The following is a 54190-nucleotide window of genomic DNA, read 5'->3' as shown; positions in this document are numbered from 1 at the left end:
TGGGGAAGAAGCCGCAGGTCGCGCCGTATTCGGGGGCCATGTTGCCGATGGTGGCGCGGTCGGCCACCGTCATGTCGGTGAGGCCGGGGCCGAAGAATTCCACGAACTTGCCGACCACGCCCTTCTTGCGCAGCATCTGCGTGACGGTGAGCACGAGGTCGGTGGCGGTGACGCCCTCACGGAGCTTGCCGGTGAGCTTGAAGCCGATCACTTCGGGAATCAGCATCGAGACCGGCTGGCCGAGCATGGCGGCCTCCGCCTCGATGCCGCCGACGCCCCAGCCGAGAACGGCGAGGCCGTTCACCATCGTGGTGTGCGAATCGGTGCCGACGAGGGTGTCCGGATAGGCGATATCCGCGCCGCCGGCCACGTCCTTGCGGGTCCAGACCGTCTGGGACAGGAATTCGAGGTTCACCTGGTGGCAGATGCCGGTGCCGGGGGGCACCACGGAAAAGTTCTCGAAGGCCGACTGGCCCCACTTGAGGAAGCGGTAGCGCTCGCCGTTGCGCTGGTATTCCAGCTCCACGTTGCGGTCGAAGGCCTTGGGCGTGCCGAACTCGTCGACGATCACCGAATGGTCGATGACGAGATCGACCGGAACCAGCGGGTTGATCTTGCGCGGGTCGCCGTTGAGGTTCTTCATGGCGTCGCGCATGGCGGCGAGGTCCACCACGGCAGGCACGCCGGTGAAGTCCTGCATCAGGACGCGGGCGGGGCGATAGGCGATTTCAACCTCGGCCTTGCCCTTGTTGACGAGCCATTCGGAAACGGCCTCGATATCCGCCTTCTTGACGGTGCGGCCATCCTCGTAGCGGAGCAGGTTCTCGAGCAGAACCTTCATCGAAAAGGGCAGCTGCGAGATGCCCTTGAGGCCGTTCTTCTCGGCCTCGGCGAGGGAGTAATAGGTATAATTCTTGTCGCCCACCTTGAGGGTCTGGCGAGCGTTAAAGCTGTTTGAGAGCGTCACGGCGAATCCTCGCGTGCATTTGGGTTACGAACGGTTTGTTCGGCCGAAAGCGCGATAAGCGCGCGCCGCTCCGGGGGTGCCCGGACAGGGGAGAAGCGCGCGAAGCGGATTGGACGCCTTGGCGCGCGGCGCAGCCGAGGGTGGTATAGATCATTTCGAACGACCCCGCTACACAGTTTAGAACCATTCTGGGGTGGATTCAGGGCAAGGACGGGCCGCTTGAGACTGATTGTTGAAAACCTCGCCTGCGTCAGGGGTGAGCGAACTTTGTTTCACGACCTGTCGTTTACCTTGGAACGGGGTAGCGGCCTCATTCTCACGGGGCGCAACGGCGTCGGTAAAACGAGTCTTCTGCGAATCCTGGCAGGCCTTCTCCAGCCGGCGGCTGGTCGCATCGTCCAGGAGGGGGGCGATCCCGAAAGAGACCGAGCCGAGCAGGTGCATTTCGTGGGGATCAAGGACGCGCTCAAGCCGAGCATGACCGTGCTCGAGCATGTACGACATTGGTATCAGCTGTTCCAGAGTCCGTGGTTTTTGGATGTGGACCGCGACGGTCCACTGGGTCGGAACTATCGGGAACGCATCCTGCTTTTGGAAATGGGCCTCGAGGAGCAAGCCCATCTGCCCGTCGCGTATCTCTCCGCAGGCCAGCGCCGGAGGCTGGCTCTGACGCGGCTCTACACCTCCCATCGAAAAATCTGGCTTTTGGACGAACCCTTGAACGCGCTGGACGCCATCTCGCGCGAGAATATCCGGGGGCGCCTGACGCATTTCATGGCTCAGGGCGGAATCCTCGTTTTGGCGACCCATGAGCCCATCAAGCTCAGTCACACCCGAATCCTGGAGCTTCGGCGGGACATGACCGACGTCGAGCCTCAAAGCGGGTTCATGCAATGATTCGGACCGCTTGGGCGCTTCTTTCGCGCGATCTTAAGCTTGCCGCGCGGATCGGCGGCTCGGGAATGATGGGGCTCATCTTTTTTTTGGCGATCGTGACGCTGATCCCTTTCGCTTTGGGCCCGGATCTCAACCTGCTCTCGCGGATCGGCCCGGCCATTCTTTGGATTGCCGCGGTGCTCTCCACGCTTATAGGTCTCGACCGGCTCTTTCAGGCAGACGAAGAGGATGGGTCGCTCGATGTCCTGCGCTCCGCTCCGGCACCCCTCGAAGTGGTGGTGATCGCCAAGGTTCTGGCCCATTGGCTCACCACGGGCCTGCCGCTCGCGCTCGCCGCGCCTTTCTTCGGGCTGCTTGTGGCCCTGTCGCCGGACGCCATGCTTGCAATGATCGTGACGCTTCTGGTCGGAACGCCCGCGCTGACCTTCATCGGGGCCATCGGGGCTGCGCTCACCGCGAGTTTGCGGCGAGGCGGGCTGATCCTGGCGATTCTCGTTCTGCCCTTCATGATCCCGACCCTGATCTTCGGCGTGTCGGCGGCCAATGCGGCGGTTGGAGGAACGGTGCCTTTCGCGACCCCGTTCCTGATCCTCGTCGCCCTGTCGCTCATCGCCGCCGTGGTCGGCACGGTGGGCGCGGCGGCGGCCCTGCGGTCGGGGGAGTGAACGCCGCCCCGGAATGACGGTGCTATGGCCGCAAGCTGATCCCAAAAGCCTGCTCGATGGCCGGCTTGCCGTCGCGCATCACCCGGTAGACGGCCCGGTAGAGGCCGGGGCGGAAGCCACCCTCGGGGCGCTTGATGCCGGCGAAGGCCATCCATTGCGCCTTGGCCCTGTCGAGGGGCGGAGCCTTGTTCTGGGCGATCGGCTTGCCGTCCGGATCGAACAGGGTCAGCACCTGCTCGTCGCCTCCCTTCAGGCCGATGGCGCGGACATAGGCGACGAGAGCGGGCGACATGGTGACCGGCGGATCCTTTTCAGCCGCGCCCGATTCGATGGCTTCCATGGTCACGGGGCCGGGGGCGAAGCCCTTGTTGAGAACGCTGCCGGCCGCATAGGCGAGGACCCGGCGCAGGGATTCGTCCCACAGCGACGTGCCGCCGCCGCAGGATTTCTCCGTGGCACCGTAGGCAAAGGGATCGACGACCTTGCCATCCTTGCGAACAGTGAAATGCAGATGCGGGAACTCGGTCATGCCGGAGAGGCCGACCCGCCCGATCCTGTCGCCCGCCTTCACGTTGTCGCCGGGGCGGACCGCAAGGCTGCCCTTGGCCATATGGCAATATTGCGTTTGCCAGCCATCGCCGTGGTCGATGAGGGCGCCGTTGCCGCATTCGGCGTTCTCGACGCTCTCGCGGCCGCGCCCGGCGACGGAAACATCCTCGATCCCGTCGCGGACGCGCAAAACCTTGCCGTCGGCGGCGGCGAGCACGGCTACGCCTGCCTTCTGTGAGGCCATGCTCGGCAGGCGGATATCGGTGCCGCTATGGGCGTCGTAGGTGAGCGTGCCGCATCGATAATCCTGCGCCTCCGGCGAGGGGTCCCGGTCCACATAATGCTGGATGAAGCAGGTGCGGCCGATCTCGCAGGCGACCGGCAGACGAAGGGAAGGGGTCTGCGCCGTGGCTGCGGGAGAAGCCAGGACGGCAAGCGCGAAAAGGCTTGAGGACAAGAGGCGCATGAGCTCTCCGCAACAAAGGTGCAAATCTTATAGAGCACTTTGCATGGCCGATTAAAGGCAGCGTCGGCATGGATGTCATCCCGGACGCCGAAGGCGAGCCGGGATCGCGTGCAGGATGGAGTACTGGAATACCCCCTCTGAGGGAGAGGTGAAGCGGTACCCCTGAACGGCTATGAAGCTTATGTGATCGACTTGCGGCAATCCTCTCGTTGCAGGCGCTGCCTGAGCCCGTTACATCGAAAACCATGATCCGCGATCTCGCCAACCCGACCCGTTTCATGAACTTCAGCGGTCGCCTTCTGCCCTGGCTGGCAGGGGCGGCGGCGCTGCTGTTAGGCGTGGGCCTCTACATGACCTGGTTCACGGCGCCCGCCGATTACCAGCAGGGCGAGACGGTGCGGATCATGTATATCCATGTCCCGGCCGCCTGGCTGTCCCTGTTCTTCTACATGACCATGGCCGCCTCGGCGCTGGGCACCCTGGTCTGGCGCCATCCCCTGGCGGATGTCTCGCAGAAGGCGGCGGCTCCCATCGGGGCCGCCTTCACCTTCATCTGTCTCGTCACCGGCTCGCTCTGGGGCAAGCCCATGTGGGGTACCTACTGGCAATGGGATGCGCGGCTCACCTCCATGCTGGTGATGCTGCTCATCTATCTCGGCATCCTGGCCCTGTGGCGCGCCATCGAGGAGCCGAACCGCGCCGCGCGGGCGGTGTCGATCCTCACCCTCGTGGGCGCGGTCAACGTGCCGATCGTGAAGTTCTCCGTCGATTGGTGGAACACCCTGCATCAGCCGGCTTCCGTGTTCCGCCTCGGCGGGCCGACGATCCATTCCTCCATGCTCGTTCCGCTGCTCGTGATGGCCGTGGGCTTCACCTTGCTCGGGGTGAGCCTGCATCTTGCCGGCATGCGCACCGAAATCCTGCGCCGCCGGGTTCGCACCCTCACCATTCTCGAGGCCGAGCGCCTCGATGCGCAGGCCGCATGAACATGAATTCGCACGCTCTCTTCATCATTGGTGCCTATGCCGTCACGGCCCTGGTCGTGGCAGGGCTGATCCTGCGCGCGGTCGTCGATCATCGCATCCAGCTCCGCGCGCTCGCCGATCTCGAGGCGCGCGGCGTCGGCCGGAGATCACGCCGTGGCTGAGGCGGCGGCTGCACGGCCGCGCCGCCGTCTGATCTTCCTCCTGCCCGTGCTCGTCTTCATCGGGCTCGCGACGATCTTTCTTTTCCGCCTCGGCGGCGGCGATCCTTCGCAAATTCCCTCGGCTCTCATCGGAAGGCCGGTTCCCGCTTTCAAGCTCGAACCTCTTGAGGGGCTTCTGGCGAATGGAAAGCCCGTGCCGGGCTTCTCGAACGAGGATCTGAAGGGCGGGGTCACGGTGGTGAATGTGTGGGCGTCCTGGTGCGCCCCCTGCCGCCAGGAGCACCCGCTCCTCGTGGAACTCGCCAAGGATCCGTCGATCCGGGTGGTGGGCATCAACCAGAAGGACAACCCGGACAATGCCCGCCGCTTCCTCGGCTCGCTGGGCAATCCGTTTTCCGCAGTCGGCACCGATCCGAACGGGCGCGTCTCCATAGACTGGGGCGTCTACGGCGTGCCGGAAACCTTCATCGTCGGCCCGGACGGCACGATCCGCCACAAGCATATCGGGCCCCTGACGCCGGAGAATTTCGAAGGGTTCAGGGAGAAGTTGCGAGTCGTCTCGGAGAGGTAATATTATTTCCGAAATAATATTGCCGAGAGCGACGGCCCTTGTCCGATCACACAGATGACTCTACCGCCAATAGATGGACGACGAGCGAAGTCTATTATCTCTGCCGCTGGCGTACACCGGCTCTGTTTTTGCTGACTGTTGTAGTTCTTGCTGGCCCGATCCTAGTCTTCGCCTGGTATCTCTCCCTCTATCCGGATTGGATGCCCCAGACGCCCGATTTCACAAGAGGAAGGCGCGGATGGGTCGCCGCTCTCTTCGTGTGGATATTCTTCGTTTTATTCATGAAGCTGCCGATCTGGATCAGGCTCTCGTTCCTACTTGGAGCAGGACTCCAAATTATCAGATTGGCGGTTCGGCGCGTCCTTCATGCTTTCGATCAAAAGCCCGACCTCTCAATTGGTCCTGAAGGCATTGGAGGTTTGGACAATTCAGGCTTTCACGTCATTCCCTGGGGCAAGATCGATAGCCTAGTAGCCTATGGTCCCTATATTGTGATTGTCGGTCAAGAATGGGGGGGGGCGGCGTTTTTTTGGCATACTACCTCCACGTCGAAGGCAGATTCTCTTTAGCGAATTCGTGTTCAAAATATCCGAAGCAGAAGTTATGCAAGCCATTCGCTTCTACCGACCGGATATTTCGGTTCAAATAATCACCGTGAATTATCGGTGGTTCTAACCGCCAAACCCCGCCCGCTTGAGCCGCACGACCGCGAGATCAAGCGCGGAGAGAAAGGCTGAACGATCTTTCTGCGAAAACGGTTTCGGCCCGCCGCTCACCTCGCCCATGGCGCGCAGGTCCTCCATCAGGTTGCGGGTGGCGAGCGCCATGCCGATGGAGGCTTCCGTGAAAGGCCTGCCCGTCGGGCCGATCACATCCGCGCCCGCCGTCACGCAGCGATGGGCCAGCGGAATGTCGGCGGTGATCACGACGGCGCCGCGCCGTGCCCGCTCGGCGATCCAGTCATCCGCCGCGTCGAAGCCGTCGCTCACCACGACCCGCTCGATGAGCGGGCTTTGCGGGATCATCATAAAACTGTTCGCTACCACGAAGGCCCTGATCCGATGGCGCTCGGCGACCTTGTAGATCTCGGCTTTGACGGGACAGGCATCGGCATCCACATAGATTTCGATGGCGTGAGGCGTCGCGGTCATGGATCATCGTATCCGTTCATCAATCGGGAGGCCGGCATTGTTCTGCCAGAATCGGGTGACAGGGCCTGCCGCATCGGGCGGTGCCGCCGCGCGATGCGAAAAAGCCTGCTCCACTTTCCATAAGCTCCTGCTCTAACGCGAACAGACGCCCGTGCCCCTCCGCCCCTCTCTCTTGTCTGCCTGGACCTCGCTTAGCAAGCTGCGGACGCGGCATATGCTGAGCGATACCACCGAGCGCCTCATCCGCGAAGCGGACAATGCCGCCCTGCGCCGGGCGGGGCTTGCGCGCATCGTGGTCTCCGCTCTCCTGCTCTTCGCCGTGGTCGCGGCGACATCCAGCGTCACGATCACGAGCCGGGGCGCGCTCCATCAGATCTGGGCGGCGGAGATCACCCTCGCCCTGTTCGGGTTCATGGGGTGGGGAAGCATATGGCTGGCCTCGCGGCGCATCGTCGTCGCCAGACTGCCCGCGCTGACGGCAAGCCTGGATGCGATGCTGATCCTGGGGAACCTGGCCTATAGCCATTGGGGTCTCGGGGTTCCGGGCGGATTCTTTGCGGTCTTCCCCGTCGTCTGGGTGGTGCCGATCACCATGGCGGCGACCGCAATTCATTACAATCCGCGCCTTCAGGCCTATGTGGCGGCGCTCTATGTGGGGGGCCTTTCGCTTCTCGCCTTCGGTGGCGCCCTCCTGAGCCCGGACGAGCGCCGCCAGGACCTGGCGGAGCTGTCCGGCCTGTTCTCCGCGCAGGCCAATCTGGTCCGCATCGTCATGGTGTTCTCGACCGCCCTGATCCTGATTCTCGTCGCGCGCCAGGGGCGCCTGATGCTGGAGCGGGCGGTGCGCGAGACCACCTTGCGGCTCAACCTCACCCGCTATCTCCCGCGCGAGCTTGCGCCCATTCTCTCCGAGCGGGCTTTCGCTTCCCTGCGCGCCGGGCGCCGCATCCCGGTGACCCTGCTTTTCGTGGACATGCGCGATTCCTCGAGTTTCGGGGAAACCATGGATCCGGCGCGGCTCGCCATCTTCATCTCCGCCTTCCGCCGCCGCGTGATGCGGGCCGCCGCGAAGCATGGCGGCGTCATCGACAAGTTCACCGGCGACGGGGCGCTGATCCTGTTCGGCGTGCCGACGGAGGGCACGTCCGACGCCGCCCGGGCACTTGCCTGCGGCAGGACCCTGTTCGAACTCATCGACCGCTGGAATGCCAAGCGCGGCTTCGACCCGCCGGTGCGCATCGGCATCGGCATCCATACGGGCGAGGTGTTCTGCGGCGTGGTGGGCGACGAGGAAAGGCTCGAATTCACCGTGCTCGGCGAGACGGTCAACACAGCCGCCCGCATCGAGCAGGCGACGAAAACCGTCGATTGCCCGTTCCTCGTCTCGACCCAGGTCGTCGAGGCCGCCGGCGAGGCCAGCGGCTGGATCCCCATCGAACATCCGCCCCTGCCGGGCGTGACACGGTCGATCCAGCTGATGAAGCCGGGAGCCTAGAGCATTTTCCGCAAAAGTGGATTCCGGTTTTGCGGAAAATGCGGCGATGGAAAGCTCTAAGCCTCTTCCGTCTTCTTGCTGGCGTCGTAGCGCAGCAGAAGCGGCGTCTGGGCGAGCGCGAAGGCGATGGTCAGCGGCATGATGCCGAGCACCTTGAAGCTGACCCAGAAATCCGTGGTCTGCGTGCGCCAGACGATCTCGTTCAGGGCCGCGAGCGCGAAGAAGAACAGCGCCCAGCGAAGGGTCAGCTTGCGCCAGCCTTCCTCAGTCAGCTCGAACATGCTGTCGAGGACGATTTCGAGCAGCGGCTTGCGGAAATAGAGGCCGCCCAAAAGCACGAGCCCGAACATCGTGTTGACGATGGTGGGCTTGAGCTTGATGAACATGTCGTTCTGCAGGAACAGCGTCAGCCCGCCGAAAACCACCACCACGATGCCTGAGACCAGCGGCATGATCGGCAGCTTGCGGATGAGCGCGTAGCTGATGCTCAGCGCGACGATGGTCGCGGCGATGAACAGGGCGGTCGCCACATAGATCCGCTGGCCTTCCGCATAGCCGAACCGGTCGGCATAGGCATTGGCGAAGAAGAACAGGGCCAGCGGCCCCATTTCGAGGGTTAGCTTGAGAAGCGGGGGAAGACGCTTTGGTTCTGTCATCTCGGGTTCCGTCATGCCGCCTCTTCTAGCCCGGCAATGGCGCGAGCGAAATCCCGGGCGGCAAATGGCTCCAGATCCTCCACCTTCTCGCCGACTCCGATGAAATGGACGGGCAGGCCGAATTTCGCGGCAAGCGCCACGAGAATGCCGCCCCGCGCGGTGCCGTCGAGCTTGGTCATCACGAGGCCGGTCACGCCTGCGGCCTTTCTAAACAGCTCGACTTGGCTCATGGCGTTCTGGCCCACCGTGGCATCGAGCACGAGAAGCGTCGCGTGCGGCGCGCTCTCGTCGAATTTCTTCGTCACGCGCACGATCTTTTCGAGCTCGGCCATGAGTCCGGCCTTGTTCTGAAGCCGGCCGGCGGTATCGATGAGAAGCACGTCCGTGCCGTTGGCCTTGGCTTCCTGCAGGGCGTCAAAGGCGAGGCCCGCCGCATCGGAGCCCTGCGCGCGGGCGATCACCGGCGCGCCGACGCGCTCGCCCCACACTTTCAGCTGCTCGATGGCGGCGGCGCGGAAGGTGTCGCCCGCGGCGAGCATGACTTTCAGGCCCTGCTCGCGGAATTTCTGCGACAGCTTGCCGATGGTGGTGGTCTTGCCCGCCCCGTTCACGCCGACCATGAGGATGACGAAGGGCTTTTGGGCCCGGTCGATCGTCAGGGGCAGCGCGACGGGAAGCAGGGTCTTTTCCACCTCGCTCGCGAGAATGGCCTTCACCTCCTGAGGCGAAATCTCCTTGTTGTAGCGTCCCGCCGAGATCGCCTCGGTGATGCGAAGCGCCGTCTCGACCCCGAGATCGGCCTGGACCAGCGCATCCTCCAGTTCCTCCAGGGTCGCCGCGTCGAGCTTGCGCTTGGTGAACAGGCCCGTGACGCTCTCCGACAAGGAGGAGGAGGTGCGGCGCATGCCTTCCGTCAGGCGCTGCCACCAGTTCCCGGCGGGGGCGGCAACAGGCTCAGGAGCGGGAGGCTCAGGGGGCGGCTCCGGCGCGGACTCGGGCGTAAGCTCCTTCAGGTCCTCTTTCGGCTCAACGCCTTCCACGGGCTGCAGGTCGGCCCCGGCCAGTTCCGGCGGAAGCTTGTCCTCATCCGCCGTGTCGGGGGATGCGCTCGTGACGGTCGGGAGGGCGGTGGCCAAATCATCGGCCCCGGTCGCGGGCGGGGCGGGCATCGCCTCAGGCTGGCCTTTCGCCTCACCCGGCGCGGCTTCAGGCCTGCGCTCTGGCTGACGCCCGAAGAGGCGGGACAGGAATCCGGGCTTGTCGGGCTTTGTTTCCGCCATGGGTCTCGTCTTGCCTCTTGCTTTGCTGGTGCTGCCTCGATAGCCGAGGCATCATGAATGCGGAAGAGATAGTGTCGAAGATCCTCTATCGCGATGCCCTGATGCTCGTGATCGACAAACCTGCCGGCTTGCCCGTGCATCCGGGCCCCAAGGGTGGCGAGACCCTGTTTCACCATCTCGACGCCCTCCGCTTCGGTTTGCCGCGCCGCCCGGAGACCGTCCACCGCCTCGACAAGGATACGTCGGGTTGTCTGGTGCTGGGCCGCCATGCCAAGGCCCTGGCGCGGCTCAACGAGCTGTTCAAAAAGAACGAGATCGACAAGGTCTATTGGGCCGTGGTCGAGGGCGGACCCGAAGGCGAGGAGGGCGAGATCGACCTTCCGCTCGCCCCTAAATCGCCGGATCGCGGCTGGTGGATGAAAGTCGACGCAAAAGGCCAGCCGTCGCTGACGAAGTGGCGGGTGTTGGGGCGCGCACCTTCTCCAGAGGAGGGTGGACAGCGCTTTACGCTCCTCGAACTGCGCCCGATCACCGGCCGCACCCATCAGTTGCGCGTCCATTGCGCCGCTTCCGGCTTCCCGATCCTCGGCGATCCGATTTACGGCACAGCCCCCCGCTTCGGCGGTCCCGGCCTGCACCTGCACGCCCGCAGCATCACGGTGCCGCTTTATCCGAAGAAGGCGCCGATCACGGTGGAAGCGCCAGTGCCGGCGCATATGCAAGAGGAAGTTAACCTTCTCATGAAACGATAGATTATTCGTCGGATTGTTCGAACAAAAATGCCCCTCAAATATCCCGTGGTTCCAGGGGTGATCCTTCTCTGTGACTATTCGACCGGATTTCAGCCGCCCGAAATGGTGAAGCGCAGGCCCGCTGTGGTGGTCTCTCCTCGCCTTCCTCAACGCGAGCAATTGTGTACCGTCGTTCCGTTGAGCGGGACACCACCTCGGCGCGACGTCAATTATCAGCGTCGGATCGAACTGCCGCAGGCTTTGCCGGAGCCGTTCTCTCAAACGGTCTGGTGGGCCAAGGCCGATATGCTCGCGACAGTCAGTTTCGACCGTCTGGATCTTTTCAGGACGGAGCGCGACCAGACGGGAAGGCGCAAGTATCTTCAGCCGAAAGTTTCGGCGGCAAACCTGGAGGAGATTCGTGAGGCGATCCTCTTCAGCCTCGGGCTCGGGCACTTGAAAAAGTCCACCTCTTGATTCATATGTGAATTGATTGCTCGCGGCCTTGTGTCGTTGAGCCTCAAGACCGGTAGCGATATCGGCGGACCCCGCGATGGCGATAACAAGCCGCGCGGGGTCGTTTTTATGCCGCCAGCAATTCCTTGCCGTCATGTCCCGCGATGGTGACGGGCACGATCTCGCCCGGCGTCACGGGCGATGAAAACCGCACGAGCGTAAAACCTTCCGTCCGGCCGAGCTGGCCTGCCTCGATCAGCACGTTGCGCTTCGCACCGACCTCTTCTCCCAAATGCTTCAAGAGCGCCGCCTCGCCCTTTGCGCGCAGGCGTTTCGCGCGCTCCTTCACCGCATCTCGCGCGACCTGCGGCATGCGCGCGGCGGGGGTACCGGGGCGGGGGGAGAAGGGGAAGACGTGGAGATGGGTGAGGCCGCATTCCTCGACGATGTCGAGGGAGCGCGAAAACATCTCCTCGGTCTCGGTCGGAAAGCCCGCGATGATGTCGGCGCCGAACACCATGTCGGGACGAAGCCTGCGCACCGCGTCGCAGAAGGCGATCGCGTCCGCGCGCAGATGCCGCCGCTTCATGCGCTTCAGCACCATGTCGTCGCCCGCCTGCAGCGACAGATGCAGGTGCGGCATGAGCCTGCTCTCATTCGCGATGGCATCGAAGAGATCCTCGTCCGCCTCGACGGAATCGATGGAGGAGATGCGCAGCCGCTCCAGTTCCGGGATGTGCCGCAAAAGGTTTTTGACCAGCGCCCCGAGCTTCGGTTCGCCCGGCAGGTCCTTGCCGTAGCTGGTGATGTCGACGCCGGTCAGCACCACCTCGCGGGAGCCATGTTCCACCAGGGTGCGCACCTGCTCCACCACCGCGCCCATGGGCACGGAGCGGGAATTGCCGCGGCCGTAGGGGATGATGCAGAAGGTGCAGCGGTGGTCGCAGCCGTTCTGCACCTGCACGAAGGCGCGGGTGCGCCCGCGCATGCCGTCGATCAGGTGCACGGCGGTTTCCTTCACCGCCATGATGTCGTTGACGAGAACCTTCTCGCTCGCACCGATGCCGAAATCGCGCAGTCCCGTCCAGGTCTCGGCCTTCATCTTCTCGTGGTTGCCGACGACTTGGCTAACCTCCGGCATGGCGGCGAAGGTTTCCGGTTCTACTTGCGCGGCGCAGCCGGTGACGATGATGCGCGCATCGGGCTTTTCCCGCGCGATCCTGCGGATCGACTGGCGCGCCTGGCGCGTCGCTTCCGACGTCACGGCGCAGGTATTGACGATCACGACCTCGCCCAGGCCCGCATCCGCCGCGTGGCGCTGCATCGCTTCCGACTCGTAGGTGTTGAGCCGGCAGCCGAAGGTGACGACCTCGACGCTCATGATATGTCCTCATGTTGAGGCCGCGTCTCGAAGCGCGAAAAGAGGGCGGGCGAAAACACGCCTTCGTGTTCGATCTCGGTCGGTCCCGTCATGAGCACATGGTCGTCGCTCCCGCGCCACGCGATCAGGAGATCGCCGCCGGGAAGCGAGACCGTCGCCTTGCGGCCCGTCAGCCCTTTCCGCGCCGCCGCGACGAGGGTCGCGCAGGCAGCCGACCCGCAGGCGCGGGTGAGACCGGCGCCGCGTTCCCAGACGCGCAGGCGGATATGTTCGGGACCCAGGAGTTGAGCGAGCGAGATGTTCGCGCGTTCGGGAAAGACCGGGTCGTGCTCGAGTATCGGCCCGATCGCCGGCAGGTCGTAGGCCTGTACGTCCTCGACCCAGAAGATCGCATGCGGGTTGCCCATGCTGACGGCGGAGGGATTGGTGAGTTCCGGCGCGTCCAGAAGACGCGTCTCGACCGCGATGGCGCGGGTGTCCTCGAAGGCGGTGCTCAAGGGAATCTCGTTCCAGGCGAAGCGGGGAGGGCCCATATCGACGGTGAACACCGTCTCGGAGACGCGCTCCACCGGCAGAAGCCCGGCCTTGGTCTCCAGAACGAGCCCGCCGCCCGTGGGGCCGCGCATGACGGGATCTGCCGTCATCGCCCAGGCGACGCAGCGGGTGCCGTTGCCGCAGGCGCCGGATTCTGACCCGTCCGTGTTGTAGATGCGCAGATAGGCATCCGTACCGGGCGTTAAGGGATCGTGCAGCACCATGAGCTGGTCGAAGCGCGAGCGCGGATCGCCCGCGATGGCGCGCGCTTCCGCGGCGCTCACGCGCAGGGGCGTGCCGCGCAGATCGAGCACGGTAATCTCGTTGCCGAGACCGTTCATTTTGAGAAAGCGGTGGTTCGCAAGGGCGCTCATGGGCCGCTTTATGGCCTAAAAATCGCGAAATCGCGAGAGGGAACGACGCAGCCTGCGGCAATGGCGGCCGTCCCTCCGGGCAATCGTCGCCGACCCTCGTTGCCGATGGTGCCTGACCTAGAGCATCGGACCCAAAAGTGGAATTCCACTTTTGGGATCAATCCAATGCTCCTTGTCTCAAGCGGCGCATCGTTGTGAGCGAACCGAAGGTCCGCGTCAGCGAAAAACCGGGGCCATCTTTCCGCACGATGCGCTAGCGGCATGGCCTCGCGGCCTCACAGAAAGGCCTCTATGGTGCTCTAGAGATCCCTTGTGATTCGATGGGTGAGACCCTTGATGCGGCTTCGTTTTTCCGTCCTTTGCCTCGTTGTTGCCACCCTGAGCGCGGGATCGGCCCTCGCGCAGACGCCGCCAGCCGTGGGCGCCGCATCGCCAGCTGCCGCCGAAGCCGCCATGCCGCCTCCGCCCGCACCGGCGCCGGTCACGCTACCCCCGCCGGACAAGGCCGCCCCGGCCGCCTCGGCGCAGGCCGAGCCTGCCCCGGCGCCCGCCCAGCCCGCAACTCCGGCACCGGCCCAGCCCCCCGCGACGGCCCAGCCTGCTCCCGTTCCCGCCCCTGCGAGCCCGGCGCCTCCCGCCGCAGCCGAGGCGCGGCCGGCCCTCATCCCGACCCCCGGCGACCCGACGGGCGTGGAAGAGGTGGTCCTGCCCGCGAAGCCTGCGGCGATCCTGTCCGGCACGAGCAACTGGGAGGATGCATTCGCCAATCTCAAGGGCGTCTTCCGAAAGATCGAGGACGAGCTCAAGCGCGCCGGAATCGCGCCTGCCGGCAAGCCGCTGACGGTCTTCGTCCATACGGACGACAAGGGTTTCCGCTACGATGCGATGATCCCGATCGCGCAAATTCCGGAAGGGCGCACCGAACTCACTTCCGAGATCAAGTTCGGCAAGACCCCGGAGGGCAAGGCCCTGCGCTTCGTGCACAAGGATGCCTATGACGAGATCGACGGCACCTACGAAACCATCACCGCCTATCTCGACGCCAAGGACATCGTGGCGAAGGATGCCTTCATCGAGGAATACGTGTCCGAGATGACCGATCCCACGGATACCAATCTCGAGATCAACATCTACGTTCAGCCGAAGGAATGATCGCTCTCTTCGACCTTGATGGGACCCTGACCGACCCGAAAACAGGGATCACCCGCTCCGTTCAATATGCCCTTGAGAGGCTGGGCCGCCCCATTCCAGACACGGATGCGCTGACCTGGATGATTGGCCCGCCGCTGATCGCGGGGTTCACGAAGCTCCTCGGGAACGCTGCGGAAGCTCCCGAGGCCGTGCGTCTGTATCGCGAGCGCTTCAGCGACGTCGGCCTTTTCGAGAACGAGGTCTATGCAGGCATTCCAGCCTTGCTCGAAGGCCTTCAGGAGCGGGGCATCCATCTCTTTGTCGCGACATCGAAGCCCCATCTCTATGCGCGGCGGATTCTCGACCATTTCGGCCTGTCGCGCTTCTTCCGCGAGATCTACGGCTCCGAACTCGATAACCGCAACACCGACAAGGGCGATCTGATCCGCCATATCCTGGCCCTTGAACGTTTTGATCCGACAGCGGCCGTCATGATCGGCGACCGGGAACACGATGCCATCGGCGCCCGGACCAATGGCATCGCGGCGATCGGCATTACCTGGGGCTATGGTTCCCGGCAGGAGCTTCTGGATGCGGGCGTCGCCTGTCTGGTGGATGACCCGGCCGGATTGGAGGAGCCGATCTTCACGCTGACGGCGTCCAAGTTTCTCCGGGCCGTAGCGCCCTGAACCGCTCCGCCGGAAAACCGGCCTTCTCCAAGGCCGCCGCCAGTGCCTGGGGCGGTTCCTCGATGCCCTCGTCGGTGAGCCGGAACGTGCCCCAATGGTGGCCGAGCGCCTGTCCGGCTTCCAGAGCCCGGAAAGCGCGCACCGCCTCCTCGGGGTTCATGTGCTGCGGCTGCATGAACCAGCGCGGTTCATAGGCGCCGATGGGCAGATGCGCCAGGCGGGGAGGGCCGAAGCGCTCGCGCACGTCCTGGAAGATCCTGCCGTCGCCATAGCCCGTATCGCCCACATGGTAGATCGTGCCTGAGGGCGTGGTGAGCACATAGGCGCACCAGAGCGCCATGCGCCGGTCGCGCAAGCCGCGCGCCGACCAGTGACAGGCGGGGGTGAGATGGGCCGTGATCCCATGGCCCAGATCGAGGGATTGGCCCCAATCCCGCGCTTCGACGGGAATCTCGGGATGCTCGGCGCGGATGATCGCATCGTTGCCGAGCGGCGCGATGAAGCGCGGACGGTGGCGCTGCCAGAGCCGACCCAGGGTTTCGAGATCGAGATGGTCGTAATGGTTGTGGGTGATCAGCACCGCATGGACGGGCGGCAGATCCTCAAACGCGATGCCGGGCGGGTTCACCCGCTTCGGGCCGGAAAACGACACCGGGCTCGCCCGCTCCGAGAAGACCGGATCGGTCAGGATATTGAGCCCCGCCGCCTGGATCAGGAAGGAGGCGTGCCCGATCAGAACGCTGCGCAGGCCCGGGACGGAGGCGGGCGGCTTGTCCACGAATGGGCTCGGATGGCTTTGCGGCCAAGCCTTGCGGTCCCGCTGCATCTGCCATCGCAGAAGGTCCTTCAGGCTCTTGTCCGGCGGCTGGTTGGGCGAGAAGAACCGCACCCCGTCGAAATGGTCCGACACGGGTCCCTGGTAATAAGGATTGCGCGGGCGTGGAGCAGGGCGGCTGAAAGTCTTGAAGAGCTTGCGGTTCATGAAAAGCAATTGTTCCAGGCGAGGCTTTAAGCGTGGGGTGCGGGACTTCTTTCGGCAAGGGCCGTTGAACTCTCCTTGTCATTCCCGGCCGGAGTGCAGCGGAGGAAGGGAATCTAACAGCGCCACGCTGGAAGCTGGATCCCCTTCCCTCGCTTCGCTCAGCCTGCGGATGACAAGGAGGGCGCATTCGGGCACTCCGTTTTCTGCATTTTCTTGACTCTGACGCCTTTTCCCCTTACGTCCTGCCCTCAAATCTGTAGAGCGAGCCCTATGAGCCGCCGCCCAGCCCGAGAGGCTGGAGGTCAACGCCCGACAGCGCGATGCGCCCTCGGGCGCGTTCTCATTTGGGCTTTCTCTCGCCCGTCATGACCGGGCTTGTCCCGGTCATCCACGCCTTTGCCTTTGTGCTTGAAAGACGTGGGTGGCCGCATCAAGTGCGGCCATGACGAAGAAGGGATGAAGGCGATGTCGGACGACACCTTGCGCGTCGAGGACGCGGTCAACGAGACCTGCCCGTGGTCGGGGAAGCCGATCGCGGCAGATTCGCTCGCCCTTTATCGGGGCGCGGTCGTCGGCTTCTGCAATCCCGGCTGCCGCGACAAGTTCGAGACCGCCATCAGACATTTCGATGAGGCACTTAGCCTTCGCGACGTGCCGCTTCTCGCGAAAGGAATTGAATAGACATGTTCGAGGGCCTTTCCGAAAAACTTTCCCACATCCTCGACAGCCTCACCCGCCGCGGCGCGCTGACGGAGGATGACGTCAACGCCGCGCTTCGCGAGGTGCGCCGTGCCCTGCTCGAGGCCGACGTGGCGCTCGAGGTCGTGCGCTCCTTCACCGACAAGGTCCGCGCCCGCGCGGTCGGCGCGGAGGTCGTCAAGTCGGTCTCGCCCGGCCAGCAGGTGGTCAAGATCGTCCATGACCAGCTCGTGGAGATGCTGGGCGCTGATGCGGAGGTCATCGATCTCAATGCCGCTCCCCCGGTCGCCATCCTCATGGTCGGCCTGCAGGGCTCGGGCAAGACGACCACCACCGCCAAGATCGCCAAGCGCCTGACGGATCGCGACAGGCGCCGCGTGCTGCTCGCCTCCCTCGATACCCGCCGCCCGGCGGCCATGGAGCAGCTTGCGGTTCTGGGCAAGCAGGTCGGAGTCGATACGCTTCCCATCGTCGCCGGCCAGTCGGCGGTGCAGATCGCCCGCCGCGCCATGGAGGCCGCGCGCCTCGGCGGCTACGACGCGGTGATGCTCGACACGGCGGGCCGCGTCACGGTGGACGAGGGCCTGATGATGGAGGCCGCCGAAGTGAAGGCGGCCACCAACCCGCACGAGGTGCTTCTCGTCGCGGATGCGCTCACCGGCCAGGACGCGGTCAACACCGCCCGCGCCTTCGACCAGCGCCTCGGCGTGACCGGCATCGTTTTAACCCGCATGGACGGCGATGCCCGCGGCGGTGCCGCCCTGTCGATGCGCGCCGTCACCGGCAAGCCGATCAAGCTCGTCGGCACGGGCGAAAAGGTCGATGCGCTGGAGGAATTCCATCCTTCCCGCGTCGCCAACCGCATCCTCGGCATGGGCGACATCGTCTCCCTCGTGGAGAAAGCGGCGGAGAATATCGACCAGGAAAAGGCGATGGCGCTCGCGCAGAAGATGCGCAAGGGCAAGTTCGACCTGGAAGACCTGCGCGATCAGCTGGCGCAGATGGAAAAGATCGGCGGCATCGGCGGCATGCTCGGCATGCTGCCCGGCATCGCCAAGATGAAGTCGCAGCTCGAGAACGCCAATCTCGACGACAAGGTCATCAAGCGCCAGCGCGCCGTCATCGATTCCATGACCCCGGCCGAGCGCCGCAACCCGGATATCCTCAAGGCCTCGCGCAAGAAACGCATCGCGGCCGGTTCGGGCATGAAGGTCGAGGACATCAACAAGCTCTTGAAGATGCACCGCCAGATGGCCGACGTCATGAAGATGATGGGCGGCGGCAAGGGTAAGGGCATGGCCGGCGCGCTCGGCAAGATGTTCGGCATGGGCGGCGGAATGGGCGGCATGCCCCAGCCGACGCCGGAGCAGTTGGAGGCTCTGCAGAAGCAGATGGGCGGCGCCGGCGGCGGACTTCCCGCAATGCCGCCGGGCCTCGGCGGCGGCAAAGGTTTGCCGGGTCTTCCCGGTCTCGGCGGGCCGAAGATTCCCGGATTACCGGGGCTTGGAGGCTTCCCGTTCGGAGGCAAGAAGAAGTGAGCGCATTGGCGGCGCTTGAACCTCCCGTGAGGCTGTCACGGCGCAGCGAGGCTTTTCTGGCCTCGCTCGTTGGACGTTTCGTGCGCTTCAATGTCCCAGAGGGGCGGGTTTTCCTGAATTCACTCTTCGATGCTCATGGCGTCATCCTCGAGCACCATGCCGAGCGGAAGCGCCCATGGCGGCAGCAGTTCCTCTATCTTTGCGGTGTCGTTGACCGCGAAAAGCATCGCCGCTCCTGGGCCATTCGGGAGTTCAGGATTCTCTCTCGGCTCCCCATTGGGCTGTTTGCGAACTGCTATGAATGGAGGCCGAAACTACAAGGCTATGCCCGTAAGGGCGGCACTGAGATCTTAGCATCCTCTGGCGGCCTCCATAGGCTCGCCAGAATCGAGATTTTCTCCGAACTTGTCTCATTCGACGACGGAGAGGAGGAAGTCGAACGCGCTGTCTTTGCGGAAGCGGATCGACGGATCTGCTTCACTTATGACAATGGCGAAAGCATTGCGTTCGAAACTGACGACAGCGGCAACCAGCCTCTGCTCATCACAGATGGCGAGAGTCGTCCATTGGACCGCTCGCTCAACACTTTGAAGTCTCGCCTCGTTCTGACAGACACAAACGCGGCACATGAGGCTTCAACTGGACACTAAAGGAGAAACCAATGTCCCTCAAGATCCGTCTGACCCGTGGTGGCGCGAAGAAGCGTCCCTATTACCGTATCGTCGTTGCCGATTCGCGCTCCCCGCGTGATGGCCGCTTCATCGAGAAGGTCGGCACCTACGACCCGATGAAGCCGAAGGACGATGCCGGTCGCGTCGTTCTCGACACCGAGAAGGTCCAGGCCTGGCTCGCCAAGGGCGCCCAGCCGACCGACCGCGTCCTGCGCTTCCTCGATGCCGCCGGCCTCCTGAAGCGTTCGCCGCGAAACAACCCGCAGAAGGCTGTCCCGGGCAAGAAGGCCCAGGAGCGCGCCGACGCGAAGGCTGCTGCCGCTGCCGCCCCGGCCGAAGGCGAGGCTGCGTAAGCGTCATGAAGAAGGAGCGCTCCCATCAGCGCTCCGCCTCTTCCCTCCCCCTTGTGGGGAGGGGCAGGGGTGGGGGTGCCAGCGCCTACATGAAAGATGTCGCGTTGACACCCCCACCTCCACCTCCTCCCCACAAGGGGGAGAAGAGCCCGACGGCGCCTGCGAGAGACGACCTCGTCCTCGTCGGCGAGTTCGGCCGCGCCCATGGCCTGAAAGGCGAGGTGCGGCTGAAATCCTACACGGCCGTTCCGGCAGGAATTGCAGGCTACCGCCCGCTCTTCACCGCCCAGGGCCGAACCCTTTCATTGAAGAATGCCCGGCCCGCTCCCGGCAACGCGCCCGACATGCTGATCGCGCAGGTCGAAGGCGTCGCATCGCGCGAGGCGGCGGAGGCGTTGAACCGCGTTCAGCTGTTTCTCGAACGCAGCAAGCTTCCTCCCCCTGAGGAGGAAGACGAGTTTCTGCTGGCCGATCTCATCGGCCTGCCGGTGCGGGACGAGGCCGGCACGGTCGTCGGCACCATCGTCGATGTGCCCAATTACGGCGGCGGCGATCTCCTCGAAATCGCTCCCGCCGCGAAGGGGCCGACGGCGTTCCTGCCCTTCACCAAGGCTTTCGTGCCGGTGGTCGAAATCGCCGGGAAGCGCATCGTCATCGCGCCGCCGGAGGATTTCTTCGAGCCCGCGCGTTCCGAACCCAAGGATCCCGCACCCGAGGATGAGGCGTGACCTTCTCCGCCACGATCCTAACCCTTTATCCCGACATGTTTCCCGGCCCGCTCGGCATCTCCCTGTCCGGCGATGCGCTTGCGCGAAACGTCTGGTCGCTGGAAGCAAGGAACATCCGCGATCATGGCTTAGGTCGTCACCGTAACGTGGACGATACGCCGGCCGGCGGCGGGGTCGGCATGGTGCTGCGCTGCGACGTGCTGGCTTCCGCCATCGATGCCGCCGTTTCTGCTGACGATCCCCGTCCGAAACTGCTCATGAGCCCGCGTGGCAAACCTTTGACGCAAAGCCGCGTGCGCGAACTCGCGGCGGGGCCCGGAATCGTCATCGTCTGCGGAAGGTTCGAGGGCGTCGACGAACGCGTGATCGAGGGCAGGGGGCTGGAGGAGGTCTCCATCGGCGATTACGTGCTCTCCGGCGGTGAGATGGCCGCGATGGTGGTGCTCGACGCCTGCGTGCGGCTCCTGCCCGGCGTGATGGGCAAGGAAGCCTCCGGCCATGAGGAGAGCTTCGAGACGAACCTCCTCGAATACCCGCACTACACGCGCCCCCGCGAATGGGAGGGCTGCTCCATTCCCGACGTGCTGCTGAACGGCAACCACGCCGCCATCGAGAAATGGCGGCGGCAGGAGGCGGAGCGGATCACGCGGGAGAGACGGCCGGATTTGCTGGAGCGGTGAGAACCTCGTCATCCCGGGGCCGCACTCTTGTCATTTGTCATTCCGGGACGCCGTAGGCGGGCCCGGAAGGACGGCGGGGCGTTTGCAAAAGGCAAACGCTGCTCGACAACCCCCCGAAACTCCTGTATAGCGCGCCCCAATTCACAACAGGACGCCGAAATCCTGCGGGGACTTTGGGATAAACCCGAGGCCACGCAACGGCAGGAGTTTAAAATGAACCTCATTCAGCAGCTCGAGCAGGAGCAGATCGCCAAGCTCGGCAAGACGATTCCCGACTTCCAGCCCGGCGATACCGTTATCGTCAACGTGAAGGTGAAGGAAGGCGAGCGTAGCCGCGTGCAGGCCTATGAAGGCGTCTGCATCGCCCGTTCCGGCGGCGGCTTCCAGGAGAGCTTCACCGTTCGCAAGATTTCCTACGGCGAAGGCGTCGAGCGCGTGTTCCCGGTCTATTCGCCGAACATCGATTCCATCAAGGTCGTGCGCCGTGGCGCCGTCCGCCGCGCCAAGCTGTACTACCTGCGCGACCGTCGTGGTAAGTCGGCCCGTATCGCCGAGCGCACCGATCGCACCGATCGCCAGGATAAGAACGGCGCCGCTGCCGCCGAGTAATCGGTTTTCTCGAAAGACCGAGAGTTTGGAAAGCGCGGTTCCGGCCGCGCTTTTTTGCTTTTCGGACCGCAGGGCGGTTGAAGCGCGAAGAATTTTATTGCGTGGCGCGGCCGGCCGGCTATGCAATGATTTCAAGGCTGTGCGCCTTCAAGACGCCTTTCCGTCGTCGCCGAGACCGGCTAAACACCGGACCGTACAGTTTCCAAGTTCGCTGGCAAGTTTGTTGGCAAGTTTGTTGGATGGAGAACCATGGCCAATCCCCGCACCCTCTATGACAAGATCTTCGACGACCACGTCGTCGACCGGCAGGATGACGGGACGTGCCTTCTCTACATTGATCGCCACCTCGTGCATGAGGTGACGAGCCCGCAGGCCTTCGAGGGTCTGCGCGTGGCGGGCCGCAAGGTGCGCCAGCCGCACAAGACGCTGGCCGTCGTCGATCACAACGTCCCGACGACCGACCGCTCCAAGGGCATCGACGATCCCGAATCCGCGACCCAGGTGGCGACGCTCGCCCGGAACGCCAAGGATTTCGGTGTCGAGTATTATGACGAACTCGACACCCGCCAGGGCATCGTCCACGTGGTCGGTCCGGAGCAGGGCTTCACGCTTCCGGGCATGACCATCGTCTGCGGCGACAGCCATACCTCCACCCACGGCGCCTTCGGGGCGCTCGCCCATGGCATCGGCACGTCGGAAGTGGAGCACGTTCTCGCGACCCAGACCCTGATCCAGAAGAAGGCGAAGAACTTCCGCGTCACCGTCGACGGCAAGCTGCCCGAGGGCGTGACCGCGAAGGACATCATCCTCTCGATCATCGGCGAGACCGGCACCGCCGGTGGCACCGGCCATGTCATGGAATATGCGGGCGAGGCTATCCGCTCGCTGTCCATGGAAGGCCGCATGACGGTCTGCAACATGGCCATCGAGGGCGGCGCCCGCGCGGGCATGGTCGCCCCCGACGAGAAGACCTATGCCTATCTGAAGGACCGCCCGAAATCGCCGAAGGGCGAGGCCTGGGATGCGGCTGTGCGCTATTGGGATTCCTTGCGCACCGACGAAGGTGCGTTCTTCGATACCGAGCTGAAGCTCGACGCGGCGAACCTGCCGCCCATCGTCACCTGGGGCACGAGCCCCGAGGACGTGATTTCGGTGGCCGGCGCGGTGCCGAACCCGGACGACATCCAGGACGAGAACAAGCGCCTCTCCAAGTGGCGCGCGCTCGAATATATGGGCCTCAAGCCCGGCACCAAGATCACCGACATCGCGCTCGACCGCGTCTTCATCGGTTCCTGCACCAATGGCCGCATCGAGGATCTGCGCGCGGTCGCGAAGGTCGTCGAGGGCCGTCAGGTCCATCAGGCGGTCAACGCCATGATCGTTCCCGGCTCCGGCATCGTGAAGATGCAGGCCGAAGCGGAAGGTCTCGACAAGATCTTCAAGGCCGCCGGCTTCGACTGGCGCGAGCCCGGCTGCTCCATGTGCCTCGCCATGAACGCGGATCGTCTGGCGCCGCAGGAGCGCTGCGCCTCCACCTCGAACCGCAACTTCGAGGGCCGCCAGGGCTTCAAGGGCCGCACCCACCTCGTCTCGCCAGCCATGGCGGCGGCGGCGGCGATCACGGGCCGGTTCGTGGATATCCGCAACTGGGGCTGATGTTTTCCCGATCCATGAAAAGGCGGCGACCGCTGAAGTCGCCGCCTTTTTTCTTTGGAGATCTTACGCCTTAATCGACATAGACCCGCCGGCCTCCAGCCACGACCTGACGGCACACCGCGGTCGGACGGCGGACGATATCGCCGTTGGGACGCACCCGCTCGCGCATCACCGTGCGACAAACGGTGCGCATGCGGGCGGGACGTTCCACCACGCGGCGCTCGATGACGCGGTGACGGTAAGCCGGGCGGACATGATCCTCGCGGACCACGTGAACGCCCGGACCACGATCGCCGACGCCGACCCGCACATTCAGGTCCTGAGCCGAGGCTGCACCGGAGCCGAGAACCACCAGCCCGGCCGCTGCCAGGATTCCGAGAAATTGACGCATGAGATCCTCATCTCTTCTAAGTGATAACTGGAGCGGTTAACGTCAGGCTTGGCGAGCTGTTCCGTCATGCATGGGTGTTTGTTCTCAGCCGTGCCGCGCACGGCACAGTTTCGAGGAGGGGTCTATGAGCAAGGAAGAACAGGAATCCCGCGAAGTCCTCGAGCGCGTGAAGCGCGATTCGGAAACCATCGGCTCGTCCTCGCTCAGCCGCATGAGCCGCCGTCTGGTGGATCATTTCGGCGCGCGCGATGCCATCGGGGATGCGGATGGCGGCAGCACCGATCCGATCGAACTCTGGGGTCGCCGCATCGGCCGCGCCTTGTCGCTCATCGGCGTGATCGTGCTGACCTATTGGCTCGCCGTGCAGCTTCGCCTTCTGTGATTGTCCAAAAGTACCCATGATCGATTTCGCGAACCTCCAAGCTCCGTCGCTCGCCGATCTCGAAACCCTTGCCCGCAGCGCCTATGACCGTCTGCCGGAGGAGTTTCGCCAGCTCTGCGAAGGCGTCGTGATCCGCGTCGAGGATTTTCCGGATGACGAGACCCTGCGGGACATGGAATGCGAGACGCCGTTCGACCTGCTCGGCCTGTTTCGCGGCGTGGGTCTCGCGCAGACCGGCGGCATCATGCATACGGGCCAGTTCCCCAACATGGTCTGGCTCTACCGCCGCCCGATCCTCGATTACTGGGCCGAGCACGAGGAAACCCTGGGCGATCTCATCACCCATGTGCTCGTGCACGAGATCGGCCACCATTTCGGCCTGTCCGACGAGGACATGGAGGCCATCGAGGCGGCGGCGGGCTGAGATCCTCACTTTCCGGAAGACGATGCAATGATCGGTCCCGCCGCTCCGCTTCCACCGCTCGCGGTTGAAGCCCTCAACGAGATCGCCGCTTTCCTCGCCGCGACCACGATTGGCCTAGTCCTGTCGCGAAGGCTTTGATATGACGCTGCCGGAGCGGGCCAGATGCCGCCGAAGGATGGATGACGATGGACAAGTTCACTGTGCTGGAAAGCGTCGCGGCGCCGCTGCGGATCATCAATGTCGACACCGATATGATCATCCCGAAGCAGTACCTGAAGACGATCAAGCGCACGGGCCTTGGCACCGGGCTCTTCTCCGAGATGCGCTATCGCGAGGACGGTTCGGAGAATCCGGATTTCGTGCTCAACCAGCCGGCCTACCGCAAGGCGCAGATCCTGGTCGCCGGCGACAATTTCGGCTGCGGCTCGTCGCGCGAGCATGCCCCCTGGGCGCTGCTCGATTTCGGCATCCGCTGCGTGATCTCGACCGGATTCGCCGACATCTTCTACAACAACTGCTTCCAGAACGGCATTCTGCCGATCAAGGTCTCGCCTGAGGATCTCGAAAAGCTCTTCGACGATGCCGAGCGCGGCGCCAACGCGACGCTGACCGTCGATCTCGAGAAGCAGGAAATCCGCGGTCCCGACGGCGGCTCGGTCAAGTTCGACATCGATCCGTTCCGCAAGCATTGCCTGCTCAACGGCCTCGACGGCATCGGCCTGACCATGGAAAAGGCGGCCGCCATCGACACCTTCGAGAAGAAGCTCGACGCGCGCCTCTGGGCATAGAGTCGCTCTCAGCGTCATTCCGGGTCGCCACAGGCGAGCCCGGAACCCATAAGCGCTGACGGTTCCGGACAAGACGCGACGGCAGCCGGATGACTTCATACTGAGATTTTAGCGGCTATGGGTTCCGGGCTCCGCTGCGCGGCCCCGGAATGACGGGCGTGAGAAAGCCTGCGGCTAAAACCCGGTTGCCTAATATTAACCAAATTGACCGCACATTCGGGGGCATGATTCGTATCCTTGCCCCCGCGATCTTCGCTCTCCTCGGGCTGGTTGCCGCGACGCCGGCATCCGCTCAGGGAGATTTCCGCTCCTGCCTGTCCTCCTTGCGCAGCCAGGCGGCCGCCAAGGGAATTTCCGGCCAGGCCTTCGATGTGGCCACGCGCGGCATCGCGCCGGACATGCAGATCCTCGAACTCATGGACAACCAGCCTGAGTTCAAGACCCCGATCTGGGACTATCTCTCCGCCCTCGTCGACGACGAGCGGGTGCAGGACGGGCGCAACGCCATGCGGCAATGGGGCCAAGCTCTGGCCGCAGCCGAAGCGCGCTTCGGCGTCGACCGCCATGTGATCGCCGGCGTCTGGGGCGTGGAATCCAATTTCGGCAAGGATATCGGCGGGCGGCCGCTGGTGCAGTCCCTCTCGACGCTCGCCTGCTACGCGCCGCGCCGACGCGAATATTTCACCGGCGAATTGATGGCGACCCTGAAGATCGTCCAGGACGGCGACATCGATCCGGCGAACCTGCGCGGTTCCTGGGCCGGAGCCTTCGGCCATACCCAGTTCATGCCCTCCACCTTCCAGCGCCTCGCGGTCGACGGCGATGGGGATGGGCATCGGGACATCATGACCTCGGTGCCGGACGCTGTCGCCTCCACCGCCAACTTCCTGAAGAAAGCGGGCTGGTCGAACGGCCTGCCATGGGGCTACGAGGTGCGGCTGCCCGCGAACTTCAACGCGAGCCTCGCCGGCCGCAAGGCCAAGCGCCCGCTCTCGTCCTGGGCGTCGATGGGCGTCACCCGTGTCGATGGGCGTCCGCTTTCCGGCAATTACGCCGCCGGCATCATCATCCCGGCAGGGGTGAACGGGCCTGCCTTCATCGTGACCAAGAATTTCGACGCGGTCTATTCCTACAACGCCGCCGAATCCTACGGCCTCGCCATCGCGCTCCTCGGCGATCGCCTCAAGGGCCAGCCGGGCATCCGCACCGCCTGGCCGACCGACGATCCGCCGCTCTCCCGCGCCCAGCGCCGTGAGCTGCAACAGCTCCTGACCTCCCGCGGCTACGATGTGGGCGAGCCGGACGGCAAGATCGGCCAGAAAACCCGCGATGCCATCAAGGACGTGGAGCGCCGCCTCGGCCTCGAACCGCGCGGCCGCCCCGGCGGCAAGGTGCTGGAAGCGTTGCGGGGATAGTGGCTTTGGTGTCAACTCTGTCGCCCAAGCGTCAGGAGTTTTCATGAAACGCCATCTTCTTTCGAGCGGCTCTCCCATGGAGAAAGCCTATGGCTACTCGCGCGCGGTCGTCCAGGGACCTTGGGTCTTCATGGCCGGCACAACCGGATACGACTATTCCAGGATGACGATGCCGGATGACGTCGGGCAACAGACGCGCAACTGCTGGAAGACGATTGAGCGATACTTGCAGGAAGCGGGCTCCGGTCTGAACGACCTTGTCCGCGTGACCTACTACGCAACGGATCCCGGGCATGCGGAGACGATCTTGAAAGTCTGCGGGGAGATCCTTCACGATGTCCGGCCGGCTGCGACTTTTCTCGTCGTCAAAGAGCTCCTCGTTCCCGAGATGAAAATCGAGATCGAGGCCACGGCTCTCAAAGCCTGAAGGCCATCATGTCCTGGAACACCTTCCTCCTGTTCGCTCCGGCCTGTTTCGCGATCAATCTCGCCTTCGGGCCCAATAACCTGTTGTCACTGACCTACGGCATGCAAAGCGGCGTGCGCATCGCCGCCTTCGCCGCGGCGGGACGCCTTATCGCCTTCGCTCTGATGATCGTGTTGGCGGCCATCGGCCTTGGGGCCGTTCTGGCTGCGTCGGAACTGGCTTTCACGGTCGTGAAATGGATCGGGGCCGCCTATCTCGTCTGGCTCGGCATCAGGATCCTCAGGGCCACCAAAGTGGAGGCGGTTGAAGCGAAGGAAGCCTCTCCGCGGCGGCCCCTTCCGGCCCTCGTCGTGCAGGAATTCTGGACGGCCATCGGCAACCCGAAGGCGATCCTGGTCTTTACGGCCTTCTTCCCGCAATTCCTCGATCTCGATGCCTATGGCGCGAGCTTCGCGGTGATGGGCGTCACCTTCTTGGCTCTGGAGATCGTCGCCGTCATTCTCTATGCGCTGCTCGGGCAGCGTCTCGGCTCTCTCGCCCGCACCGGGCGGACCCTGGCCTGGTTCAACCGCCTGTCCGGTTCCATGATGATCGCCTTCGGTATCGCGCTGGCCTTCGCCCGCCGCCCGGCGTGACGTGTCAGCCTAACGGACGACACGACAAACGCTTGCCAAACCTGGGCTGTCGCGCCTAAACCCCTCACCGTCGGGCCAGGCGCTTCAAGCCGGGCCTCCGCGCCGTTAAAAGGTCTGGCGTGAAAAGACGCGGAGGGCCGGGTCCGACCCGGCCGTGACGGCCAATCATCGATCAGGAATTCATCATGGCAACGCACAAGCTTCTCCTTCTCCCCGGCGACGGCATCGGTCCGGAGGTCATGCGCGAGGTCGAGAAGATTGTGGGCTGGTTCGCCAGGAACGGCGTCGGCTTCGAGACCGAGACGGATCTCGTCGGCGGTTCGGCCTATGATGCGCATAAGGTGTCGATCTCTGAGGACGCCATGAAGCGCGCGCAGGCCGCCGATGCGGTGCTGTTCGGCGCGGTCGGCGGACCGAAATGGGACAACGTGCCTTACGCGGTGCGGCCCGAAGCCGGCCTCCTGCGCTTGCGCAAGGACCTCGGCCTCTTCGCGAACCTGCGCCCGGCCATCTGCTATCCGGCGCTGGCCGATGCCTCCTCTCTCAAGCGCGAGGTGGTGGAAGGGCTCGATATCATGATCGTGCGCGAGCTCACCGGCGGCGTCTATTTCGGCGAGCCGAAGGAGCTGGTGACGCTCGAGGACGGCTCGCAGCGCGCGGTCGACACGCAGCTCTACACCACGGGCGAAATCGAACGCATCACCCGCGTCGCCTTCGACCTCGCCAAGAAGCGCCGCAACAAGGTGTCCTCGGCCGAGAAGAGCAACGTGATGAAGACCGGCGTGCTCTGGCGCCAGGTGGTCTCGCGTATTCACAAGGCGGAATTCGCCGACGTGCAACTCGAGCATGTGCTTGCCGACAACGCCGCCATGCAGCTCGTGCGCAATCCGAAGCAGTTCGACGTGATCGTCACCGACAACCTGTTCGGCGACATCCTCTCCGATATTGCCGCCATGCTCACCGGCTCGCTCGGCATGCTGCCTTCCGCCTCGCTCGGCGCGGAGGACCCGAAGACCGGCAGCCGCAAGGCGCTCTATGAGCCGGTCCACGGTTCCGCCCCCGACATCGCCGGCAAGGGCCTCGCCAATCCCATCGCGATGATCGGCTCCTTCGGCATGGCCCTGCGCTATTCCTTCGGCCTCATCGAGGCGGCGGATCTCTTGGAGAAGGCCATCGCTAATGTGCTCGCCTCCGGCACGCGCACCAAGGACATCGCAGCCCCCGGCATGAACGCCGTCGGCACGCAGGATGTGGGCGATGCCATCGTGAAGGAGCTGAGCGCCCTTTCCTGAGGACCAGAAGCCCCGGTCATGCCGGGGCTTTTTACTCTGCGATGGAACCCTACCGGATCGAGCCCGTCGTCTCGATGTTCGGATTCAGGTCGAGGGGCGGGAAGGGATTGCGCGCGCCGACGAAGGGCCCGTTGGTGATTGGGTCGGGAAGAGTGCCCACGCCGAAGCCCGCGCCGGCAGGCGCATAGGGCGGGCTCAGCAGATAGGATTGCGTCTGACCATAGCCGGTGATGCCCGGGTTGATGGAGTCGGCGGGCACGACGTTCCCAGGATCAAGGAAAGAACGGGGAGTAACCCTGAAGACCAGGGGACGTTCCCTACGGGGTTGCGCTTCGGCGATGACAGAAAAGGCTGTGATCGCAGCCAGCGAAGCCAAACCGAGAGCAGCGAGACGGCGCATCTGAACCTCCAGCTTAACCTCGAGCAAAGGCGCGCTGTCACGATCCGCCCGGCGCCTTTCAAGGATCGGCGGACTATCGGAACAAGGCGGCGTCGCTTAAATTGTTCCGCTTCGGAGCAGGCCGATCCGACCGTCGTCATCGCGCCCGCTTCACCCTTTGGTTTACACACGATTCGGCAAGGCGATTCCCATTTTGCCGACACGATTGTGCGCTAGAATCTCGATGCCCGTTGCGTGGCGGTGGGAGAAAGGTTGAAGGTGGATCAGCCTAACAAAAGCCCTGAACTCGACGGCAAGGATCGTGGCCTGTTCCTGCTCGGACGGCAGCCGCTCGTCGCGGAAACGCCGGAGGAGTTGCTCGACGAGGCGACGACGCCGATTTCCAGATTCTTCGTCCGCAATAACGGCCTGATGCCGGAACCGCCGGCGAATGCGGAGGAGTGGAGCCTCTCCATCGACGGCGAGGTCGAGCGCCCGCTCAGGCTCACCTTGGCCGAGCTGAAGCGCCGCTTCCCACACAAGACCTTTCGCATGGTGCTGGAATGCGGCGGCAACGGCCGTTCGTTCTTCGAACCAAAGGCGGAGGGGAACCCCTGGACCAATGGCGGCGCGGGCTGCGCCGAATGGACCGGTATCTCGCTCGGCGATGTGTTGCGAGAAGCGGGCCTGAAGGATTCCGCCCTTTATACAGCCCATTACGGCGCCGATCCCGACAAGACGGGCAGTTACGACACGCCCTCCATCTCCCGCGGCATGCGGATCGGGAAGGCGCTCGACGAGCATACGCTTCTGGCCTTTGCGATGAACGGAGAGGCGCTGCCGTTCCTCCATGGCGGTCCACTGCGCCTCGTCGTGCCGGGCTGGCCCGGGTCGCTCAGCCAGAAATGGCTGACGCGGATCTGGATCCGCGACCGGGAGCACGATGGGCCCGGCATGCAGGGCCTGTCCTACCGCCTGCCCATCCATCCGATCCCGCCTGGATCCGACGGCAAGGGCGCCGAGCTGCGCATTCTCGAATCCATGCCGGTGCGCAGCATCGTCTCCTTTCCCGCCGATGGCAGTCTTTATCCCTCAGGCACGCGGCGGATCGCGGTTCGCGGCGCCGCCTGGGCCGGGGACGATGTCGTCACCCGCGTCGATCTCTCCATCGATGGCGGCGCCACCTGGGTCGAGGCTGCGCTCGAACCCCTGCGCAACCGCTACGATTGGGCGCGCTGGTCGGCGAGTCTCGCCGTGCCGGGAGACGGCGCCTACGAAATCATGGCCCGCGCCACGGATTCGAAAGGGAATACGCAGCCGCTTCGTGCCGCCGGCTGGAATCCCAACGGCTATGGCTGCAATGTCGTGCATCGGATGACAGTTACGGTCGGGACGGCGATTTGACGCTGATCGAGGCCGTGCGGGCCGCCAGCGCGCAGGCATCGGTCCGGCTGCGCTCGGCGCGGGCGAAGAGGGTTCTCAACACCGCATTGTCCCCGCCGGCGAGCGTGACCCGGTCGATGAAGCAGGCAAGATGGTTCTCGTCGACCGGCTGGACATCGGCCCCGCAAAGCCAGCCCTGAAAGCCGAAGCTCGTCTCCGGATCGGCGAAGCGGAAGGCCTGGCAGTTCTGCTCGCTTCGTCCTGCGAGCGTCATGGCGGCCGCTTCCACGGGCCCGAACTTGGTCATCACCATCCGGCTCTGGGCGTTGCGCGTGATGGAAAGGCCGGCATCGGCGGCGCGGCGCACGATATCGACGAAGAAGCTGCGCTTGCCTGTCTCGGTGATGCCCTGAACGAGGCTGATCCGGCCATGGCGGATATCGCCGAAAGCACCGAGAACAAGCGTATCCTCGCGCCCGCCCGCCGAATGCTGGCGCGCTTCCAGGGTCACGGGGGCGAACCCCTTCTCGATGCCGTAAAGCGCGTTGGCCGGGACGATCGGCGTCCAGATCGGAGGCGGGGCGATCAGGACGGAGGCCGGAACGGGTTTCGGCCCACCGGAGAGCGGCATCGGCCGTTCGTCCTGCCTGGCGAAATAAACCAGAGCGGCGATGCTGAACCCGGACAGCAGGAACATCCGCAGCCAAGGCAGGGGTTTTCGCGCACGCGCGACAGGCCGCTCGTCCAGGAGGTCGAGCATGTCGTCCTCATCCAGATCGGCATAGGTGGCCTTCGACATGACGCTCCCATCCAGTGCGGCGGCAGATTTCGCGACATTGTTCTACCGTAGCATTGGCAAGCGTTCGAAAGCTTTCGATAAGCAACGTGAATCGAAGGTTACCGACCCCGCACGATCTTAACGAGCCGATCCCATGCCCCAGCCCCATATCCGCCTCGCCGCGCCTGAGGATGCACCCGATGTCGCGGCATTGATCCGCGCCTTGGACCTGCACTATGTGGGCCCGGATGTGGCCCAGCCCATCGAGCCGACGCTGGCGATGGTCGAGCGCTCGATGCTGGAGGCGGAAGGGACGCGCTATGCCCTGGCCTATCTGAGCGGGCGCGCCGTCGGCCTCGCGTGCTTCGCCGTGCTGAGGCCCGGATCCAGGCTCTCGGGACTTCTGTTCGTGAAGGAGCTTTTCGTCACGGAGGACGCACGTGGACAGGCCATCGGCAACGCCCTGATGACCTGGCTTGCCGGGTATGCCCGCAGCCAAGGCATCGCCCGCATCGACCTGACGACAGATGGCGGCAACCGGGGCGCGCGGGCATTCTACGAGCGGCTCGGGGCGGTCAGACAGGACAAGGTATTCTACCGCTTCAATCTCTCGACCGACGTGCTCGCCGGCCATGGAGAGAGCCCTCAAACCAAAGAGAGCGCTTGACGACGGCTGGCCTTTGGTGTGTTTCTGCTCCACCGAGCCCGAACCGGGCTTTCGGATGGACGATGGCAATGACGCTGCTCACCCTCACGACGAGCAAAACGAAAACCGTCACGACGGCCGTGAAAACGGCCGAGTAGCCTCGTCGTCCCCGGTCCTCTCTCCCGTCGGGGCGAGAGGCGACACCCGAATAGGGTTCTTATATCTCCGGGGAGAGCGATAACAGGAGAAGTCCAATGGGTTACAAGGTCGCCGTTGTAGGCGCGACGGGCAATGTGGGCCGCGAGATGCTCGACATTCTCGCCGAGCGCGCTTTCCCTGCCGATGAAGTGGTGGCGCTGGCCTCCCGCCGCAGCCAGGGTTCCGAGATTTCCTACGGCGACAAGACGCTGAAGGCCAAGACGCTCGATACTTACGATTTCTCCGATGTCGATCTGTGCTTGATGTCTGCCGGTGGCGAGATTTCCAAGGAATGGTCGCCCAAGATTGCAGCCCAGGGCGCGGTGGTGATCGATAATTCCTCCGCCTGGCGCTACGACCCGGAGGTGCCGCTCGTGGTGCCGGAGGTCAATGCCGAAGCCGTGCGCGAGATGAAGAAGGGCATCATCGCCAACCCGAACTGCTCCACGGCGCAGCTCGTTGTGGCCCTGAAACCCCTTCACGATCATGCGAGGATCAAGCGCGTGGTCGTTGCGACCTACCAGTCGGTCTCCGGCGCCGGCAAGGACGGCATGGACGAGCTCGACCGCCAGACCAAGGCGCTCTATTCGCTCCAGGATGTGCAGGAAAAGAAGTTTCCCAAGCGCATCGCCTTCAACCTCATTCCCCAGATCGACGTGTTCATGGAGGACGGGTTCACGAAGGAAGAGTGGAAGATGATGGCGGAGACCAAGAAGATTCTTGATCCCAAGATCAAGCTCACCGCCACCTGCGTGCGCGTGCCGGTCTTCATCGGCCATTCGGAAGCGGTGAACGTGGAGTTCGAGAAGCCGATCACGGCGGACGAGGCGCGCGAGATCCTGCGTTCGGCGCCCGGCATCGTCGTGATCGATAAGCACGAGCCCGGCGGCTACATCACCCCGCACGAAGCGGCAGGCGAGGATGCCACCTACATCTCCCGCATCCGCGAGGACATCACGGTCGAAAACGGTCTCGCCTTCTGGTGCGTCTCCGACAACCTGCGCAAGGGCGCGGCCCTGAACGCGATCCAGATCGCGGAAGCGATGGTGAACCGGGGCCTGCTGCCGTCGAAGAAAAAGGCGGCGTAAGGGCTTGGCCGACAGGATTCTGCAACGCGATGGCCGGGCTTGTCCCGGCCATTTCTTTTTAAACGATGCAGCCCGCCGCAGGCGCCGATCAATGGGCGTGGTCGCAATGCTCCGGGTCGTGAGCGCATTCCGCCTTTTTCGCATCGTTTGAACCGACCGCCGCCATGTCGTCGAGGATGGGGCAATCGGGCCGGTCGTCGCCATGACAATGGCTGGCGAGATGACGGAGCGTCCGGCTCATGGCCTGCAATTCGTCGATCTTTGCCTGCAATTCCTTCACATGCTTGAGCGCGAAGGATTTCACATCCGCGCTCGCGCGGGTCTTGTCGCGCCAGAGCGCCAGGAGCTGGCCCGTTTCCTCGATCGAAAACCCTAGGCCTCGCGCGCGGCGGATGAAGCGCAGGGTGTGGATGTCCTCGGCGTCATAGACCCGGTATCCGCTCTCCGTTCGTGTCGCAGGGCGGATCAGGCCGATCCTCTCGTAATACCGGACCATCTTGGCGGAGATGCCGGACGCTTGAGCTGCTTCACCGATATTCATCGCTCATACTCATGATCAGACGCCGGCCAGAATGCCTGCCTGTTCCGCGTTTGTGAAGAAAGCATCCGCGTGACGGCTCTCGGCAACTGTCCCTCTCACTTGGCCAGGGCCGGCCGAAGGGCCGCGCCGCGTTCCTCGCCGGTTCTCAGCGGCGGAGCAAAGCCCTTCAGGCGCAGGGCATTGGTCAGGACACTCACGCTCGAGAGCGCCATGGCGAGGCCCGCCACCATCGGGGAGAGCAGGATTCCGAAGGTCGGATACAGCGCTCCCGCCGCGACGGGGATTAGGACCGCGTTGTAGCCGAAGGCCCAGAACAGGTTCTGCCCGATATTGCGGATCGTGGCCTGCGACAGGGCGATGGCGTTGGGGACGTTGCGGAGATCTCCCGACATCAGCACCACATCCGCGCTTTCGATGGCGATGTCCGTGCCCGTGCCGATGGCGAGCCCGACATCGGCCTGAGCGAGGGCTGGCGCATCGTTGATGCCGTCGCCGACGAAGGCGACCGCCGCGCCGCTCTTCTGCAGGCGCTTGACCACATCCGCCTTGTCCGTCGGCAGAACCTCCGCCACCACTTCGTCGACGCCGAGCGATCGCGCGATGGCTTCCGCCGTGCGGCGGTTGTCGCCGGTGATCATGACGATCCGCAAGCCGAGGTCGCGAAGAGCCTTGAGCGCCGCGGGCGTGGTCTCCTTCACCGGGTCCGCCACCGCGATGATGGCCGCGAGGCGCCCGTCCACCGCCGCATAGAGGGGGGATTTGCCCTGCGCGGCCAGACGCACCGCCGTGGCAGCGAAGACGCTCAGATCATGCCCCTGCTGGCTCATGAGCCGGTCGGCACCGACGACGACCTGGCGTCCGCCGACCTTGGCCACCACGCCGAAGCCCGGCTTGCTCTCGAAGCTGTCAGGCTCGACGAGGGTGAGGCCGCGACGGCGCGCCTCCGCCACGATCGCCTCGGCGATCGGATGCTCGGAGCGGGTCTCGACGGAGGCCACGAGGCCCAGCACGTCGGTCTCCGCGAAGCCTTCGGCCATCTGCAGGTCGGTGAGTTCGGGGCGGCCCTTGGTGAGGGTTCCGGTCTTGTCGAGGGCGATCACCTTCGCGTTGCGCAGGGCCTGGAGCGCCTCGCCCCTGCGGAACAGGATGCCCAGTTCCGCCGCCTTGCCCGTGCCGACCATGATGGAAGTCGGGGTCGCCAGACCCATGGCGCAGGGGCAGGCGATGATCAGCACCGCCACCGCGTTGACGAGGGCGAAGCTCAGCGCCGGATCGGGACCGAAAGCAAACCATATGGCGAAGGTCACGGCCGCACAGGCCATGACGGCGGGCACGAACCACATGGTGATCTTGTCCACGATGGCCTGGATCGGCAGCTTGGCGCCCTGGGCGGCCTCAACCGTGCGCACGATCTGCGCCAGAACGGTGTCGCTGCCCACCTTCGCCGCGCGGAACTGGAAGGCGCCCGTCTTGTTGACTGTGCCGCCGACCACGCCGGAGCCGACGCCCTTCTGGGCGGGGATCGGTTCGCCGGTGATCATCGATTCATCCACGAAGGACGAGCCGGAAATCACCTCGCCGTCCACCGGCACCCGCTCGCCCGGGCGGACGACCACGATGTCGCCGACGCGAACGACCTCGACCGGAACATCCTGCTCCTGACCGTCCTTGATCACCCGCGCGGTCTTCGCCTGCAGGGTCATGAGCCGCCGGATCGCATCGCCGGTGCGGCCCTTGGCGCGGGCCTCGAAATAGCGCCCGAGCAGGATCAGGGCGACGATCACCGCGCCGGCTTCGTAATAGGTGTAATCCATCCCGATCGGCAGCACGGAGGGCGCGAAGGTCGAGACGACGGAGTATCCATAGGCCGTGCTGGTGCCCAGCATGACGAGGGAGTTCATGTCGGGCGCGCCGCGCAGCAGAGCGGGCAGGCCTTTGACATAGAAGACGCGGCCGGGGCCGAACTGGACGATGGTGGCAAACACGAAGCAGATGAGCTTGATGTTGTCCTCACCGATCTTGCCCGCCAGCAAGTGGTGCAGCTCTTCGATCATGTGTGAGCCCATCTCGAAGACGAGCAGCGGAATGGTCGCGATGGCGGCGATGATGAGGGAACGTCCCAGGCGGGCCATTTCCGCGGCGCGGGCCTCTTTCTCCTTGTCCCCCTGGGCCGCGTCCGTACGCACCTGCTCCGCCGGGTAGCCAACCTTCTCGGAGGCGGCGATCGCGGAGGCGATGACACCGGCGCCGCCGGCATAGCGCACATGCGCCCGCTCGGTCGCCAGATTGACGGATGCGCCGAGCACGCCTGGCACCGCATTGAGCGCCCGCTCCACGCGGCCCACGCAGGACGCGCAGGTCATGCCCTTGATCGCCAGATCGACACTCTCCTCCGCGGGCTCGTAGCCCGCGTTGCGGATGGCGGTCAGGACGGGCTCGGGCCGGATGCCGGGCAGGGTGGTGACCTGGGCGCGCTCGGTGGCGAGATTGACCGCGACATCCTTGACGCCCTCGACGGCCCGGATGGCCTTTTCCACCCGGCCGACACAGGAGGCGCAGGTCATCCCGGAAATGGGAATCGCAAGGGTTTGCGAGGATGAGGCGGCTGGGGATGAGAGTTTTTCCGTCACGGACAGGATCCTTCAATCTCGGGACGGTCAGATCCATAAAGGTTCCCACAAGGGGAAGGTCAAGGGCAAAATGAGAGCCCGATTCCGGGCGTCAGGTAACCGCCGATCCGTCGGCGAAGCTTGGATCGGTCGATGGTACTGCCGATCTGGGCCAGATCGGCAGTACCATCACCCTTGCCGGCAACACCCCACCACGAAGACCTTCCACACCGGCGGTCTTTCGTAACGCCGTTTGCAGTGTAAGAATCTTGAAAATCACCAGGGGCCGGCTTATCGGCTCCTGACCGTCAGCGGCACCGCTCGGCGTGCGGAGATCTATGGCAGGAGAGCCAGATGCAAGCGGAAACTCGTCGCGAATATGACAGCCTCGGCCCCGTGGATGTGCCGGCTGAGGTGCTCTGGGGTGGACAGACCGAGCGGGCGCGCCGCAATTTCCGCATCTCCGGCATCCCGGTGAGCCGCTTCCCCTGGCTCCTGGCAGCTCTCGCGATGACGAAGCAAGCCGCCGCGCGGGCCAATGCCCGTCTCGGCGGCCTTTCCGAGGTCAAGCGCGATGCCATCGAGGCCGCCTGTGTCGAAATCATCGACGGCAAGCATCATGATGCGTTTCCCCTCGATGCCATCCAGGGCGGAGCCGGCACGTCGCTCAACATGAACATGAATGAAGTCGTCGCCAATCTCGCCAACGAGCGTCTCGGCGGGAAGCGCGGACTCTACGATCCGGTTCATCCGAACGACGATGTGAACCGTTCTCAATCGACCAACGATGCCTACCCGACCGCGGTCAGGCTCTCGCTGCTGCTGGCCCGCCTCTCCCTCGAGGAGGCTCTCGCCGATCTGGCGAACAGCTTCGACGAGCGCGCCAGGGCCTTCGCCGATGTCATCAAGCTCGGCCGTACCCAGCTTCAGGACGCGGTGCCGATGACCCTCGGCCAGGAATTTTCCGCCTTCGCGACGGTGATCCGGGAAGATATCGCCCGCCTGAACGAGATGGCTCCGCTCCTGAGCGAGGTCAATCTCGGCGGCACGGCCATCGGCACTGGGCTCAACGCGCCGAAGGGCTATGCGGAAGTCGCGCTGGTGGAACTCTCGGCCATCAGCGGCATGCCGCTGGTGCGGGCGAGCAATCTCCTGGAGGCGAGCTGGGACATGGGCGCCTTCGTGCTGTTCTCGGCCATGCTGAAACGCTCGGCGACCAAGCTCTCCAAGATCGCCAACGACCTGCGGCTTCTGTCGAGCGGCCCGCGCGGCGGATTGGGCGAGATCCATCTGCCCGAGATGCAGCCCGGCTCGTCGATCATGCCCGGCAAGGTGAATCCGGTGATTCCCGAGGTGGTCAACCAGGTGTGCTTCCAGGTGATCGGCAACGATCTCGCCGTGACTCTGGCGGCGGAGGCGGGACAGCTTCAGCTCAACGCCATGGAGCCCCTGATCGCCTTCAATCTGCATGTCTCGCTTCAATTGCTCGAGCGCGCGGTGCGCACCCTCGACGAGCAATGCGTGCAGGGCATCCAGGCCGATGCCGAGCGCTGCCGCGTCCATCTCGACGCCAGCGTCGGTATCGTCACCGCGCTTGTGCCGCTCATCGGCTATGGCCGTAGTGCCGAACTCGCCAAGGATGCGCTGAAGCTCGGCAGGCGGGTGCCCGACCTCGCCATCGAACGCGGATTGATCACCGAGGCCGAGGCGGCGACGCTGCTCGATCCGATGAAACTGGCCCATCCGCTCTGAGCGGATGACGGCTCCATCCAAAACATCGAAAAGATGAGCTGACCTTGCCAGAGTGGGAAAGTTCCCACTCGTTCCGGACCGGCATGGCCCCAGCATCCTTCGAGACGCAGATTTCGGCTATTCTCAGGACGAGGACGGCGTTGGGATAAGGCTGCTCCCCAGGATGAGGATCGCACGGCCTCAGAGCGAACCCGCATCGCGGGCGCTGAACATCGACACCCGCTCCGGCATGTTCTCCAGCGCCGGCGCGAAGGTGCCCGTCTCCGGATTGCGCACCAGCAGCACCCCTGACGCGACGCCGAAATAGGCACCGTGGAGCTGCAGCTTGCCGCGCTCCACGAGAATGCGGACGCAGGGGAAGGTCATCAGGTTCTTGATGCTGTTCTCGATGGCGGCGAGTTCGAGCCTGGCCTGATACTCGGCCAGGTCGCCCTGGCGCGGGCCGATTCGCTCGGCGGCGGGTGCGATCAGGTTCATCCAGCGGCCGATGAAATCGCCCGGCGAGAGCGGCGCGGTGTCGTCGGCGAAGGCGCGGATGCCACCGCAGCGGGCATGGCCCATCACCACGATATGCTTCACGCGCAGGGCCTGGACCGCGAATTCCAGCGCCGCGCTGGTGCCGTGATAGTCGCCGCCGGTCTCATAGGGCGGTACGAGATTTGCCACGTTGCGGACCACGAACAGCTCGCCGGGGCTCGCGTCGAAGATCACTTCCGGGGAGACCCGGCTGTCGCAGCAGCCGATCAGCATGATTTCCGGCGATTGTCCCTTTTCGGCAAGCTGCTCGTAGCGCCCCTTCTCGCGGGCGAAACGCTCGTCGAGGAAGCTGCGGTAGCCATCCGTGAGGCGTGTTGGGAACATGGCAGGCTCCTTTGATACGGACTCTCCAGAAGCACTTTCCGGTCAGATGAGCAACATTTCTTGAAGTTTTTCGATGCACGGCTTCGCGTTCATCCGTCCGACTTCGGAGAAATGCATCGGTGTGATGGCACGCATTCCCAAGTTTGATTGGATCTTTTCAAGCCCGGCATGGTGATCTCGGGCCCCGAAAGGGATTTAGGGGATTGCCTATGGTCGACACGACGGCTGCCATCGCCTTCGGGCTCGTCGCCTTGGGCATGGTTCTGACGCCCGGTCCCAATATGATCTATCTGATTTCCCGCTCGATCTGTCAGGGGCGGGTGGCGGGCCTCATTTCGCTCAGCGGTGTCGCGCTCGGATTTTTCTTCTACATGCTATGCGCGGCTTTCGGCATCACATCCCTGATCTTTGCCGTTCCTTATGCCTATGACGCGCTGCGCCTGACGGGGGCGGCCTATCTCCTCTATCTCGCGTGGCAGGCGCTCAAACCGAACGGGCGCTCGCCGTTCCAGGTGAGGGAGCTGCCACGGGACAGCAACCGCAAGCTCTTCACCATGGGTCTGGTGACCAACCTTCTGAATCCGAAGGCCGCCATGCTCTATCTGTCCCTGCTGCCGCAATTCATCGACCCGGCGAAGGGCCATGTGTTGGGGCAATCTCTCATGCTCGGCTCGACCCAGATCACGATCAGCATCACCGTCAACGCGCTCATCGCCATCTCGGCGGGAACGATCGCCACGTTCCTGGCCCGCCATCCCCGCTGGATCACGGCGCAGCGCTGGCTCATGGGCACCGTTCTCGGTGGGCTTGCCGTGCAGATGGCTGTCGAGGCGAAAAAATAGGGCAGAAGCCTGCGGCCGGCGTATGTCGGGCCGTCTCGGCGCGGATGGTCACGCGACGCTTCGCACCACCTCGTCGAGCTTGGAGAGTTCGACATTCGCGCCGCAGAGAAGCACGCCGATCCGCTCGCCGGGCTTCGGCCGGTAGGCGCCCGATGTGAGCGCGGCGAGGGCGGCGGCTCCGCCCGGTTCGGTGGCGATGCGCCAGTCGCGCCAGAGTTGGCTTTGCGCGTCGCGGATGGCCGCGTCGGTGACCAGGGCCACGTGATCGACCGTCCTGCTGCAAATGGAATAGACGAGATCGCCCGTATTGCGTGCGCCGAGCGAATCGGCGGCGACCGAGTCGACATCCACATCGACAGGCTTGCCGGCCTGCAACGCGGCGTGCAGCGCCCGCGAACCCTCGGGCTCGACACCCACCACCTTGACGCGACCGGCCCACCAGCTCGCGATGCCGGAAACCAGGCCGCCGCCGCCGACCGCGACGAGCACCGTGTCGAGGGCGGGACCGTCCTGCTCCCATTCGAGCCCGACCGTGCCCTGGCCGGCCATCGTCGTATCCGCATCGAAGGGATGGACCCGCAGCGCGCCGCTTGCCGCCACGTATTGATCGCAGGCGCCTTGCGCATCCGCGTAGCGCGCGCCGCCGATCACCACCTCGGCCCCGTGGGAGCGGATGACCGCCACCTTCGCGGGGCTCGAGATCTCCGGCACGAAAATGCGGGCCTTCAGTCCGAGCTGCTTGGCCGCATAGGCCACCGCCGCGCCGTGATTGCCGCCCGACGCGGCCGCGACGCCAGCCGCCGGTACCGGCTTCGAGAGCAGGGTGTTGAACGCACCGCGCGACTTGAACGAACCCGCATGCTGTAAAAATTCGAGCTTCAGGCTCACCGGCCCGTCATGGCCGAAAGCCTGAGGCAGGGTCCAGACCGGCGTGCGGCGGATATGGGGAGCGATGCGGGCGTGGGCCTGTTCGATATCGGCGCGGGTAATGGGCAGGGAGATGGACATGGGAACCTGTGGCGAAAGGGTCCAGATGGCGACGGGGAGGCCATGGGCGTCCCGGTCGGGCGGGTCGGGAAAGGATCGTCCTCCACCTCTAGCCATGTCGAGCGCGACGGCCAACCCCGCAAGGGCATCGAGAAGATCGTCCTCCGCCGCGCCGCGGGGCGTAGCCGTATCGATGAGGTCGCGCGGCATTCCGGCGAGCGCGAGAAGTTTTCGGCGCAGGGCGAGGCCTGGCGCGTAAGGCCTGCTCTTCACCTTCTTCGGTTCGTGAAGCGGCTGCCCGCCATTCATGGACCAGAAGGCAAGCTCCGGATGAACCTCGACGATGCGCGGCACGAGGGCGGGCCGTGCGCGCAGAAGCGCATCGATCTCCCGGATCTTGGGAAAAATGTTGAAGCCCTGTTTCGACACTTTGCGTGGCGGATCGGACGTGCCGGCGGCGAGCGTGCACGCCGCGTCGTAATCCTCCGCGTGGACCGCGCATCGGGAGGGAATGGCGAAGACCGAGGATTGGCGCGCGCCGAGGAGCGGGCGAATCAGCTGCTCCGGACGCCGGCCGGAACCTTGCGTCCATTCCGGCAGGCCGATGGGCATGTCGACGGCGACGATTTCAGGACGCTCGGGCGCATCGACGATATCGGCGAGATGCTTCGCGATCCGCAAGACGGGAGGATGCAGGCCGTCCCGATGCATGAACACCGCAATCCAGCCCGCCGGGCATCCGTCGACTCCTGCAACCCACATCCTTCGCCCTCGCATTCGTTTCCGGTTGGCTTGGCGCGCGCGGGCGTTATTAAAATCGCGACATCGTTCGAGAGGAAGCCCCATGACCGACATTCGTCCGCGCCGCAGCGCGCTCTACATGCCGGGGTCGAATGCCCGCGCGCTGGAAAAGGCGCGGACGCTGCCTGCCGACGTGCTGATCCTCGATCTCGAGGATGCGGTGGCGCCGGATGCCAAGGCGGCGGCGCGCGATCAGGTCTGCGCGGCCGTGGCGCAGGGCGGCCTCAGCCCGCGCGAAGTCGTGATTCGCGTCAACTCCCTCGACACGCCCTGGGGCGAGGACGATCTGGCGGCCGCTGCCGCCGTCGCGCCGGATGCGATCCTGATCCCGAAGGTCTCGACGCCGGAGGCGCTCGTCGCGGTCGGCCTCCGTCTGCGGCGGCTCAAGGCGCCGGAGCGGGTGCGGGTCTGGGCGATGATCGAGACCCCGCACGCCATCCTCGAGGCGCAGGCCATCGCCAGCGCCGCGCATGACGTGGACACGCGGCTCTCCTGCTTCGTCATGGGGCTGAACGACCTCGCCAAGGAGACCCGCGCCCGCCTCACGCCGGGCCGAACGCCGATGCTGCCCTGGATGATGACGGCGCTCGCCGCGGCGAGGACTTATGGCATCGACATTCTCGACGGGGTCTACAACAGCCTTTCGGACGAGGCGGGATTGCGGGCGGAATGCGAGCAGGCCCGCGATTGCGGCTTCGACGGAAAGACCCTGATCCATCCGAACCAGATCGCGGCGGCGAACGAGATTTTCGCGCCCTCCGTCGAGGAGGTGGAGAATGCCCGCGCGATCGTCGAGGCGTTCGAGAAGCCGGAGAATGCTTCGAGAGGCGCCATCGCCATCAACGGCCGCATGGTGGAGCGGCTGCATGCGGACATGGCGAAAAGAGTGCTGGGACTGGCGCAAGCGATCGAGACGCGCTCTTCCCCTCCCCCTTGCGGGGAGGGGTAGGGGTGGGGGTCGCAAAGTCGAAGCACTGGGTTGGAGGTGCGGGGGCTCAAGGCCGCTACAGCTCTCCCTCCACCCCGCTCGCCTGGTCGTTCCACCCCCACCCTCAATCCCTCCCCGCCGCAAGTCGGGTGTTCCCGACTGGCGCAGGATGAAGCGGATCTCGGGAACACCCTCAATCCGTCAGAGGCCGCGCCTCTTCCGGCAGCATGATCGGGATGCCGTCGCGGATGGGGTAGGCGAGCTTGGCCTGGCGGCTGATCAGCTCCTGGCGCACGGGATCGTAATCGAGCGATTCCTTGGTCAGGGGACAGACCAGCATTTCGAGGAGCTTGGGATCGATCCGGGTGGCCTCGACCGGCTGGGGAGGATCTTCGGTCACTGTCTGTATCCTATTGAAGAGTGCTGTCGGAGCCGTTGCCGCCGCGGGCGAGTTCGATCTCGGTGAGCGCGATCAGCACCTCGGCGCGGGTCTTGAGATCCTGCGCCTCCAGAAGCGCCTGCTTTTCGCGAACGCCGAAGGGGCTCATCATGCACAAGGCGTTGACCAGGGCCTCGTTCGGCGCTTCCTCGATACCCTGCCAGTCGACGCGCACATCCGCTGCTTCGACGAAATCGCGCAGCGCCTTCACGACGCCGCTCCTGTCGACTTCGCCCTCGCCGGCGCGGGCGGTGAAATCCGTCTCGAAGGGGTCGAAATCAACGCGGCACCGGCGATAGAGCGTCGATGCGGGCACCTCGTCCTCGATGCGGAAGCGGGCGATGCCGACGAGCGTGACCAGATAGCGTCCATCTCCCGTTTCTGCGAATTGGGTGATCCGGCCGGCACAGCCTACGTGATAGAGTTGCGGGGCCTGCGCCGAGCCGCCGCCATCCGCATCGGGCTGCACCATGCCGATGATCCGGTCGCCCTTCAGGGCGTCATCGATCATCGCGAGATAGCGCGGCTCGAAGATGTTGAGTGGAATCTGGCCGCGCGGCAGAAGCAGAGCTCCCGGAAGCGGAAAAACCGGAATCACCGACGGGCAATCCTCCGGCCCCCGGTATACCGCGTTCATTCCCATTCCGTTCTCCCGTGCGTCGGATGGACATCACGCAAACAGGATCGAGGAGAGCCTCCGTCGTCCTGCAAGTGTCGCCTCGTCCATCGGGCCCCAGGCCTCGAAGAACTGGACGAGTTGCTTGCGCGCGCCGTCCTCGTTCCAATTGCGGTCGCGACGAACGATTTCAAGGAGCTGATCGGCAGCTTCTTCGCGCTTGCCGCGTCCGTTCAGCGCCACCGCGAGATCGAAGCGGGCCTGATGGTCGAGAGGGTTGACCTGCACCCGGTGCTGCAGCTCCGAGATGTCGCCGAGAGTCCCTGCCTGTTCAGCGAGTTCGACGGCGGCTCGTGCGCCCACGATGGCGGGATCGTTGGCCTTGTCCGCGGGAACCATGTCGAGAAGGCGCTTGGCGCCCTCGATATCGCCCAGCTCCACATGCAGCTTGGCGAGGGCGGCCAGAGCCTGCGCATGGGCGGGATCCTGCGTCAGGACAGCCGCGTAAAGCTCGGCTGCGCCCGCCGCATCGCCTTCCGCCGCGAGGCTGTCGGCCTCGGCCATCAGCTCCTCGGTCGCGCTCGGGCCGAGAGGGCCGACGAGGCGCTCGATGAAGCTCTTGATCTGGCTCTCGGGCAGGGCGCCCATGAAGCCGTCCACCGGCTGGCCGCGCTGGAAGGCGAAGACCGCCGGGATCGACTGCACGCCGAGCTGGCCCGCGATCTGCGGATGCTCGTCGATGTTCATCTTGACGAGCTTCACCTTGCCGCCGGCCTCCCGGACGGCCTTTTCCAGCACGGGGGTCAGCTGCTTGCAGGGGCCGCACCAGGGCGCCCAGAAGTCGACCAGCACCGGCTGTTGCATCGATTCGGCGAGGACATCCTGACGGAAATTCGCCGTGGTCGTGTCCTTGATGAGACCGTCTGAAGGGGTCCCGTTGGGTGTGTCGGCAAGCATGCGATCCTCGAACACGGTCTTGAGGGGCTGACGTCTCCCTCACATGGGAGCGGCGGGGTCTTCTGGCAATTCCGCCGGGGGCTCCGGCAGGCGTAAAATCAGCGGGTCGTGGCCGGTCGCGCGCAGGAACTTGATGAGATCCTCCCGCGAGACGCCCGTGGTCATAGAATTGACGAGGGGGTGAAAATTCACCCGTTCGTGCTCCATGAGGTTGGCGTCGAGAATCATCGTCACCTGGCCATCCGTGTCGTTGGCGACGGCGAAAGGGGTGACGGAGCCGGGCTCGACCCCGAGCATCGCCCGCAAGCTCTCGGCGGAGCCGAAGGACAGGCGGCCCGAGGCGCCGATGGCCGCATGGGTCCGCTTCAGGTCGATGGGCGTCTCGTCCTTGGCGGTGATCAGGAAGTAGCGGCCCTTCTTGTCCTTCACGAACAGGTTCTTCGAATGGGCCCCGGGAATCTGCGCCTTGACGGGGCGTGATTCGGCCACGGTGAAGACCGGCTCGTGCTCCACCGTATCCGTTGCGATGCCGAGGGCGGCAAGGCGGTCGAGGAGCGCCTGGGGGGAGAGATGGGCCACGGTTGAAAAATCTCCAGACGAGACCTTTAAGACGAGGTCTGGCTTCTAGCGCATCCTGCGGAAAAGTGGAGGCCATTTTCGGGTCCGATGCTTTAGCGCATCGTGCGGAAAAGTGGACCCGGTTTTTCGCTGACGCGGACCTTCGGTTCGCCCAGAACGATGCGCTCTCGATAAAAGAGAGCATCGGCTTGATCCCAAAAGTGGAGTCCACTTTTGGGTCCGAGGCTCTAGCGATCCGGCCGCCTGCTCTCAAGCCGCCTTCGAAAAAGATCTGTGGGGCCCCTTGCAATGTGAATCGTTTTGGGGCACATCAGCGGCCTCGCAACGGCGCAGCGCGCCGCGGAGCGCGGGTGTAGCTCAGGGGTAGAGCACAACCTTGCCAAGGTTGGGGTCGAGGGTTCGAATCCCTTCGCCCGCTCCAATTTCCAAGACTTCCTCCCACCCCAGGGAAGCACCGAACGGCCCCGTTTTCTGCGGCCGCTTTTCCTTGAAAAACGAATCTGTTCCCAACGGCCCAGTGCCGCGCCTCGGGAATCCGACGCGCGGCTTGAGGCTTGTCACGCCGCGCCGGCCTTCTCCGCCGCCATCGATTCGGCGATCCGCCGCTCGATCTCGGCCCGGTCCGTGATGCCGGCCGGGTTTGCCCTGGACGGCATGAATTTGCGGTAGTGCAGGAAGCGTCCGCGGCTGACCTCTTCGAGGCGGGCAAGCTCGGCGAGCGGATCGGCATGATCGTCGACCCGGATGTCGACCATCGGATATTCCTCCTCGTCGTGGATCAGGATGGCGGCCGATTGCTTGCCGCGCTTATCGCCCCCGGCCGCTTCGCCCGCCTTCAGCGCCGCCAGGAAACGGCGGGCGAGGGGCAGGTCGGAGGAGGCTTCGAAGACCCGGGCCGTTTCCTGGATCACCTGTTCGCCCGCGAGCATGTTGCCGGCGACCGAAAACGTGTCGCGGGTGAGGTGGCCGCACCAGGGCACGCAATCCGCGCCCGTATGGGCGGCGAAACGCCCCTGACGATCCATCACGTGAGCCTGCCGCTGCCCTCGCCCTTCATCAGCCGCGGTGACGATGTGCAGCACATCCTCGGCGGAGGCGCCGGCGCGCAGGAGCTCCAGGCCGCGATAGCCGTAATATGGATTGACGAAGGCCTGGCTCGCGATGGCGCCGATGCCGCTCGCCACGAACGGCACCCGCGCGCCGACCGCAAAGGCGCATGTCGAGACCGCGATCCCGATCTGGCCTGTCTTCTCATCCCTGGCAACGATGGACCACGTCATGCTTCGCCTCCCGCGCATAAAGCCGCGGCCTCTCGGACGGGCCGCTGATCGGATTCTGGATTAAACGGCTTGCAAGCGCCCGTCGAGCGTCCGTTGCTCTCTTGTTGGATGAGCGTATCGTTCCATGCGGAAAACCGGGTCCACTTTTCCGCACGATGCGCTAAGCCGTCACGCGCAGGGTCGTCGCGATCGGCGTGCCGCGCTTCAGGGTCTTCGTCACGGGCGTCTTCTCGCAGATCTCGGCGAGGCGCGCCTGCTGGTCCGGTGTGAGGTTCCCGCCGAGGACGACTTCGCGGTCGATGCTCTCGACGCCGTCCTCATCGCGCCGGAATCGCGCATCCACCTCGATGCGGCCGAGCTCCCAGCCCTTTCGGTCCGCATACATCCTGAGCGTCAGGGACGTGCATGCGGCGAGCGAGGCCAGAAGCAGCTCATAGGGCGAAGGGCCCGTATCGGTGCCGCCGAGGCTCTTCGGCTCGTCCGCATTCAGCACATGAGAGCGCGCGCGGATCTCCTGTTTCAGGCCCGATGCGCTGACGAGATGGACGGAGGCCATGATTCTTTCCTTCTCTGGCGATATCAGCTTTCGGGAAGCGGGATGAATTCGCTCTCGTCGGGCACATGGGCGAAGCGGCCGGTCTTCCAATCCTCCTTCGCCTGTTCGATCCGCTCCTTGCTGGAGGAGACGAAGTTCCACCAGATATGGCGCGGACCTTCGAGCGCGGTGCCGCCGAGAAACATCATCCGCGTCGTCTGAACGGCCCGTACGGTGATACGGTCGCCGGGCCGGAACACCAGAAGGCGCGGGCCCTCGAAGCGCTCGCCTGCGATCTCGACTTCTCCGTCGACCACATAGATCGCCCGCTCCTCGTGATCGGCATCGAGAGGAGCCGACATGCCGGCCTCCAGCGCGACCTCCACATAGAACCAGTCCGACACCCGCTCGACGGGCGCCGAGGCTCCGAAGGCCGAACCCGCGATCACCCGCGCCCGGATGCCTTTGTCCTGCACGATGGGCAGGCTCGCGGCATCGTAGTGCTGGAACGAGGGTGCGATTTCCTCCCGGTCGGCGGGAAGGGCGATCCAGCTCTGCAGGCCGAGCATCTGCCCGCCATGACGCTCCGCCTCCGGCGAGCGTTCGGAATGGGCGATGCCGCGCCCGGCCGTCATCAGGTTCATGGCGCCCGGTGCGATGTCCTGCACATTGCCGTTGCTGTCGCGATGGGTGATGCGCCCGTCGAAGAGATAGGTGACGGTGGCCAGTCCGATATGCGGGTGCGGCCGCACGTCCATCCCCTTGCCCGCGATGAACTGGACCGGGCCGAAATGGTCGAAGAAAATGAAGGGCCCGACCATCTGGCGTTTGCCATGCGGCAGGGCGCGGCGCACCGAAAAGCCGTCGCCGAGATCGCGGACGCGGGGAATGACGACCAGTTCGAGCGCATCGCAGGACTTGCGGTCGCCCAGGATCGGATCTTCCGTCGGAAGCCAGCTCATCGCGTATCTCCGTCATTGCATTCGGACGGAACTATAGGGCTTCGGCGGGCCAAGCAAAGCGCATGCCGCGCAAGGTCGCATCGGCATGAATGCCTTCCGCGCTCCGGCAAAAGGCAAAGCGCGCGGGTGGAATCGGCCCGATTCATGGGGCGTCAGCCTGCGTCAGATTGGGAGGATGTTTCATCCTGGGGTCTTCGTTCGTCATGTGCTAGATCGCCTTCATTCTTCGAGAGGCTGCATTCCTCAGGCCAGCCTGCGTATAGAAGGCATGACACATGGAATTGCCGCCGCTCCTGCGCCAAGGCGTGGATGCCGCGCTTGCGGGAATCAACCTGTCGGACCTGAGCCGGGCGGCGAGCGCCCTGTCGGCCCGCTACCGGGCCGAGATCAGGGACGGGCGGTTTCACCTTTCCGACGATCTGGCGGCGCGGGCCTATCTCGCGACCCGCCTGCCCGCGACCTATGCCGCCATCCGCGCGGCGATGGAAACGATCGCGGCCGTGCGCCCCGATTTCGTCCCCGCATCCCTGCTCGATCTCGGGGCCGGTCCCGGCTCGGCCCTCTGGGCCGCCATGGAATGCTGGCCCGGCCTCGAGGGCGCTCTCCTGATCGAGGGCAGCGCCGCGATCCGAAGCTGGGGTGAGAGACTCGCGGAAGGCCTTCCCGTCACGGTCGAATGGCGCGTCGGCAATGTCGCGGGGCCATTGCCCGATCTCTCGCCCCGCGATCTGGTGACGCTGGCCTATGTGCTCGACGAGCTGGAGCCCGGAATGCGGGGCCCGCTCGTCGATCGCCTATGGGCTCTGACGGCGGATATCCTGCTGATCGTCGAGCCGGGCACGCCGGCCGGCTGGGAGCGCGTTCTTTCCGCGCGGGAGCGGCTGATCGCCGCCGGGGCGCAGATCCTGGCGCCTTGTCCGCACGGGATGGCATGCCCGCTCGTCGCGCCCGATTGGTGCCATTTCTCCCGCCGGGTCGCGCGCTCCCGCCTGCACCGCCTGGCCAAGGGAGCGGAGGTGCCGTGGGAAGACGAGAAGTTCATCTATCTCGCGGCCTCCCGCCGGCCCGGCCAGCTTCCGGAGGCCCGCGTCATCGCGCCGCCCCGATTGGGCAGCGGGCAGGTCCGGCTGAAACTTTGCCGCAACGATGGCGCGGCGGATGAGAGCCTGCTCACCAAGCGCTCCGGGGCCGCGTTCAAGGCCGCGCGGCGCGCCGATTGGGGGGATGCGCTGTAGCGCATCGTGCGGAAAAGTGGACCCGATTTTCCGCAAAGACGATGCGCTCACCCAACGAGAGAGCATCGGAACGATCCCAAAAGTGGAATCCACTTTTGGGTCCGATGCTCGGGGCGTCGTTTGCGACGGGGCACGGCCTCGTGCTAACGCCACTGCGTTCGATCGAGAGTTTTGGCGAAGATGGCCGGCAAGAATCCGCTTTTTCGTGGCGATACGCTTCCCCTGATCCGCCGCCTGTGGCGGGACTGGATGCGCCCTCACGCCAGGACGCTGGCCCTTGTGCTCCTCCTCGTCGCTTTCGTCTCGGGCGCGACGGGCCTCTATCCGGTCCTGATCAAGGAAGCCTTCGACGCTTTCTCGGCCAAGGACCAGACGGCGATCCTGCTCGGCCCCATCTTCGTCATCGCCGTGACATCGGTGAAGGGCTTCTCGCTGCTGGCCCTGACCGTGCTCACCAACAAAGTGGTGACGCGGATCGAGGCGGATATGCAGACCGCGCTTTACGGCCACATGATCGAGGCCGATCTCGCCCAGACCGGGCGGGAGAGCCCGGCCGCGCTGACCCAGCGCTTCACCACCGATTTCCTGTTCATCAAGGAAGCCCTGACCCGTCTCTCGACGGTGTTCCTGCGCGAGGTCACTACCATCATCGCCCTCATCGGCGCGATGCTCTGGATCGACCCGGTCCTGACCCTGGTGGCGGGCATCACGGTGCCCTTCATCGCCCATCCCATCGGCAAGATCGGCAAGAAGCTGCGGCGCGTGGCGATCTCGACGCAGGAGCAGACGGGCCAGATGGCGAGCCTCATCAGCGAGAGCCTCGCAGGCACCCGCATCGCCAAGACCTACGAACTCGAGGGCTATCTCAAGGGCAAGGCGGCCCACACCTTCGACGAGGTGCGCAAGCTCAAGATGAAGGCGGCCAACGCACGCGGCCGGCTCGACCCGCTCCTGGAAGCCGGTGGCGGTTTCGCCGTGGCGGCGGTGCTGGTGCTGATCGGCCAGCGCATCGTGTCCGGCGGCAGCACGGTGGGCGATTTCACCGGCTTCGTCAGCGCGCTCATCCTGGCGGCGCAGCCGATCCGGGCGCTCGGCAATCTCAACGCCATCATCCAGGAGGCGGCCGCCGCCCTGCAGCGCACTTTCGACGTGATGGATGAGAAGCCGCAGATCCAGGACAGGCCGGGGGCGAAGCCGCTTGCCGTGTCGGGAGGAGAGATCCGCTTCCAAAATCTCGGCTTCTCGTACAACACGGAGCAGACGGCGCTCCATCATGTGGATTTCACGGCCGAAGCCGGGCGCACGACCGCCCTTGTCGGCCGCTCGGGTTCGGGCAAGTCGACGCTTCTGTCGCTCGTCCCGCGCCTCTACGATGCCACGGCCGGCGCCGTGCTGGTCGATGGGCAGGATGTGCGCGACGTGACCCTGCGTTCCTTGCGCGCGGCCATCGCCGTGGTGAGCCAGGACGTGGTTCTCTTCGACGACACGGTGCGGGCGAATATCGCCTTCGGACGGCCGGGAGCGAGCGAAGACGCGATCAAAGCCGCGGCGAAGGCGGCGGCGGCGCACGATTTCATCATGAGGCTGCCGCAGGGCTACGACACCGTTGTCGGCCCCGGCGGAGGCAGGCTGTCGGGCGGCGAACGACAGCGCGTGTCGCTCGCCCGCGCCTTCCTGAAGGACGCCCCGATCCTGCTTCTCGACGAGGCCACGAGCGCGCTCGATTCCGAATCCGAGCAGCTGGTGCAGGAGGCGATCCGCAACCTCATGAAGGGCCGCACCACGCTGGTGATCGCCCATCGCCTCTCCACCGTCCGCGACGCGGACCGGATCGTCGTCATGGAGGCGGGCCGCATCGCGGAGATGGGTTCGCACGATGCCCTGATCGCGAAAGGGGGCACCTATGCCCGCCTGCACCGGCTGCAATTGTCGAACGACGCGGAGCCGGTCTCTGCTCAGGCGTAAGGCTTGGATGACGCGTCGGGGCAGGCCTTACGGCCTCTCCTTCATCCTCAAGAAAGGCCGCAACATCACCACAGCCCCATCCTGAGGAGGACCGTCAGGTCCGTCTCGAAGGATGAAGGCGGAGGAGGTTTGTGCGGTTATTCCCGCCGCATAATCCGGTCGACGAGGATGTTGGACCAGAAGCCGGGGCGGAAATCCCGCTCAAGGGCTTCGGGATCGTAGATCTTCTCGATCCAGGTGAGGAGGGGAATGCCCTTGGCTTCGCCCTCCTGGCGGTAGCGTTCGAAGAAGGCGTCGAGAATTCCGGTCTTCGAGAAGCGGAAATGGCCATAGCGGGCGGAGAGCTGCCGCAGGGCCTCGTCGACGCTGCGACCCTCGTGCACGATGAGGTAGAGGGCCGCGACGAAGCCCGCCCGGTCCGCGCCCGATTTGCAGTGCAGGACGGCCGGATATTCGATCTTGTCGAAGAAATCCTTCGCGTTCAGCAGGGTGTCCCGGTCCGGCGCGCCGCGCGAGCGCACGATGAATTCGGTGAGGTTGATCCCGATCCGCTCGCAGATTTCCTTCTGCAACTGCCACGAGCCATGCTCGCGCCCGCCGCGCAGGTTGACGATGGTGCGCACGCCCTCGGCCTTCAGGCGCGAGATTTGGTGCGGCGCCGGCTGCGCCGAACGCCAGAGCCGTTCCGAGACGCGGTGCTTGTTGAGATAGAGCAGGCGGAAGACGCCGTGATCGACGAGAAGCATGTTGGCCCAGGCGTGCACGCGGCCGAGCCCGCCCTCGACGGGCTTGTCCCATCGGGCGATCCGGGCCATGCGCCGCGCATAGCGGGTTTCAGGTTTGAGGAACCTGTTAATCACGTCGATCCGATCATGAGGGCGGCTTGGAACCAAGCCTTCAACCTAGGATCCGCCTTATCGACGAAAGGAGCCGATTAATCAACGTCGGCAGGGCCGAGCGGGCCCAGCCCCTTGGAAAGAGCATCCATGGAGCCGGTCGCCGTGCCATGAGACCGCGACCGGTTTCCGCTGTGCCGGATCACGCCCTCAATGCGGACCGAGCCGGCCTAGATCACAAGAAAATCCGCGGCGGTGAGCGCGAGACCCGCCTTCACCTTGGCGAACAGAATCTGCGCTGCCTCTCCGACGCCGTCGGGATCGTAATAGAGATAGCCCTTGGACTTGTCGTAGACGATATGGTCGTTGGCATCCATGGCCTGTTCGCCGATGTGGAAGAAGTCGCGCGCCAGAGTTCCCGTCTTGGTCAGCTGCGTGAAGATCGCGTTCTCCAGATGGATCGTGTCGTCCTTCACGTTGAAGTCGCGGATCGTGTCCACGTTTTCCTGGCCGTTCAGAGAGTTGCGGAAAATGAAAACGTCCTTCCCGGCGCCGCCGGACAGAATGTCGTTGCCATAGCCGCCGTCCAGAACATCGTCGCCTTTGTTGCCGATCAGCACGTTGGCATATTTGGAGCCCGTGAGCCTGTCGTTGCCGTTGCCGGTCACGAGGTTCTCGATCGAAAGGAGAATGTCCTTTCCCTGGCCGGTATTCTGGGTCTTCGTTGTCGCCAGACTAACTTTGACGTTTTCATTGCCGAGGAAATACGCGGTGTCGATCCCGCTGCCCCCGCTCAGCACATCGTCGCCGAGCCCTCCATTCAGGATGTCGTCGCCGGCACCGCCATAAAGTTTGTCGTTTCCGGCTTCGCCCGCGAGATAGTCGTTGCCGCCATTGCCATAGAGCTTGTCGTTGCCGTTCCAGCCGAAAAAGGAGTCGCTCGCGCTGCGGCCGCGCAGGACGTCGGCATGTTCGCTGCCGAAATAGGGGTGGTAATCCGATCCGCGCGGGATGCCCGAGAAAACCGGGAAACCGATGGGCGTGGCCGCTACCGCCGTAGAGGAACTGCCGAAAGCAAGGGCGTTGCTGGATTGATCAGAAAGAAAATTCGCCATGACGATGTTCCGAACAAAAGGTCTTTAGCGTTCAATTGGGAAAGAAGCTCGGCCCAGATATTCAAAGCCGGACAATCCGTTTGTGCTATGACATAACGTTGTTTGCCGCAACCCTATACTCCGGGGGATTTCGGTCGCACCCTGGCGAAAAACATCCAAGAGCTGCAGAATTGCGCCATGCGACCGCATAGGCGGCCCCCAGCGGGTTGTCGCGCCCCGGCGCCGGGAAGCGGCCTCCCATACGATCCTATCAGTTGCCGCCCCGCGCCCTGTCGTGTAAGGGGTGCGTTTCGATACAACCCTCCTTGGCGAAGAAAGCGGCTGGGATCGGGCCCTGGGCCTGACGGCGGCATATCGTCGAGACCAAGCATTTCAGGAGAGCGGCGTCATGTCGTCCACCTTCGAGACCGTCGCCGGCATCATTTCCGAGACCGCCGACATTCCGCGCGAGCAGATCACGCCGGAAAGCCATGCCATCGAGGATCTCGGCATCGATTCGCTGGCCTTCCTCGACATCGCGTTCGCCATCGACAAGGCCTTCGGCATCAAGCTGCCCCTCGAGCAGTGGACGCAGGAAGTCAACGAGGGCAAAGCCCCGGCCGAGGAATACTTCGTGCTCAAGAACCTCGTGGCGCGCATCGATGCGCTGGTCGCCGCGAAAGCCGCCTGATCCAAGGCGCTTCACTTCAAGACAGAGAGCGTCTGATCGAGAGGACGCCGCAATCCCGGCGGGCCGGCCCGAAGGCCGGCTCGGAAAGGCGAGCCGGAAGAGTTCCATCGCAAGGATATCCTTCCCTCGCCCGATCCGTCCGGGACGACATGAGAATGGTTCGGACCGGATGCGCCTCGAATATTTTGAAATGATCGATCGGGTGACGATGCTCGACCGCGACGCGAAGCGGATCGAGGCCACGTCCACCGTGCCGACGGAAAGCCCCGTCTTCGAGGGGCATTTCCCCGGCCATCCTCTCGTGCCGGGCGTGCTGCTCACCGAGACCATGGCGCAGGCCTCCGGCTATCTCGTGCTCGGCCTGATGAACTTCACCCACATGCCGTTTCTGATGGCCG

The 54190-nt window shown here is 64.6% G+C and carries 60 protein-coding genes and 1 tRNA gene (2 of these 61 running past the window's edge); 37 read left to right on the top strand and 24 right to left on the bottom strand.

Features of this window, described 5'->3' with window-relative positions; all coding sequences use genetic code 11:
- Nucleotides 1-967, bottom strand: partial view of an aconitate hydratase AcnA gene (acnA, locus tag AB4Y97_RS08975; RefSeq protein WP_441998685.1) — the beginning only. 1739 nt of this gene lie to the left of the window's left edge; only the first 967 of its 2706 coding nucleotides appear in the window; its start codon is at nucleotides 965-967; the stop codon falls past the left edge of the window.
- A gap of 219 nt (nucleotides 968-1186) precedes the next feature.
- Between acnA and ccmA the strand changes: the two genes are divergently transcribed.
- Together ccmA and ccmB are read left to right on the top strand one after the other, a co-directional pair.
- Entirely contained in the window at nucleotides 1187-1864 is a 678-nt protein-coding gene (ccmA, locus tag AB4Y97_RS08970) for a heme ABC exporter ATP-binding protein CcmA (RefSeq protein ID WP_441998684.1), read from the top strand.
- Complete coding sequence (ccmB, locus tag AB4Y97_RS08965) at nucleotides 1861-2529, top strand: heme exporter protein CcmB (protein ID WP_441998683.1); 669 nt, start codon at nucleotides 1861-1863, stop codon at nucleotides 2527-2529. The genes ccmA and ccmB overlap by 4 nt, the downstream gene beginning before the upstream one ends.
- Nucleotides 2530-2551: 22 nt before the next feature.
- Here ccmB and AB4Y97_RS08960 read toward each other — a convergent pair whose 3' ends face one another.
- Entirely contained in the window at nucleotides 2552-3544 is a 993-nt protein-coding gene (locus tag AB4Y97_RS08960) for a M23 family metallopeptidase (RefSeq protein WP_441998682.1), read from the bottom strand.
- A 245-nt stretch (nucleotides 3545-3789) separates the two neighbouring features.
- Between AB4Y97_RS08960 and AB4Y97_RS08955 the strand changes: the two genes are divergently transcribed.
- From AB4Y97_RS08955 to AB4Y97_RS08940, 4 genes are read left to right on the top strand one after another with little or no spacing between them, the layout of a single operon-like run.
- Complete coding sequence (locus AB4Y97_RS08955) at nucleotides 3790-4530, top strand: heme ABC transporter permease (protein WP_441998681.1); 741 nt, start codon at nucleotides 3790-3792, stop codon at nucleotides 4528-4530.
- A complete protein-coding gene (gene ccmD / locus AB4Y97_RS08950; RefSeq protein WP_441998680.1) occupies nucleotides 4527-4691 on the top strand; it encodes a heme exporter protein CcmD in 165 nt (54 codons plus the stop codon). Before AB4Y97_RS08955 ends, ccmD begins: the two co-directional genes overlap by 4 nt.
- Nucleotides 4684-5262 carry a DsbE family thiol:disulfide interchange protein gene (locus AB4Y97_RS08945; RefSeq protein WP_441998679.1) on the top strand — a complete coding sequence of 193 codons (579 nt, stop codon included), beginning with the start codon at nucleotides 4684-4686 and terminating at the stop codon, nucleotides 5260-5262. Before ccmD ends, AB4Y97_RS08945 begins: the two co-directional genes overlap by 8 nt.
- A gap of 38 nt (nucleotides 5263-5300) precedes the next feature.
- Nucleotides 5301-5831 (top strand): hypothetical protein, encoded by a 531-nt coding sequence (locus AB4Y97_RS08940; protein WP_441998678.1) that lies wholly within the window; start codon nucleotides 5301-5303, stop codon nucleotides 5829-5831.
- 102 nt (nucleotides 5832-5933) lie between these two features.
- Here AB4Y97_RS08940 and AB4Y97_RS08935 read toward each other — a convergent pair whose 3' ends face one another.
- Nucleotides 5934-6413 carry a YaiI/YqxD family protein gene (locus AB4Y97_RS08935; RefSeq protein ID WP_441998677.1) on the bottom strand — a complete coding sequence of 160 codons (480 nt, stop codon included), beginning with the start codon at nucleotides 6411-6413 and terminating at the stop codon, nucleotides 5934-5936.
- A 214-nt stretch (nucleotides 6414-6627) separates the two neighbouring features.
- Between AB4Y97_RS08935 and AB4Y97_RS08930 the strand changes: the two genes are divergently transcribed.
- Nucleotides 6628-7908: an adenylate/guanylate cyclase domain-containing protein gene (locus AB4Y97_RS08930; RefSeq protein ID WP_441998676.1), complete on the top strand. Its 1281-nt coding sequence runs from the start codon at nucleotides 6628-6630 to the stop codon at nucleotides 7906-7908.
- A gap of 56 nt (nucleotides 7909-7964) precedes the next feature.
- Here the strand turns inward: AB4Y97_RS08930 and AB4Y97_RS08925 are convergent, their stop codons facing one another.
- A complete protein-coding gene (locus AB4Y97_RS08925; RefSeq protein ID WP_441998674.1) occupies nucleotides 7965-8564 on the bottom strand; it encodes a septation protein A in 600 nt (199 codons plus the stop codon).
- An 11-nt stretch (nucleotides 8565-8575) separates the two neighbouring features.
- Nucleotides 8576-9844: a signal recognition particle-docking protein FtsY gene (gene ftsY / locus AB4Y97_RS08920; protein WP_441998673.1), complete on the bottom strand. Its 1269-nt coding sequence runs from the start codon at nucleotides 9842-9844 to the stop codon at nucleotides 8576-8578.
- A 53-nt stretch (nucleotides 9845-9897) separates the two neighbouring features.
- On the opposite strand from ftsY, the gene AB4Y97_RS08915 reads away from it, so the two are divergent.
- Together AB4Y97_RS08915 and AB4Y97_RS08910 are read left to right on the top strand one after the other, a co-directional pair.
- A complete protein-coding gene (locus tag AB4Y97_RS08915; protein WP_441998672.1) occupies nucleotides 9898-10596 on the top strand; it encodes an RluA family pseudouridine synthase in 699 nt (232 codons plus the stop codon).
- A 27-nt stretch (nucleotides 10597-10623) separates the two neighbouring features.
- Nucleotides 10624-11052, top strand: a complete 429-nt coding sequence (locus AB4Y97_RS08910) for a type II toxin-antitoxin system PemK/MazF family toxin (protein ID WP_441998671.1) — start codon at nucleotides 10624-10626, stop codon at nucleotides 11050-11052.
- Between the two features lie 106 nt (nucleotides 11053-11158).
- Here AB4Y97_RS08910 and mtaB read toward each other — a convergent pair whose 3' ends face one another.
- Together mtaB and dapF are read right to left on the bottom strand one after the other, a co-directional pair.
- Nucleotides 11159-12412 (bottom strand): tRNA (N(6)-L-threonylcarbamoyladenosine(37)-C(2))-methylthiotransferase MtaB, encoded by a 1254-nt coding sequence (gene mtaB, locus AB4Y97_RS08905; protein WP_441998670.1) that lies wholly within the window; start codon nucleotides 12410-12412, stop codon nucleotides 11159-11161.
- On the bottom strand, nucleotides 12409-13320 hold the full coding sequence (gene dapF, locus AB4Y97_RS08900) for a diaminopimelate epimerase (RefSeq protein ID WP_441998669.1): 912 nt from the start codon (nucleotides 13318-13320) through the stop codon (nucleotides 12409-12411). Before dapF ends, mtaB begins: the two co-directional genes overlap by 4 nt.
- A 336-nt stretch (nucleotides 13321-13656) precedes the next feature.
- Here dapF and AB4Y97_RS08895 point away from each other — a divergent pair, with 336 nt between their 5' ends.
- Nucleotides 13657-14472, top strand: a complete 816-nt coding sequence (locus AB4Y97_RS08895) for a GyrI-like domain-containing protein (RefSeq protein WP_441998668.1) — start codon at nucleotides 13657-13659, stop codon at nucleotides 14470-14472.
- Nucleotides 14469-15140, top strand: a complete 672-nt coding sequence (locus AB4Y97_RS08890) for an HAD family hydrolase (protein WP_441998667.1) — start codon at nucleotides 14469-14471, stop codon at nucleotides 15138-15140. The genes AB4Y97_RS08895 and AB4Y97_RS08890 overlap by 4 nt, the downstream gene beginning before the upstream one ends.
- Here the strand turns inward: AB4Y97_RS08890 and AB4Y97_RS08885 are convergent.
- Nucleotides 15097-16122 (bottom strand): MBL fold metallo-hydrolase, encoded by a 1026-nt coding sequence (locus AB4Y97_RS08885; protein WP_441998666.1) that lies wholly within the window; start codon nucleotides 16120-16122, stop codon nucleotides 15097-15099. The genes AB4Y97_RS08890 and AB4Y97_RS08885 overlap by 44 nt on opposite strands.
- A 456-nt stretch (nucleotides 16123-16578) precedes the next feature.
- Here AB4Y97_RS08885 and AB4Y97_RS08880 point away from each other — a divergent pair, with 456 nt between their 5' ends.
- The 8 genes from AB4Y97_RS08880 (at nucleotide 16579) to leuC (ending at nucleotide 23056) form a co-directional block, all read left to right on the top strand.
- Nucleotides 16579-16803 carry a glutathione S-transferase gene (locus AB4Y97_RS08880; protein WP_441998665.1) on the top strand — a complete coding sequence of 75 codons (225 nt, stop codon included), beginning with the start codon at nucleotides 16579-16581 and terminating at the stop codon, nucleotides 16801-16803.
- A 2-nt stretch (nucleotides 16804-16805) separates the two neighbouring features.
- Nucleotides 16806-18359 (top strand): signal recognition particle protein, encoded by a 1554-nt coding sequence (gene ffh / locus AB4Y97_RS08875; RefSeq protein ID WP_441998664.1) that lies wholly within the window; start codon nucleotides 16806-16808, stop codon nucleotides 18357-18359.
- Nucleotides 18360-18364: 5 nt separating this feature from the next.
- Nucleotides 18365-19009 carry a hypothetical protein gene (locus AB4Y97_RS08870; RefSeq protein ID WP_441998663.1) on the top strand — a complete coding sequence of 215 codons (645 nt, stop codon included), beginning with the start codon at nucleotides 18365-18367 and terminating at the stop codon, nucleotides 19007-19009.
- An 11-nt stretch (nucleotides 19010-19020) separates the two neighbouring features.
- Nucleotides 19021-19383 (top strand): 30S ribosomal protein S16, encoded by a 363-nt coding sequence (gene rpsP / locus AB4Y97_RS08865; RefSeq protein WP_441998662.1) that lies wholly within the window; start codon nucleotides 19021-19023, stop codon nucleotides 19381-19383.
- 89 nt (nucleotides 19384-19472) lie between these two features.
- Complete coding sequence (gene rimM / locus AB4Y97_RS08860) at nucleotides 19473-20111, top strand: ribosome maturation factor RimM (protein WP_441998661.1); 639 nt, start codon at nucleotides 19473-19475, stop codon at nucleotides 20109-20111.
- Nucleotides 20108-20791, top strand: coding sequence for a tRNA (guanosine(37)-N1)-methyltransferase TrmD (trmD, locus tag AB4Y97_RS08855; protein WP_441998660.1), 684 nt, complete (start codon nucleotides 20108-20110; stop codon nucleotides 20789-20791). The genes rimM and trmD overlap by 4 nt, the downstream gene beginning before the upstream one ends.
- Nucleotides 20792-21004: 213 nt before the next feature.
- Nucleotides 21005-21400 (top strand): 50S ribosomal protein L19, encoded by a 396-nt coding sequence (gene rplS / locus AB4Y97_RS08850; RefSeq protein WP_441998659.1) that lies wholly within the window; start codon nucleotides 21005-21007, stop codon nucleotides 21398-21400.
- Nucleotides 21401-21649: 249 nt separating this feature from the next.
- Nucleotides 21650-23056 carry a 3-isopropylmalate dehydratase large subunit gene (leuC, locus tag AB4Y97_RS08845; RefSeq protein WP_441998658.1) on the top strand — a complete coding sequence of 469 codons (1407 nt, stop codon included), beginning with the start codon at nucleotides 21650-21652 and terminating at the stop codon, nucleotides 23054-23056.
- A gap of 70 nt (nucleotides 23057-23126) precedes the next feature.
- Here leuC and AB4Y97_RS08840 read toward each other — a convergent pair whose 3' ends face one another.
- Nucleotides 23127-23447 carry a hypothetical protein gene (locus tag AB4Y97_RS08840; protein WP_441998657.1) on the bottom strand — a complete coding sequence of 107 codons (321 nt, stop codon included), beginning with the start codon at nucleotides 23445-23447 and terminating at the stop codon, nucleotides 23127-23129.
- A 124-nt stretch (nucleotides 23448-23571) separates the two neighbouring features.
- On the opposite strand from AB4Y97_RS08840, the gene AB4Y97_RS08835 reads away from it, so the two are divergent.
- The 7 genes from AB4Y97_RS08835 (at nucleotide 23572) to leuB (ending at nucleotide 28810) form a co-directional block, all read left to right on the top strand.
- A complete protein-coding gene (locus AB4Y97_RS08835) occupies nucleotides 23572-23829 on the top strand; it encodes a hypothetical protein (protein WP_441998656.1) in 258 nt (85 codons plus the stop codon).
- 16 nt (nucleotides 23830-23845) lie between these two features.
- Nucleotides 23846-24253, top strand: coding sequence for a metallopeptidase family protein (locus tag AB4Y97_RS08830; RefSeq protein ID WP_441998655.1), 408 nt, complete (start codon nucleotides 23846-23848; stop codon nucleotides 24251-24253).
- Between the two features lie 185 nt (nucleotides 24254-24438).
- The gene (leuD, locus tag AB4Y97_RS08825; RefSeq protein ID WP_441998654.1) at nucleotides 24439-25041 is read left to right on the top strand and encodes a 3-isopropylmalate dehydratase small subunit; all 603 of its coding nucleotides are present in this window, start codon (nucleotides 24439-24441) and stop codon (nucleotides 25039-25041) included.
- Between the two features lie 224 nt (nucleotides 25042-25265).
- Nucleotides 25266-26456 (top strand): lytic murein transglycosylase, encoded by a 1191-nt coding sequence (locus tag AB4Y97_RS08820; protein WP_441998653.1) that lies wholly within the window; start codon nucleotides 25266-25268, stop codon nucleotides 26454-26456.
- Nucleotides 26457-26499: 43 nt separating this feature from the next.
- Nucleotides 26500-26883 carry a RidA family protein gene (locus AB4Y97_RS08815; RefSeq protein WP_441998652.1) on the top strand — a complete coding sequence of 128 codons (384 nt, stop codon included), beginning with the start codon at nucleotides 26500-26502 and terminating at the stop codon, nucleotides 26881-26883.
- Between the two features lie 8 nt (nucleotides 26884-26891).
- Nucleotides 26892-27518: a LysE family translocator gene (locus AB4Y97_RS08810; RefSeq protein WP_441998651.1), complete on the top strand. Its 627-nt coding sequence runs from the start codon at nucleotides 26892-26894 to the stop codon at nucleotides 27516-27518.
- 185 nt (nucleotides 27519-27703) lie between these two features.
- Nucleotides 27704-28810, top strand: coding sequence for a 3-isopropylmalate dehydrogenase (gene leuB / locus AB4Y97_RS08805; RefSeq protein WP_441998650.1), 1107 nt, complete (start codon nucleotides 27704-27706; stop codon nucleotides 28808-28810).
- Nucleotides 28811-28859: 49 nt separating this feature from the next.
- Here leuB and AB4Y97_RS08800 read toward each other — a convergent pair whose 3' ends face one another.
- Nucleotides 28860-29210, bottom strand: a complete 351-nt coding sequence (locus AB4Y97_RS08800) for a hypothetical protein (protein WP_441998649.1) — start codon at nucleotides 29208-29210, stop codon at nucleotides 28860-28862.
- 258 nt (nucleotides 29211-29468) lie between these two features.
- On the opposite strand from AB4Y97_RS08800, the gene AB4Y97_RS08795 reads away from it, so the two are divergent.
- On the top strand, nucleotides 29469-30593 hold the full coding sequence (locus tag AB4Y97_RS08795; protein WP_441998648.1) for a sulfite oxidase: 1125 nt from the start codon (nucleotides 29469-29471) through the stop codon (nucleotides 30591-30593).
- Here AB4Y97_RS08795 and AB4Y97_RS08790 read toward each other — a convergent pair.
- Nucleotides 30571-31371: a hypothetical protein gene (locus AB4Y97_RS08790; RefSeq protein ID WP_441998647.1), complete on the bottom strand. Its 801-nt coding sequence runs from the start codon at nucleotides 31369-31371 to the stop codon at nucleotides 30571-30573. The genes AB4Y97_RS08795 and AB4Y97_RS08790 overlap by 23 nt on opposite strands.
- A 133-nt stretch (nucleotides 31372-31504) precedes the next feature.
- Between AB4Y97_RS08790 and AB4Y97_RS08785 the strand changes: the two genes are divergently transcribed.
- On the top strand, nucleotides 31505-32017 hold the full coding sequence (locus tag AB4Y97_RS08785) for a GNAT family N-acetyltransferase (RefSeq protein WP_441998646.1): 513 nt from the start codon (nucleotides 31505-31507) through the stop codon (nucleotides 32015-32017).
- Between the two features lie 233 nt (nucleotides 32018-32250).
- Nucleotides 32251-33282, top strand: coding sequence for an aspartate-semialdehyde dehydrogenase (locus AB4Y97_RS08780; protein ID WP_441998645.1), 1032 nt, complete (start codon nucleotides 32251-32253; stop codon nucleotides 33280-33282).
- An 88-nt stretch (nucleotides 33283-33370) separates the two neighbouring features.
- Here the strand turns inward: AB4Y97_RS08780 and cueR are convergent, their stop codons facing one another.
- Nucleotides 33371-33823, bottom strand: coding sequence for a Cu(I)-responsive transcriptional regulator (gene cueR, locus AB4Y97_RS08775; RefSeq protein ID WP_441998644.1), 453 nt, complete (start codon nucleotides 33821-33823; stop codon nucleotides 33371-33373).
- A 95-nt stretch (nucleotides 33824-33918) separates the two neighbouring features.
- A complete protein-coding gene (locus AB4Y97_RS08770) occupies nucleotides 33919-36453 on the bottom strand; it encodes a heavy metal translocating P-type ATPase (RefSeq protein WP_441998643.1) in 2535 nt (844 codons plus the stop codon).
- A gap of 333 nt (nucleotides 36454-36786) precedes the next feature.
- On the opposite strand from AB4Y97_RS08770, the gene AB4Y97_RS08765 reads away from it, so the two are divergent.
- A complete protein-coding gene (locus AB4Y97_RS08765; protein WP_441998642.1) occupies nucleotides 36787-38184 on the top strand; it encodes an aspartate ammonia-lyase in 1398 nt (465 codons plus the stop codon).
- A gap of 180 nt (nucleotides 38185-38364) precedes the next feature.
- On the opposite strand, the gene AB4Y97_RS08760 is transcribed toward AB4Y97_RS08765, so the two are convergent.
- Complete coding sequence (locus AB4Y97_RS08760; RefSeq protein ID WP_441998641.1) at nucleotides 38365-39045, bottom strand: carbonic anhydrase; 681 nt, start codon at nucleotides 39043-39045, stop codon at nucleotides 38365-38367.
- Nucleotides 39046-39254: 209 nt separating this feature from the next.
- On the opposite strand from AB4Y97_RS08760, the gene AB4Y97_RS08755 reads away from it, so the two are divergent.
- On the top strand, nucleotides 39255-39887 hold the full coding sequence (locus AB4Y97_RS08755) for a LysE family translocator (RefSeq protein WP_441998640.1): 633 nt from the start codon (nucleotides 39255-39257) through the stop codon (nucleotides 39885-39887).
- A 48-nt stretch (nucleotides 39888-39935) separates the two neighbouring features.
- Here the strand turns inward: AB4Y97_RS08755 and AB4Y97_RS08750 are convergent, their stop codons facing one another.
- A complete protein-coding gene (locus AB4Y97_RS08750; RefSeq protein WP_441998639.1) occupies nucleotides 39936-41636 on the bottom strand; it encodes a serine/threonine dehydratase in 1701 nt (566 codons plus the stop codon).
- An 82-nt stretch (nucleotides 41637-41718) separates the two neighbouring features.
- On the opposite strand from AB4Y97_RS08750, the gene AB4Y97_RS08745 reads away from it, so the two are divergent.
- Nucleotides 41719-42624, top strand: coding sequence for an HpcH/HpaI aldolase/citrate lyase family protein (locus AB4Y97_RS08745; RefSeq protein WP_441998638.1), 906 nt, complete (start codon nucleotides 41719-41721; stop codon nucleotides 42622-42624).
- Nucleotides 42625-42796: 172 nt separating this feature from the next.
- On the opposite strand, the gene AB4Y97_RS08740 is transcribed toward AB4Y97_RS08745, so the two are convergent.
- The 4 genes from AB4Y97_RS08740 to AB4Y97_RS08725 are packed head-to-tail and all read right to left on the bottom strand — an operon-like array spanning nucleotide 42797 to nucleotide 45194.
- Nucleotides 42797-43003: a Trm112 family protein gene (locus tag AB4Y97_RS08740; RefSeq protein WP_441998637.1), complete on the bottom strand. Its 207-nt coding sequence runs from the start codon at nucleotides 43001-43003 to the stop codon at nucleotides 42797-42799.
- Between the two features lie 10 nt (nucleotides 43004-43013).
- On the bottom strand, nucleotides 43014-43685 hold the full coding sequence (locus AB4Y97_RS08735) for an LON peptidase substrate-binding domain-containing protein (protein WP_441998636.1): 672 nt from the start codon (nucleotides 43683-43685) through the stop codon (nucleotides 43014-43016).
- Nucleotides 43686-43712: 27 nt separating this feature from the next.
- Entirely contained in the window at nucleotides 43713-44615 is a 903-nt protein-coding gene (gene trxA, locus AB4Y97_RS08730; RefSeq protein WP_441998635.1) for a thioredoxin, read from the bottom strand.
- Between the two features lie 39 nt (nucleotides 44616-44654).
- The gene (locus AB4Y97_RS08725; protein WP_441998634.1) at nucleotides 44655-45194 is read right to left on the bottom strand and encodes a prolyl-tRNA synthetase associated domain-containing protein; all 540 of its coding nucleotides are present in this window, start codon (nucleotides 45192-45194) and stop codon (nucleotides 44655-44657) included.
- Nucleotides 45195-45540: 346 nt separating this feature from the next.
- Here AB4Y97_RS08725 and AB4Y97_RS08720 point away from each other — a divergent pair.
- Nucleotides 45541-45615, top strand: a tRNA-Gly gene (locus AB4Y97_RS08720).
- A gap of 136 nt (nucleotides 45616-45751) precedes the next feature.
- Here AB4Y97_RS08720 and AB4Y97_RS08715 read toward each other — a convergent pair.
- The 3 genes from AB4Y97_RS08715 to AB4Y97_RS08705 all read right to left on the bottom strand — a co-directional run bounded on the left by AB4Y97_RS08715 (nucleotide 45752) and on the right by AB4Y97_RS08705 (nucleotide 47971).
- On the bottom strand, nucleotides 45752-46474 hold the full coding sequence (locus AB4Y97_RS08715) for a DUF1028 domain-containing protein (RefSeq protein WP_441998633.1): 723 nt from the start codon (nucleotides 46472-46474) through the stop codon (nucleotides 45752-45754).
- A 160-nt stretch (nucleotides 46475-46634) separates the two neighbouring features.
- On the bottom strand, nucleotides 46635-47030 hold the full coding sequence (locus tag AB4Y97_RS08710; RefSeq protein WP_441998632.1) for an OsmC family protein: 396 nt from the start codon (nucleotides 47028-47030) through the stop codon (nucleotides 46635-46637).
- 23 nt (nucleotides 47031-47053) lie between these two features.
- Entirely contained in the window at nucleotides 47054-47971 is a 918-nt protein-coding gene (locus AB4Y97_RS08705; protein WP_441998631.1) for a pirin family protein, read from the bottom strand.
- A 275-nt stretch (nucleotides 47972-48246) separates the two neighbouring features.
- On the opposite strand from AB4Y97_RS08705, the gene AB4Y97_RS08700 reads away from it, so the two are divergent.
- Together AB4Y97_RS08700 and AB4Y97_RS08695 are read left to right on the top strand one after the other, a co-directional pair.
- On the top strand, nucleotides 48247-49206 hold the full coding sequence (locus tag AB4Y97_RS08700) for a small ribosomal subunit Rsm22 family protein (protein WP_441998630.1): 960 nt from the start codon (nucleotides 48247-48249) through the stop codon (nucleotides 49204-49206).
- A 180-nt stretch (nucleotides 49207-49386) separates the two neighbouring features.
- Nucleotides 49387-51171 (top strand): ABC transporter ATP-binding protein, encoded by a 1785-nt coding sequence (locus tag AB4Y97_RS08695; RefSeq protein ID WP_441998629.1) that lies wholly within the window; start codon nucleotides 49387-49389, stop codon nucleotides 51169-51171.
- A gap of 137 nt (nucleotides 51172-51308) precedes the next feature.
- On the opposite strand, the gene AB4Y97_RS08690 is transcribed toward AB4Y97_RS08695, so the two are convergent.
- Both AB4Y97_RS08690 and AB4Y97_RS08685 read right to left on the bottom strand, forming a co-directional pair.
- Nucleotides 51309-52031: a fused DSP-PTPase phosphatase/NAD kinase-like protein gene (locus AB4Y97_RS08690; protein ID WP_441998628.1), complete on the bottom strand. Its 723-nt coding sequence runs from the start codon at nucleotides 52029-52031 to the stop codon at nucleotides 51309-51311.
- Nucleotides 52032-52237: 206 nt separating this feature from the next.
- On the bottom strand, nucleotides 52238-53122 hold the full coding sequence (locus tag AB4Y97_RS08685; RefSeq protein ID WP_441998627.1) for a calcium-binding protein: 885 nt from the start codon (nucleotides 53120-53122) through the stop codon (nucleotides 52238-52240).
- A 388-nt stretch (nucleotides 53123-53510) separates the two neighbouring features.
- On the opposite strand from AB4Y97_RS08685, the gene AB4Y97_RS08680 reads away from it, so the two are divergent.
- On the top strand, nucleotides 53511-53792 hold the full coding sequence (locus tag AB4Y97_RS08680; protein ID WP_441998626.1) for an acyl carrier protein: 282 nt from the start codon (nucleotides 53511-53513) through the stop codon (nucleotides 53790-53792).
- Nucleotides 53793-53961: 169 nt separating this feature from the next.
- On the top strand, nucleotides 53962-54190 hold the beginning of the coding sequence (locus AB4Y97_RS08675) for a 3-hydroxyacyl-ACP dehydratase FabZ family protein (RefSeq protein WP_441998625.1). It continues 233 nt past the right edge of the window; 229 of the gene's 462 nt are visible here — the first part of the coding sequence; the start codon lies at nucleotides 53962-53964; the stop codon falls past the right edge of the window.

This window comes from Microvirga sp. 2TAF3 (genome assembly GCF_052114965.1).
GTDB lineage: Bacteria > Pseudomonadota > Alphaproteobacteria > Rhizobiales > Beijerinckiaceae > Microvirga.
Note: the sequence above shows the minus strand (reverse complement) of the source record. Positions and strands in the feature narration are given on the sequence as shown.

Coding starts and splice junctions, on each gene's coding strand:
- AB4Y97_RS08955 (WP_441998681.1), top strand. CDS start 3,790: ATGATCCGCGATCTCGCCAACCCGACCCGTTTCATGAACTTCAGCGGT.
- cueR (WP_441998644.1), bottom strand. CDS start 33,823: ATGAATATCGGTGAAGCAGCTCAAGCGTCCGGCATCTCCGCCAAGATG.
- AB4Y97_RS08680 (WP_441998626.1), top strand. CDS start 53,511: ATGTCGTCCACCTTCGAGACCGTCGCCGGCATCATTTCCGAGACCGCC.
- AB4Y97_RS08685 (WP_441998627.1), bottom strand. CDS start 53,122: ATGGCGAATTTTCTTTCTGATCAATCCAGCAACGCCCTTGCTTTCGGC.
- ccmD (WP_441998680.1), top strand. CDS start 4,527: ATGAACATGAATTCGCACGCTCTCTTCATCATTGGTGCCTATGCCGTC.
- mtaB (WP_441998670.1), bottom strand. CDS start 12,412: ATGAGCGTCGAGGTCGTCACCTTCGGCTGCCGGCTCAACACCTACGAG.
- AB4Y97_RS08915 (WP_441998672.1), top strand. CDS start 9,898: ATGAATGCGGAAGAGATAGTGTCGAAGATCCTCTATCGCGATGCCCTG.
- rpsP (WP_441998662.1), top strand. CDS start 19,021: ATGTCCCTCAAGATCCGTCTGACCCGTGGTGGCGCGAAGAAGCGTCCC.
- leuC (WP_441998658.1), top strand. CDS start 21,650: ATGGCCAATCCCCGCACCCTCTATGACAAGATCTTCGACGACCACGTC.
- AB4Y97_RS08895 (WP_441998668.1), top strand. CDS start 13,657: ATGCGGCTTCGTTTTTCCGTCCTTTGCCTCGTTGTTGCCACCCTGAGC.
- AB4Y97_RS08930 (WP_441998676.1), top strand. CDS start 6,628: ATGCTGAGCGATACCACCGAGCGCCTCATCCGCGAAGCGGACAATGCC.
- trxA (WP_441998635.1), bottom strand. CDS start 44,615: ATGCTTGCCGACACACCCAACGGGACCCCTTCAGACGGTCTCATCAAG.
- AB4Y97_RS08820 (WP_441998653.1), top strand. CDS start 25,266: ATGATTCGTATCCTTGCCCCCGCGATCTTCGCTCTCCTCGGGCTGGTT.
- leuB (WP_441998650.1), top strand. CDS start 27,704: ATGGCAACGCACAAGCTTCTCCTTCTCCCCGGCGACGGCATCGGTCCG.
- AB4Y97_RS08890 (WP_441998667.1), top strand. CDS start 14,469: ATGATCGCTCTCTTCGACCTTGATGGGACCCTGACCGACCCGAAAACA.
- AB4Y97_RS08735 (WP_441998636.1), bottom strand. CDS start 43,685: ATGGGAATGAACGCGGTATACCGGGGGCCGGAGGATTGCCCGTCGGTG.
- AB4Y97_RS08700 (WP_441998630.1), top strand. CDS start 48,247: ATGGAATTGCCGCCGCTCCTGCGCCAAGGCGTGGATGCCGCGCTTGCG.
- rplS (WP_441998659.1), top strand. CDS start 21,005: ATGAACCTCATTCAGCAGCTCGAGCAGGAGCAGATCGCCAAGCTCGGC.
- ftsY (WP_441998673.1), bottom strand. CDS start 9,844: ATGGCGGAAACAAAGCCCGACAAGCCCGGATTCCTGTCCCGCCTCTTC.
- ccmB (WP_441998683.1), top strand. CDS start 1,861: ATGATTCGGACCGCTTGGGCGCTTCTTTCGCGCGATCTTAAGCTTGCC.
- AB4Y97_RS08880 (WP_441998665.1), top strand. CDS start 16,579: ATGAAGGCGATGTCGGACGACACCTTGCGCGTCGAGGACGCGGTCAAC.
- AB4Y97_RS08705 (WP_441998631.1), bottom strand. CDS start 47,971: ATGAGCTGGCTTCCGACGGAAGATCCGATCCTGGGCGACCGCAAGTCC.
- AB4Y97_RS08800 (WP_441998649.1), bottom strand. CDS start 29,210: ATGCGCCGTCTCGCTGCTCTCGGTTTGGCTTCGCTGGCTGCGATCACA.
- AB4Y97_RS08755 (WP_441998640.1), top strand. CDS start 39,255: ATGGTCGACACGACGGCTGCCATCGCCTTCGGGCTCGTCGCCTTGGGC.
- AB4Y97_RS08790 (WP_441998647.1), bottom strand. CDS start 31,371: ATGTCGAAGGCCACCTATGCCGATCTGGATGAGGACGACATGCTCGAC.
- AB4Y97_RS08780 (WP_441998645.1), top strand. CDS start 32,251: ATGGGTTACAAGGTCGCCGTTGTAGGCGCGACGGGCAATGTGGGCCGC.
- AB4Y97_RS08910 (WP_441998671.1), top strand. CDS start 10,624: ATGCCCCTCAAATATCCCGTGGTTCCAGGGGTGATCCTTCTCTGTGAC.
- rimM (WP_441998661.1), top strand. CDS start 19,473: ATGAAAGATGTCGCGTTGACACCCCCACCTCCACCTCCTCCCCACAAG.
- AB4Y97_RS08935 (WP_441998677.1), bottom strand. CDS start 6,413: ATGACCGCGACGCCTCACGCCATCGAAATCTATGTGGATGCCGATGCC.
- AB4Y97_RS08960 (WP_441998682.1), bottom strand. CDS start 3,544: ATGCGCCTCTTGTCCTCAAGCCTTTTCGCGCTTGCCGTCCTGGCTTCT.
- AB4Y97_RS08695 (WP_441998629.1), top strand. CDS start 49,387: ATGGCCGGCAAGAATCCGCTTTTTCGTGGCGATACGCTTCCCCTGATC.
- AB4Y97_RS08715 (WP_441998633.1), bottom strand. CDS start 46,474: ATGACGTGGTCCATCGTTGCCAGGGATGAGAAGACAGGCCAGATCGGG.
- AB4Y97_RS08925 (WP_441998674.1), bottom strand. CDS start 8,564: ATGACAGAACCAAAGCGTCTTCCCCCGCTTCTCAAGCTAACCCTCGAA.
- AB4Y97_RS08840 (WP_441998657.1), bottom strand. CDS start 23,447: ATGCGTCAATTTCTCGGAATCCTGGCAGCGGCCGGGCTGGTGGTTCTC.
- dapF (WP_441998669.1), bottom strand. CDS start 13,320: ATGAGCGCCCTTGCGAACCACCGCTTTCTCAAAATGAACGGTCTCGGC.
- AB4Y97_RS08830 (WP_441998655.1), top strand. CDS start 23,846: ATGATCGATTTCGCGAACCTCCAAGCTCCGTCGCTCGCCGATCTCGAA.
- AB4Y97_RS08835 (WP_441998656.1), top strand. CDS start 23,572: ATGAGCAAGGAAGAACAGGAATCCCGCGAAGTCCTCGAGCGCGTGAAG.
- AB4Y97_RS08765 (WP_441998642.1), top strand. CDS start 36,787: ATGCAAGCGGAAACTCGTCGCGAATATGACAGCCTCGGCCCCGTGGAT.
- leuD (WP_441998654.1), top strand. CDS start 24,439: ATGGACAAGTTCACTGTGCTGGAAAGCGTCGCGGCGCCGCTGCGGATC.
- AB4Y97_RS08810 (WP_441998651.1), top strand. CDS start 26,892: ATGTCCTGGAACACCTTCCTCCTGTTCGCTCCGGCCTGTTTCGCGATC.
- ffh (WP_441998664.1), top strand. CDS start 16,806: ATGTTCGAGGGCCTTTCCGAAAAACTTTCCCACATCCTCGACAGCCTC.
- AB4Y97_RS08745 (WP_441998638.1), top strand. CDS start 41,719: ATGACCGACATTCGTCCGCGCCGCAGCGCGCTCTACATGCCGGGGTCG.
- AB4Y97_RS08785 (WP_441998646.1), top strand. CDS start 31,505: ATGCCCCAGCCCCATATCCGCCTCGCCGCGCCTGAGGATGCACCCGAT.
- AB4Y97_RS08750 (WP_441998639.1), bottom strand. CDS start 41,636: ATGTGGGTTGCAGGAGTCGACGGATGCCCGGCGGGCTGGATTGCGGTG.
- AB4Y97_RS08815 (WP_441998652.1), top strand. CDS start 26,500: ATGAAACGCCATCTTCTTTCGAGCGGCTCTCCCATGGAGAAAGCCTAT.
- AB4Y97_RS08760 (WP_441998641.1), bottom strand. CDS start 39,045: ATGTTCCCAACACGCCTCACGGATGGCTACCGCAGCTTCCTCGACGAG.
- AB4Y97_RS08885 (WP_441998666.1), bottom strand. CDS start 16,122: ATGAACCGCAAGCTCTTCAAGACTTTCAGCCGCCCTGCTCCACGCCCG.
- AB4Y97_RS08710 (WP_441998632.1), bottom strand. CDS start 47,030: ATGGCCTCCGTCCATCTCGTCAGCGCATCGGGCCTGAAACAGGAGATC.